Source organism: Pseudomonas putida (assembly GCF_050990305.1).
Lineage (GTDB): Bacteria > Pseudomonadota > Gammaproteobacteria > Pseudomonadales > Pseudomonadaceae > Aquipseudomonas > Aquipseudomonas putida_AH.
Genome location: NZ_CP158817.1, coordinates 4,122,952 through 4,180,622, shown reverse-complemented (window position 1 = coordinate 4,180,622; position 57,671 = coordinate 4,122,952). Strand labels below are relative to the sequence as shown.

The 57,671-nt window shown below is 60.1% G+C and carries 46 protein-coding genes and 1 pseudogene (2 of these 47 only partly in view); 14 read left to right on the top strand and 33 right to left on the bottom strand.

Translation table 11 applies throughout. The features are described from left to right. The 3 genes from ABTV22_RS18795 to ABTV22_RS18785 form a co-directional block, all read right to left on the bottom strand. Nucleotides 1–11,298: the 5' portion of a VCBS domain-containing protein gene (locus ABTV22_RS18795; RefSeq protein ID WP_433735999.1), read on the bottom strand. 48 nt of this gene lie to the left of the window's left edge; the window shows 11,298 of its 11,346 coding nt (coding positions 1–11,298); its start codon is at nucleotides 11,296–11,298; the stop codon falls past the left edge of the window. A 167-nt stretch (nucleotides 11,299–11,465) separates the two neighbouring features. Beyond that, complete coding sequence (locus ABTV22_RS18790) at nucleotides 11,466–12,965, bottom strand: transglycosylase SLT domain-containing protein (protein WP_433735998.1); 1,500 nt, start codon at nucleotides 12,963–12,965, stop codon at nucleotides 11,466–11,468. A gap of 274 nt (nucleotides 12,966–13,239) precedes the next feature. Beyond that, nucleotides 13,240–13,566 (bottom strand): NIPSNAP family protein, encoded by a 327-nt coding sequence (locus ABTV22_RS18785; protein WP_433735997.1) that lies wholly within the window; start codon nucleotides 13,564–13,566, stop codon nucleotides 13,240–13,242. A 183-nt stretch (nucleotides 13,567–13,749) separates the two neighbouring features. On the opposite strand from ABTV22_RS18785, the gene ABTV22_RS18780 reads away from it, so the two are divergent. Then, nucleotides 13,750–14,418 (top strand): T3SS effector cysteine hydrolase SpvD family protein, encoded by a 669-nt coding sequence (locus ABTV22_RS18780; protein WP_433735996.1) that lies wholly within the window; start codon nucleotides 13,750–13,752, stop codon nucleotides 14,416–14,418. Nucleotides 14,419–14,587: 169 nt separating this feature from the next. Here the strand turns inward: ABTV22_RS18780 and ABTV22_RS18775 are convergent, their stop codons facing one another. Further along, nucleotides 14,588–15,484 (bottom strand): LysR family transcriptional regulator, encoded by an 897-nt coding sequence (locus ABTV22_RS18775; RefSeq protein WP_433735995.1) that lies wholly within the window; start codon nucleotides 15,482–15,484, stop codon nucleotides 14,588–14,590. Between the two features lie 130 nt (nucleotides 15,485–15,614). Here ABTV22_RS18775 and ABTV22_RS18770 point away from each other — a divergent pair, with 130 nt between their 5' ends. Continuing rightward, complete coding sequence (locus ABTV22_RS18770) at nucleotides 15,615–16,445, top strand: oxidoreductase (RefSeq protein WP_433735994.1); 831 nt, start codon at nucleotides 15,615–15,617, stop codon at nucleotides 16,443–16,445. A gap of 232 nt (nucleotides 16,446–16,677) precedes the next feature. On the opposite strand, the gene ABTV22_RS18765 is transcribed toward ABTV22_RS18770, so the two are convergent. Together ABTV22_RS18765 and ABTV22_RS18760 are read right to left on the bottom strand one after the other, a co-directional pair. Beyond that, nucleotides 16,678–17,082 carry a cupin domain-containing protein gene (locus ABTV22_RS18765; protein ID WP_433735993.1) on the bottom strand — a complete coding sequence of 135 codons (405 nt, stop codon included), beginning with the start codon at nucleotides 17,080–17,082 and terminating at the stop codon, nucleotides 16,678–16,680. A gap of 31 nt (nucleotides 17,083–17,113) precedes the next feature. Next, nucleotides 17,114–17,863, bottom strand: a complete 750-nt coding sequence (locus ABTV22_RS18760) for an SDR family oxidoreductase (RefSeq protein WP_433735992.1) — start codon at nucleotides 17,861–17,863, stop codon at nucleotides 17,114–17,116. A gap of 210 nt (nucleotides 17,864–18,073) precedes the next feature. Between ABTV22_RS18760 and ABTV22_RS18755 the strand changes: the two genes are divergently transcribed. Further along, nucleotides 18,074–18,463: a c-type cytochrome gene (locus ABTV22_RS18755; RefSeq protein WP_433735991.1), complete on the top strand. Its 390-nt coding sequence runs from the start codon at nucleotides 18,074–18,076 to the stop codon at nucleotides 18,461–18,463. A 113-nt stretch (nucleotides 18,464–18,576) separates the two neighbouring features. On the opposite strand, the gene ABTV22_RS18750 is transcribed toward ABTV22_RS18755, so the two are convergent. From ABTV22_RS18750 to ABTV22_RS18730, 5 genes and pseudogenes are all read right to left on the bottom strand, one after another. Further along, complete coding sequence (locus ABTV22_RS18750; RefSeq protein ID WP_433735990.1) at nucleotides 18,577–19,461, bottom strand: ChaN family lipoprotein; 885 nt, start codon at nucleotides 19,459–19,461, stop codon at nucleotides 18,577–18,579. 57 nt (nucleotides 19,462–19,518) lie between these two features. After that, nucleotides 19,519–20,286: a heme ABC transporter ATP-binding protein gene (locus tag ABTV22_RS18745; protein ID WP_433735989.1), complete on the bottom strand. Its 768-nt coding sequence runs from the start codon at nucleotides 20,284–20,286 to the stop codon at nucleotides 19,519–19,521. After that, on the bottom strand, nucleotides 20,286–21,269 hold the full coding sequence (locus ABTV22_RS18740; RefSeq protein ID WP_433741446.1) for a FecCD family ABC transporter permease: 984 nt from the start codon (nucleotides 21,267–21,269) through the stop codon (nucleotides 20,286–20,288). Before ABTV22_RS18740 ends, ABTV22_RS18745 begins: the two co-directional genes overlap by 1 nt. A 50-nt stretch (nucleotides 21,270–21,319) precedes the next feature. Further along, complete coding sequence (locus tag ABTV22_RS18735; RefSeq protein WP_433735988.1) at nucleotides 21,320–22,198, bottom strand: heme/hemin ABC transporter substrate-binding protein; 879 nt, start codon at nucleotides 22,196–22,198, stop codon at nucleotides 21,320–21,322. A gap of 12 nt (nucleotides 22,199–22,210) precedes the next feature. Beyond that, nucleotides 22,211–22,390, bottom strand: a pseudogene (locus ABTV22_RS18730) (hemin-degrading factor); the annotation flags it as partial. Here ABTV22_RS18730 and ABTV22_RS18725 point away from each other — a divergent pair. Beyond that, complete coding sequence (locus ABTV22_RS18725; protein WP_433735987.1) at nucleotides 22,362–22,550, top strand: hypothetical protein; 189 nt, start codon at nucleotides 22,362–22,364, stop codon at nucleotides 22,548–22,550. The pseudogene ABTV22_RS18730 and the gene ABTV22_RS18725 overlap by 29 nt on opposite strands. Before the next feature lie 185 nt (nucleotides 22,551–22,735). Here the strand turns inward: ABTV22_RS18725 and ABTV22_RS18720 are convergent, their stop codons facing one another. Together ABTV22_RS18720 and ABTV22_RS18715 are read right to left on the bottom strand one after the other, a co-directional pair. Further along, nucleotides 22,736–23,692 carry an alpha/beta fold hydrolase gene (locus ABTV22_RS18720; protein ID WP_433735986.1) on the bottom strand — a complete coding sequence of 319 codons (957 nt, stop codon included), beginning with the start codon at nucleotides 23,690–23,692 and terminating at the stop codon, nucleotides 22,736–22,738. Nucleotides 23,693–23,714: 22 nt separating this feature from the next. Continuing rightward, entirely contained in the window at nucleotides 23,715–25,166 is a 1,452-nt protein-coding gene (locus ABTV22_RS18715) for a flavin-containing monooxygenase (protein WP_433735985.1), read from the bottom strand. A gap of 335 nt (nucleotides 25,167–25,501) precedes the next feature. Here ABTV22_RS18715 and ABTV22_RS18710 point away from each other — a divergent pair, with 335 nt between their 5' ends. Next, complete coding sequence (locus ABTV22_RS18710) at nucleotides 25,502–26,575, top strand: diguanylate cyclase (protein WP_433735984.1); 1,074 nt, start codon at nucleotides 25,502–25,504, stop codon at nucleotides 26,573–26,575. Nucleotides 26,576–29,081: 2,506 nt separating this feature from the next. Further along, nucleotides 29,082–29,354: a DUF2790 domain-containing protein gene (locus ABTV22_RS18705; RefSeq protein ID WP_433735983.1), complete on the top strand. Its 273-nt coding sequence runs from the start codon at nucleotides 29,082–29,084 to the stop codon at nucleotides 29,352–29,354. Nucleotides 29,355–29,407: 53 nt separating this feature from the next. Here ABTV22_RS18705 and ABTV22_RS18700 read toward each other — a convergent pair whose 3' ends face one another. The 5 genes from ABTV22_RS18700 to ABTV22_RS18680 all read right to left on the bottom strand — a co-directional run bounded on the left by ABTV22_RS18700 (nucleotide 29,408) and on the right by ABTV22_RS18680 (nucleotide 35,634). After that, complete coding sequence (locus ABTV22_RS18700) at nucleotides 29,408–30,346, bottom strand: LysR family transcriptional regulator (protein WP_433735982.1); 939 nt, start codon at nucleotides 30,344–30,346, stop codon at nucleotides 29,408–29,410. 100 nt (nucleotides 30,347–30,446) lie between these two features. After that, nucleotides 30,447–31,397, bottom strand: coding sequence for an aldo/keto reductase (locus tag ABTV22_RS18695; protein WP_433735981.1), 951 nt, complete (start codon nucleotides 31,395–31,397; stop codon nucleotides 30,447–30,449). A gap of 136 nt (nucleotides 31,398–31,533) precedes the next feature. Continuing rightward, complete coding sequence (locus tag ABTV22_RS18690; RefSeq protein ID WP_433735980.1) at nucleotides 31,534–32,997, bottom strand: efflux transporter outer membrane subunit; 1,464 nt, start codon at nucleotides 32,995–32,997, stop codon at nucleotides 31,534–31,536. 16 nt (nucleotides 32,998–33,013) lie between these two features. After that, nucleotides 33,014–34,516, bottom strand: a complete 1,503-nt coding sequence (locus tag ABTV22_RS18685) for an MFS transporter (RefSeq protein ID WP_433735979.1) — start codon at nucleotides 34,514–34,516, stop codon at nucleotides 33,014–33,016. Then, a complete protein-coding gene (locus tag ABTV22_RS18680) occupies nucleotides 34,516–35,634 on the bottom strand; it encodes an HlyD family secretion protein (RefSeq protein ID WP_433735978.1) in 1,119 nt (372 codons plus the stop codon). Before ABTV22_RS18680 ends, ABTV22_RS18685 begins: the two co-directional genes overlap by 1 nt. A 213-nt stretch (nucleotides 35,635–35,847) precedes the next feature. On the opposite strand from ABTV22_RS18680, the gene ABTV22_RS18675 reads away from it, so the two are divergent. Together ABTV22_RS18675 and mug are read left to right on the top strand one after the other, a co-directional pair. Then, complete coding sequence (locus ABTV22_RS18675) at nucleotides 35,848–36,474, top strand: TetR/AcrR family transcriptional regulator (protein ID WP_433735977.1); 627 nt, start codon at nucleotides 35,848–35,850, stop codon at nucleotides 36,472–36,474. 7 nt (nucleotides 36,475–36,481) lie between these two features. Further along, on the top strand, nucleotides 36,482–36,991 hold the full coding sequence (gene mug / locus ABTV22_RS18670; protein WP_433735976.1) for a G/U mismatch-specific DNA glycosylase: 510 nt from the start codon (nucleotides 36,482–36,484) through the stop codon (nucleotides 36,989–36,991). A gap of 1 nt (nucleotide 36,992) precedes the next feature. On the opposite strand, the gene ABTV22_RS18665 is transcribed toward mug, so the two are convergent. The 8 genes from ABTV22_RS18665 to ABTV22_RS18630 all read right to left on the bottom strand — a co-directional run bounded on the left by ABTV22_RS18665 (nucleotide 36,993) and on the right by ABTV22_RS18630 (nucleotide 42,925). After that, nucleotides 36,993–37,514: a cytochrome C gene (locus ABTV22_RS18665; RefSeq protein WP_433735975.1), complete on the bottom strand. Its 522-nt coding sequence runs from the start codon at nucleotides 37,512–37,514 to the stop codon at nucleotides 36,993–36,995. Nucleotides 37,515–37,661: 147 nt separating this feature from the next. Then, nucleotides 37,662–38,183 (bottom strand): methylamine dehydrogenase light chain, encoded by a 522-nt coding sequence (locus ABTV22_RS18660; RefSeq protein ID WP_433735974.1) that lies wholly within the window; start codon nucleotides 38,181–38,183, stop codon nucleotides 37,662–37,664. Nucleotides 38,184–38,201: 18 nt separating this feature from the next. Further along, nucleotides 38,202–38,837 carry a methylamine dehydrogenase accessory protein MauD gene (mauD, locus tag ABTV22_RS18655; protein ID WP_150771420.1) on the bottom strand — a complete coding sequence of 212 codons (636 nt, stop codon included), beginning with the start codon at nucleotides 38,835–38,837 and terminating at the stop codon, nucleotides 38,202–38,204. A 5-nt stretch (nucleotides 38,838–38,842) separates the two neighbouring features. Continuing rightward, a complete protein-coding gene (locus ABTV22_RS18650; RefSeq protein ID WP_433735973.1) occupies nucleotides 38,843–39,382 on the bottom strand; it encodes a MauE/DoxX family redox-associated membrane protein in 540 nt (179 codons plus the stop codon). A 13-nt stretch (nucleotides 39,383–39,395) separates the two neighbouring features. Beyond that, nucleotides 39,396–40,544 carry an amine dehydrogenase large subunit gene (locus ABTV22_RS18645; protein WP_433735972.1) on the bottom strand — a complete coding sequence of 383 codons (1,149 nt, stop codon included), beginning with the start codon at nucleotides 40,542–40,544 and terminating at the stop codon, nucleotides 39,396–39,398. Between the two features lie 363 nt (nucleotides 40,545–40,907). After that, nucleotides 40,908–41,477: a chorismate mutase gene (locus ABTV22_RS18640; protein ID WP_433735971.1), complete on the bottom strand. Its 570-nt coding sequence runs from the start codon at nucleotides 41,475–41,477 to the stop codon at nucleotides 40,908–40,910. A 132-nt stretch (nucleotides 41,478–41,609) separates the two neighbouring features. Further along, nucleotides 41,610–41,900: a DUF7693 family protein gene (locus tag ABTV22_RS18635; protein WP_433735970.1), complete on the bottom strand. Its 291-nt coding sequence runs from the start codon at nucleotides 41,898–41,900 to the stop codon at nucleotides 41,610–41,612. Between the two features lie 107 nt (nucleotides 41,901–42,007). After that, nucleotides 42,008–42,925, bottom strand: coding sequence for a LysR family transcriptional regulator (locus tag ABTV22_RS18630; protein WP_433735969.1), 918 nt, complete (start codon nucleotides 42,923–42,925; stop codon nucleotides 42,008–42,010). Between the two features lie 195 nt (nucleotides 42,926–43,120). On the opposite strand from ABTV22_RS18630, the gene ABTV22_RS18625 reads away from it, so the two are divergent. Further along, a complete protein-coding gene (locus tag ABTV22_RS18625; protein ID WP_433735968.1) occupies nucleotides 43,121–43,561 on the top strand; it encodes a DoxX family protein in 441 nt (146 codons plus the stop codon). 298 nt (nucleotides 43,562–43,859) lie between these two features. Here ABTV22_RS18625 and ABTV22_RS18620 read toward each other — a convergent pair whose 3' ends face one another. Then, on the bottom strand, nucleotides 43,860–45,329 hold the full coding sequence (locus ABTV22_RS18620; RefSeq protein WP_433735967.1) for a sensor histidine kinase: 1,470 nt from the start codon (nucleotides 45,327–45,329) through the stop codon (nucleotides 43,860–43,862). Between the two features lie 324 nt (nucleotides 45,330–45,653). Continuing rightward, nucleotides 45,654–46,019, bottom strand: a complete 366-nt coding sequence (locus ABTV22_RS18615; protein WP_433735966.1) for a hypothetical protein — start codon at nucleotides 46,017–46,019, stop codon at nucleotides 45,654–45,656. A 1,405-nt stretch (nucleotides 46,020–47,424) separates the two neighbouring features. Between ABTV22_RS18615 and ABTV22_RS18610 the strand changes: the two genes are divergently transcribed. Both ABTV22_RS18610 and ABTV22_RS18605 read left to right on the top strand, forming a co-directional pair. After that, the gene (locus ABTV22_RS18610; RefSeq protein WP_433735965.1) at nucleotides 47,425–49,191 is read left to right on the top strand and encodes an S-type pyocin domain-containing protein; all 1,767 of its coding nucleotides are present in this window, start codon (nucleotides 47,425–47,427) and stop codon (nucleotides 49,189–49,191) included. Between the two features lie 4 nt (nucleotides 49,192–49,195). Further along, complete coding sequence (locus ABTV22_RS18605) at nucleotides 49,196–49,468, top strand: hypothetical protein (protein ID WP_433735964.1); 273 nt, start codon at nucleotides 49,196–49,198, stop codon at nucleotides 49,466–49,468. A gap of 72 nt (nucleotides 49,469–49,540) precedes the next feature. On the opposite strand, the gene ABTV22_RS18600 is transcribed toward ABTV22_RS18605, so the two are convergent. Then, nucleotides 49,541–49,813 carry a hypothetical protein gene (locus ABTV22_RS18600; protein ID WP_433735963.1) on the bottom strand — a complete coding sequence of 91 codons (273 nt, stop codon included), beginning with the start codon at nucleotides 49,811–49,813 and terminating at the stop codon, nucleotides 49,541–49,543. A 295-nt stretch (nucleotides 49,814–50,108) separates the two neighbouring features. Here ABTV22_RS18600 and ABTV22_RS18595 point away from each other — a divergent pair, with 295 nt between their 5' ends. Continuing rightward, a complete protein-coding gene (locus ABTV22_RS18595; RefSeq protein ID WP_433735962.1) occupies nucleotides 50,109–51,470 on the top strand; it encodes an MATE family efflux transporter in 1,362 nt (453 codons plus the stop codon). A 156-nt stretch (nucleotides 51,471–51,626) separates the two neighbouring features. Here the strand turns inward: ABTV22_RS18595 and ABTV22_RS18590 are convergent, their stop codons facing one another. The 3 genes from ABTV22_RS18590 to ABTV22_RS18580 all read right to left on the bottom strand — a co-directional run bounded on the left by ABTV22_RS18590 (nucleotide 51,627) and on the right by ABTV22_RS18580 (nucleotide 54,781). Then, complete coding sequence (locus ABTV22_RS18590; protein ID WP_433735961.1) at nucleotides 51,627–52,496, bottom strand: isocitrate lyase/PEP mutase family protein; 870 nt, start codon at nucleotides 52,494–52,496, stop codon at nucleotides 51,627–51,629. A 172-nt stretch (nucleotides 52,497–52,668) separates the two neighbouring features. Next, nucleotides 52,669–53,703 carry an arginine N-succinyltransferase gene (astA, locus tag ABTV22_RS18585; RefSeq protein WP_433735960.1) on the bottom strand — a complete coding sequence of 345 codons (1,035 nt, stop codon included), beginning with the start codon at nucleotides 53,701–53,703 and terminating at the stop codon, nucleotides 52,669–52,671. A gap of 61 nt (nucleotides 53,704–53,764) precedes the next feature. Further along, the gene (locus ABTV22_RS18580) at nucleotides 53,765–54,781 is read right to left on the bottom strand and encodes an arginine N-succinyltransferase (RefSeq protein WP_433735959.1); all 1,017 of its coding nucleotides are present in this window, start codon (nucleotides 54,779–54,781) and stop codon (nucleotides 53,765–53,767) included. Between the two features lie 587 nt (nucleotides 54,782–55,368). Between ABTV22_RS18580 and ABTV22_RS18575 the strand changes: the two genes are divergently transcribed. Next, nucleotides 55,369–55,938 (top strand): histidine phosphatase family protein, encoded by a 570-nt coding sequence (locus tag ABTV22_RS18575; protein ID WP_433735957.1) that lies wholly within the window; start codon nucleotides 55,369–55,371, stop codon nucleotides 55,936–55,938. Then, a complete protein-coding gene (gene cobF, locus ABTV22_RS18570) occupies nucleotides 55,938–56,693 on the top strand; it encodes a precorrin-6A synthase (deacetylating) (protein ID WP_433735956.1) in 756 nt (251 codons plus the stop codon). Before ABTV22_RS18575 ends, cobF begins: the two co-directional genes overlap by 1 nt. Nucleotides 56,694–56,802: 109 nt before the next feature. On the opposite strand, the gene ftrA is transcribed toward cobF, so the two are convergent. Beyond that, on the bottom strand, nucleotides 56,803–57,671 hold the 3' portion of the coding sequence (gene ftrA / locus ABTV22_RS18565; protein ID WP_433735955.1) for a transcriptional regulator FtrA. It continues 106 nt past the right edge of the window; only the last 869 of its 975 coding nucleotides appear in the window; its start codon lies beyond the right edge, outside the window; it ends in the stop codon at nucleotides 56,803–56,805.

Sequence of the window (57,671 nt, the reverse complement as noted above, 5' to 3'; positions counted from 1 at the left end):
CGCAGCCGTTCGCAACTGGGCACTGAAACCCCGGGCCTGACGTGGCTCGGCGGGTTTCTCGGCTTGCGCCGGGCCTTGGGTCATGTGGGCACTGTCAATGGTGAACAGCGACGGATCGGCCAACAGGCCATCGGCGCTCAGGCTGGTACGGCCCTGACGGCCGAGAATCCACAGCAGGTCCAGGTCGCTTTCCACGCGGCTTTCACGCACGGCCTGAGCGACGAATTGCCCCGGCACCAAGCCCAATCCTGCACCCAGCGAATCAACCGCGAATTCGCCAGTGCTGGCAAGGCGCAGGTTCGAACCATCGGCGCCCCAGCTCGACACTTCCAGTACCTGCGCCTCACGCTCCACCACCGGGGTGATAAAGACGGCCGGAATCGGGTCAGGCAGGCGCAAAACGCGGTTGGGGTCGTTCGGGTCGTTGTCGAAGAAATTACCTTGTGGCGCCGGAATGAACGGCGAGGCGATGTTCAGGTTGATCACCAGTTCGGCCTGGTCGCTGGCGCCGTTGATGTCGTTGATGGTGTAGGTGAAGACATCCTGCAGCACTTGCCCCAGTCCGGCGGCGGCCAGAACGGCGGGGTTGGTCTGGTCGATGGTGTAGGTGTAGCTGCCGTCGGCATTCAACACCAGGGTGCCGTAAAGGCCGAGGATCGGCTGGCCGATCACGCCCGTCGTGCCGGTGCCGGTTTCGCTGCCGGTGCGCACGGCGACCACTTGCAGGCCATCGTTGGCGTCCACGTCGCTGTCGTTGGGCAACACGTTGCCGGTGGCCTGGGGAGCGGGGGTCTGGTCGCTGGCAACGGCGCTGTCGTTCTGCGCCACCGGCGCATCGTTGGCGCCCTGGATCACGATGGTCAGACGCGCATCCGAGGTCGCGCCGGCTGTATCCGTCATCCGATAGGTGAAGGTTTCGCTCAGGGTATTGGCGGCGGTGCGCAGGGCCTGCACCTGCGCATTGTTGTTGTCGATCACGTAGGTGTAGGTGCCGTCGGCATTGAGGGTCAACTGACCGTAAAGGCCGATCAACACTTGCCCTGCGCCGGTGCTCTGGCCGTTCTGGGCGCTGACGGTCAGCACGTGTTTGCTCTCGCCATTGGCCACGCTGTCGACGTCGCTGTCGTTGTCCAGCACGTTACCGGTGGCATTGGTGCCCGGTGTGCCGTTGTTGACCCCGCCGGCCTCGAGGGCGGTGTTGCCATCGTCCTGGGCAATGGGGGTGTCGTTGCGGCCGTCGACGGTGACTTGAAGTTCGGCGGAGGACGTGGCGCCGAAGAAGTCTCTCAAGGTGTAGGTGAACACATCGACCAGGGTCTGCCCGCTGACACGCAGGGCCTGCACCGCTTGCAGACTGTTGTCGAGGGTGTAGCGCCAGGTGCCATCGGGCAGCAGGACCAGGTCGCCGTATTGCCCGCGCAGCGCCGTGCCGATGACGCCATTGGTACCGGTTTCGTTCAGGCCTCCGGTGTGCACGGCCGTTACGGTGAGGGCATCGCCCTCAAGGTCGGTATCGTTGCCGATGACGTTGCCGCCAGGGTCGACACCGGGCTGTGCGTTGTTCAGGCCGCCGGCCTCCACGGCGGTGCCGCTATCGGTGTTGGCATGAGGTGCGTCGTTGCGACCACGGATGATGATGTGGATCTCCGCCAGGTCGGTTTGCCCGCCAAGGTCGGTGATCTGGTAGGTGAAGTGTTCATCGAGGAACTGCAGCGGCCCCAGCGCCAGAACGGTCGGGTTGCTGGAATCGATGATGTAGGTGTAATTGCCGTCGGCGCCGATGATCAATTGCCCGAACTGACCGTTGATCAACGTGCCGTTGGTGTTGTCGGTGCCCGGATTGACGGCGTCCAGCGTACCGCCGGCCGCTTCGGTGCCGAAACGAATGCCGGTGACGTGCAGCACATCGCCCTGATCGACGTCGGTGTCGTTGGGCAGCACGTTGCGCGTTGGGTTGACGCTGTTGCCCGCACCGTTGTCGGCCACGGCCACCGCGACATCGTTGGTCGCCACTGGCGCATCCCAGGCGCCGTCGATGCGGATATTCAACTGGGCGATGTCGGTGGCGCCGGCGATATCGCGCATGCGATAGGTGAAGGTTTCCACCAGCGAATCACCGACCTTGAGGGCCTGGACCGCTGCGAGGTTGTTGTTGACCGCGTAGCTGTAAGTGCCGTTGATGGAGATGGTCAGCGTGCCGTACAGACCATTGAGGGTCTGAGGGGCGATGACCCCGGTGAACGTTCCACCGGCCGCTTCGCTACCGGTGCGGATGCCCGTGACGAACTTGCCGTCATTGGCATCGACGTCGGTGTCATTGCTCAGCACATTGCCGCTGGGGTTGATCCCCGGTGTGGCGTTGGCGGTGCCGCCGGCTTCGACGGCGACAGTGCTGTCGTCGACCGCCAGCGGGTTGTCGTTGGTGCCGCGAATGGTGATGGTCAGCGTTGCCGTGCTGGTGGCACCGGCCAGATCGCGGATCGTATAGGTGAAGGTTTCGGTCAGCACATCGCCGTTGGTGCGCAAGGCCTGGACCTGCGGGTTGCTGTTGTCGAGCACGTAGGTGTAATTGCCGTTGGCGCCAAGGGTCAGGGTGCCGAAAGCACCGGCCAGGCCCGATCCGATCACCCCGACGGACGTGCCCTGGCGCACGTCGATCACGCTCAGGGTTTCACCGTTACGATCGACATCACTGTCGTTGGTCAATACGTTGCCGCTGGGGTTGATGCCCGGCGTGGCGTTATTCAGGCCACCGGCCTCGATAGCGGTGTTGACATCGTTCTGCGCCACGGGCGCGTCGTTGGCGCCCTGGATGGTGATGGTCAGGGTCGCGGTGTCCTGCGCACCGGCAGCGTCGATCACGTTGTAGTTGAAGTTGTCGACCAGGGTGTTGCCGGCACGCAGGGCCTGCACCTCAGCCATGTTGTTGTCCAGGCGATAGCTGTAGCTGCCGTCGGCGTTCAGTGTGAGCCAGCCATAGGTGCCGCGCAGTTCGGTGCCCAGGGTCCCTGCAGTGCCCGCCGAGCCCTCGACACCGGTACGCACCGACGCCACGGCGCGAGTCTCGCCGTAGTTGTGATCAGGCAGGTCGGCGGGAATTTCACCACCGTCGACATCGGTGTCAATGCCCGGAAGATCGCTCAGCACATTGCCGGTGGGGTCCACGCCCGGCAGGTTGTTGTTCACGCCACCGGCTTCGGTGGCCATGGTGCTGTCATCGTTGGCCACCGGGTTGTCGTTCTGGCCGCGAATCAACACGATGATCTCGGCGGTGTCGGTTTCCGGGTTGGGGTTGACGCCATCGCTGATGGTGTAGGTGAAACGTTCGAGCAACAGGTCGGAGCCGCGGCGCAGCGCCTGGACGTCCGCGTTGTTGTTATCGACGACATAGCTGTAGCTGCCATCGGGATTGATGGTCAGGGTGCCGTATAGACCGACGACCACCGTACCGCCCGCCACCACCGGCACCGAGGTGCCCCCGGCGCTTTCCGCGCCGGCGCGAATGAACGTGACGGTCAATGGATCGCCGTCCGGATCGAAGGCATTGACGGTCGCATCACCCACCGGATTGACGCCGGGCGTGGTGTTGTTCACGCCGCCACTTTCGGTGGCGATCGAAATGACGTTCTGCGCCACGGGTGGATCGTTCACGCCGTGCACGGTGATCACCAGTTGCGCGGTATCGGTCAGCCCCTTGGTATCGACCACGCGATAGGTGAAAAACTCGGTGAGTGTTTGCCCGGCTTGCAGGCCCTGGACCGTAGCGTTGGTGCTGTCGACATCGTAGAAGAACGAGCCGTCGGCGCCGATGCGCAGAGTTCCGAACTGCCCGACCACCACCGTACCGTTGGCCTGGGTGCTGCCGGCGGTGACAGCGGTCAGTACGTCATTGAGCGGATCAAAGGTGGCCTCGCTTTTGTTGATCACGCCGTCGACATGCAACTGCTCGCTGGGCTGGTCGGCCGCATCGACGTCCGTATCGATGCCGTTGTCGACGGTACCGGGACGGCTGGGGAACAGAATGACGTTGCCGGTCGGGTTGCTCTCGGTGGCGTTGCCGTTGGTGGAAGCCGCCTGCGCGTCGGCGGCATCGTCGCTGGCCACCGGGTTGTCGTTGGCACCCTGGATCACGATGTTCAATTGCGCCACGTCGTTCAGGCCACCGGCGTCGGTGACCCGGTAGCTGAAGATTTCGATCAACTGCTCACCGGCGCTCAGGCGCTGCACGGTGATGTTGTCGTTGTTGACGACGTAGGTGTAGGTGCCGTTGGCATTGATGGTCAAGGTGCCATAGAGCCCGGCAATCGGGGTGCCCACGGGGCTGAAGCTGCCGGGGTTGCCTTCGGCGACCGCGCGAATACCGGTGACGGTTTTGGTTTCGCCATTGGCCGCTGTGTCGACGTCGGTGTCATTGGTCAACACATTGCCACGGGCATCATCGCCCGCAGTGCCATTGAACACACCACCTGCCTCGATCGCGATGCCCGTATCGTTAACGCCAACGGGGGTGTCGTTTGCACCCTGGATGGTCACGGTCAGCCTGGCAACGTCGGTTTCGCCGGCCAGGTCGGCCAGCACGTAGTCGAAACGGTCGGTCAGGGTCTGGCCGGACAGGCGCAGCGCCTGCACCAGCGGATTGTTGTTATCGACGATGTATTGATAGGCACCGTTGCTACCGACCAACAGTTGACCGTATTGACCGATGATTACCGTCACGCCTTGCACCGGCGTTTGCGCACCGGAATTGTTGACCGAAGCCACGGACACCACATGCAACTTGTCGGCATTGGTGGCGATGTCGACGTCGGTGTCGTTGGTCAGCAACTGGCCGGTGGGGTCGACGCCAATCACATTGTTGTTGGTGCCGCCGGCTTCCACGGCGGTGGCGCTGTCATCGACACCAATCGGTGGGTCATTGACCGGCGCCAGGACGATTTGCAGTGTATCGGTGTCGGTCAATGCGTCGGCGGCGGTGCCCGGCGTGCCATCGCCATTGGCGTCACCGAAGTTGCCCTGGTCATTGCTGACCACGGTCAGGGTGTCGGTGCCGTTGAAGTCCTGGTTGCCCAGATAGCGCAGGCTGGCCAGTACGGTATTGACGTCGGCCAGGGTGCCATTGAGGGTGAGGTTGGCGGTATTGGCGCCGCTGACGGTCACGCCCGGCAAAGTAGTGCCCAGGGACAAGGTGCCGTGCAGCACGCTCAAGGTCACGCTGATGTTGCGATCGGCGACGTTCGGATCGCGATTGACATCGACGTCCGCGACGCTGATGCCGGTGATATTCAGGGGAACGTCTTCCAGACCTTGTTGGGTGCCGGGCAGGGTATTGACCGGCGCGTCGTTCTGCTCGACATAACCGGCGTTCGCCGCCTGGGTATCGGCGTCGCCCAGGGTGATGGTGATCTGCCCGAGGGTGCCGCCGTCGCTGTCGATGCGTACGCGCAAATCGCCGACCGGCTGCGGGAAGGTCACCAGTCCCGGTGGGGCGTCGATGCGGAATACGCCCAGTGGCAGCACACCGAAATGGTACTGGCCGTTGGCGTCGGTCACGGTCGTGAACACCAGGTTGTCGGCGGTGGTCCCAAGCTGCCCGTCGGCGCCAGCCCAGGTCAGGGTGACGGTTTGTCCGGCAAGGCCGGGGCCATCCGGAACGGTGCTGCCGGTGGCCGACGCGGTGTCATTCCACAGCGTGCCGGTGATCACGCCCAGCCCGGCGTTGTCGCGCAAGATGTACTGGTTAGGGCCGACCGTGCTGCCGGTGCGCTCGCCATTGATGGTGCCGTCGATGCCGACGCTGTTGCCGCCCCAACTGGTGAAGTCTTCAGGCAGGCTGCTCCAGGTCAGGGTGGCGTTGCTGCTGGCAACCACCGCGTTGTTGGGCAGGGTGACTTGATAGCGCACCTGGACTTGGGCGCCGACATCCAGTTGATCGAAGTTGACGCTCAGGCCACCGGTGGTGCTGAAGGTCACGCCGGCGGGCAGGTTGCCCGGCCCGAAGGTGGTGCCGTTGATGGTGACGCTGATCAGGGTGTAATTGCTGCCGCCGGCAAAGTTGTCGACCACTTGGGCGTCGAACGCCGGCAGGCCGCCGTTCTGGGTAAAACTCAGTTGCACCGTGGCGGTGCCGGTGGTGCCCGAAGGGTTCGGGTCGAACGCCACCACTTGCTTGTCCAGGCCGTTGAAGCTCGGCTCGACGATGCGTTCCAGGATGGTGTTGCTGGCCGCCCGGCCCGCGCCGTTGACGATCTCAAGGGCACTGGCGCCCAACTGGGCACCAGCGATGTTGCTCGCCTGGTTGGCGACCCGCACGTTGAATTCCAGCACCACACCTTCCAGGTCGTCATCGGTGCCATTGCCGTTGACCACGTTGCCGAGATTGAAGGTGATGGTCTGGCTGCCGTCGGGGTTGGTGACGACGGTCAGGCGGCTGGGATCGAACACGCCGGTCGGGCCCAGGCCCAACAGGTCCGGGGTGATGGGTAAGGCTTGAGGGCTGTTTTCGTTGCCATCGATGTTCAGGGTGCCGCCGACGATCAGGTTGGCATCGCTGGTCAGCCCGCCATTGGAAATAAAGCCGATGCGCAAGGCATTGACCAGCGCATCGGGGGAGATGAATTGCAGGCCGTTGGCCAGGGTGATCTGAATCCGGTAGTTGGGGTTGTCGCCTTCCGGCACCAGTACCACCACGCGATAGCGGATCACTTCGCCAATGGTCACCGCTTCCACGGGCGCCGTGGTCGGCGCCGGTGCCGCCGTATCCGGCAAGCCGCCGACCCGGGAAATCTGGATCGCCTGGGCCACCGGCACCACCAGCACCGAACTGTTGCGATAGTCGTTGAGTGTGCCGCCATTGAGCGTGCCGTCGACACCTGTGCGTTCGCCACTTTGGGTGCCATCGAGGCTGGTCCACTGCACGGTCGCCAGGTTAGTGAAGTTGGACTGCGACGCCGCCGTGGCATTGACCACGCCGGACAGGCTCAACACGATGCTGCCGCCCTTGGCGATGTCGATGTTGGCGCCGTTGACGGTGCGCAACTGGCCGTTGACGATTTCGAAATCCACGCCGCCGTTGTTGGTCGCGCCGCCCTGATACAACTTGCCCGTCAGGATGATGTTGTCCAGTTGGGTGGGCAGGTTGTCGAGGAAGCTGATGTCGAAGGCGCTGAAATCGCTGCCGCCGTTGCCGTTACTCAAGGTGATGGTGAAGGTCACCGTGTCGCCCTGGTCGTAACCGCCCAGACCCGAGGTCGAAGTCAGTACCTGGGTGACCGTCAGGGTCGGCTCGCGCAGGGTCACGGTGGGTTGGCCACCGGTAAGGGCGACGGTACGGTCCACCGCCACGTTGCCGTTGGGCGTGTCACTGTCCGGATCGCTGAAGATCAATTGCGCGCTGTTTTGCAGGGACTTGTTGGCCTGGTTGGCAATCACGTTGTTGGCCACCAGTTGCAGGCGAATCACGAACGTGTTGTTGCCGGTCACGTTGTCGGCGGTGGCGCCAGATACGCTGAAGGTCCAGCGTGCGTCGACACCGTCACCGCCCAGAGCGCCGCCCTGACCGGTAAAACCGCTGACCACGATACTGCCGACAAAGTCGGCGCCCAGCGCGCCACTGCCGGCCCGGGTGGTGATGATCTGATAGCCCAGGCCGCCGTTGAACGTGGTGTCCAGGCGCATGCCCGGCGGGATCAGGTCTTCGATGCGCAGGGTTTGCGTGGTGCCTTCAGGCAGGGTGACGACGATGTCGTAGCGCATGCTTTCGCCGATCACCAGATCGCTGCCGGTGGTGTGGGTGGCACTGGAATCGCCGTTGTCCAAGGTGCCATCGGCAAACACTTTGGTAATGACCGGTGCCGCCACTTGCTGGCTGGACAGGTCAGTCAGGTCGGTGGGGGTGAAGTCAGTGCCGCCGTCGACGCTGGCGTAGTTGCTCAGGGTCGCGGTGCTTTGCAGGCTGCGACTGGCTTCGATGGTCGAGCTGACGACCACGTCATAACTGATCACCACCAGGTTGGCGCCGCTGGTGTCGGCGGCAGTGCCGCTGCGACCGGCGAGCAGGGTGGCTTGGCCACCGGCGTCGAGGAAGGTGATCTGGTTGCCGCTGACGCTGTAGTCGACACCCAGCACCAGTGCGGTGCCGTTGCCACGAAAAATTTGCAGATTGGCGGCAGCCAGGCTGCCGCCGACGAAGCTCACGCCCGTGGGCAGGGTGATGCTGGTGCGGACGTCGAAGGCGCCGCCACCGCCGGTGTTTTCGATGGCGGTCACCATGCGCAGGGTATCGCCGCCGTCGATGCCGGTGATGTTGCCGTCCACCGCCGCCAGGTCGGTCACGCTGCCATTGAACGGTACCCCGGTGCTACCCGGAGGGTTCCAGCTGCCGGTGGTGTTGCTGACCGTGCCGTTGGTGCCGGACACCACGCCGTGCTTGATCGCCAGCACCGGTTCGGCCACCGAGACGATGGCCACCACGTCCGAGGAAATCAGGGTTTGGTCGGTGAGGGTGGTTTGCTGGCTCGATTGCGCCAACACATCCAACGAGCGCTGGTCGGCAAACGGCTGGTCGCCGACACGCAGGGTAAAGCGCACGACGATGCGGCTGCCGGTGGTGTCGGCGGTGACGAAGCTGCCGAAATCGAACACCACCGAGTTGCCGGCGGCGCTGGTCACGGTGAGCACGCCTCCGGCATTGGTGTTGCCGGGCCCGATTTGCCATTGGCCGGGATTGGCGCCCGTTGCCCAGGTCACGCCTGTTACGTCGAACAAGGGCAGCGGCAGGTACGCGGTGAGCTTGAACTGCTCGTAGTCGCCGGTGACCAGGTCGTAGCTCAGCTCGAAGGTCACCTCATCGCCCGGCCGCAGTTCGCCGCTGGCCGGTGGCGTGCCGTTATTGACCTCGACGATGTTGATATCGACGGTGTTGGTCGGGATCACGCTGGTGGTCGCCGAACCGTCGGTTTCGCTTTGCCCGGTCAGGTTGAAAATGTCTTGCAGCAGCGTGCCATCGACCACAGCGGTGTTGCCTATCGCGTCGCCCTCGTTGATTTCGCTGTGGGGCGCGCCCGATGGCGGCTTGTAGGTTTGGCCGACGATGGCCGAATAGCTGAGCACCGCCAGCACCGCACCTTCCAGGCGATCATCGAAGGCCAGGTCGCCATTGAGCCAGCCACGAATATTGGAAAAGGCATTACGCAACGATTGGGCAATGTCGAAGACAATCGACGTGGTGCCATCGCCATTGACCACCGTGGTGGTCACCAGAGTGATGGTTTGTGGCACGCCGGCGAGGGTGACGGTCAAGGTCGGTGTGCCGGTCAGGGTTTGCCCGTCGCTGAGCTGGTCGCGAATGACCAGTTGGCCTTGATTGAAGAAGTCCTTGCCGAAGGCGAAGTAGTCGGAAATCGCCAGGTTCAGCGTGTACTGCAATGTGTCGCCGGGGGTGATACCGGTCTGGCCGATGTCGGTCTGCAAGGTCACTTGTTTGAGCAGGGTGATGGACTTGGCGACGAAGTCGACGGGCCGCCCGGTGCCCGAAAAATCGATGGTGGTGTTGGGCGCCACGACATCGCGTGGGTCCAGCGGTGCCCATTGACCGCTGGCCGTCGGCGCGCCGAGGGTGATGGTGACAGCGTCGCCGGTGACCGGGTTGATGATCGCCTGGCCGTTGGCGTCCACTTCCGGCACGTAGAACGCCACCTGGGTGTTGGTGGCGGCGGTCAGGGTGTCGTACTCGACGGTAAAAGAGTTGATGTACACGGTATCGGACGCGATCAGCTGTGCAATCGCCGTCGGGTTGGTGACCACCGTGCCGTCGTGCAGCGTGATGGACGTCAGGCGGCCTCCGGGACCGGGCGTGATGGCCGTGACCTGGATATTGTCCGGCAGTGGTTGCGTGACGATGACGTGGGACAGTGTCTGGCCCGGTGCGGGCGTTACGGTCACCGTCAGGGTGCGGCCGTAGTTCGGCCCTGTGGCGGTTTCGCCTTCGGGCGTGGTGATGGTTTCGTCAAAGGTGATGACGGTCGGGTGCACCACAAACGCTGCGCTGCCGGCCTGGATCAGGCTCGGGTCGTTGGTTGGGTTGTCCAGTGCATCATTGCCGAACTGGAAGCCGCCGCTGGCGCGAATGGTCAGGTCCGGGCTGCCGTTGGAGAAATCGGTGTCGGCCAGGTTGCTCAGGCTGGCGGTGATCTGCACCGGGATCACTGGCTGCTGGTTGGTGACGCTGGCAAAGGGCAGTTCGATGACCACCAGCTTGTCGCCGGCGCGCATGCCAAAGGTTGCCGCATTGATGATCAGGAAATTGCCGTTGGCGTCCTTGGCCAGCGGATGGGTCGCGTTGCCGGCTGCGTCGAATGTCACCGTATGGGTAATCAGGTTTTGTCCCAGGTAGGTGGCGGAGATGAAGTTGACCCCGTCATCGCCATCCTTGCCGGTGGCCGGCAGCGCCAGGTTGATGAACGGGGCGAAACCGGCCTGGGTGGAGGTGTTGTTGAAGTTGACGGTAAAGGTAAAACGGTCACCCAGCAGCACATCGCTGCCGGTAGCCGGCAAGGTCACGGTGGGGGCGGCATCGGCCAGCAAACCATCGAAATTGGCCATGGCGGTGCTGCTGAGGGCGATGGCCTTGTCGATATCGCCGACTCGGGTTTCCAGGGTCCAGTCGCCGCCTGCGGCCTTGCTGCCCGTGTCGTTGCTGGAGGCGGCCACATCGGCGCCGGTCCAGCGCGCCAGTTCGGTGACCAGGGTTTTACCGGCCGCGCCCGCCCCGATATCGCACCCGTAGAGCTGGATGTCGGCGCCCTGGGTCAGGTTGTTGCGCCACTGTTCGAGGGTCTTGCCGAGTTGGTCGACGTTGTCTGCGGTGATTGTGCGGTTGCCCAGGGTGAATTGTCCGGAGGCGCCGTGGGAAAGCACCTGAATCGAATCGACCTTGCCCAGTTGCGCCAATGCCGCGGAGATCGCTGCCAGGCCATCTTCACCGGTGTTCACCACAATTGCCGTGACGTTCCCCGGAAGTTGCGCCATCAGTTGCTCGCGGTTTTCGATGCGGCTGTCGATCACCAGCAGGCTGCGCGCGGCCGAGGGGGCCTGCTCGGTGGCGGGCCGGCCTTCGGTCGGGCTGGCGGGCGTGGCAGCCGGGTCGGCTGCGGGGTGAGCCGCTTCAGCTGGGTCGCTGTGATGCTGATCGGCGGCGGCCGAAGCGGCGGCACCGTCGAACAGGATCCTTGGCTCCAGGGCCAATGCCTGACGCTGCGGGCGCAAATGAAGGCCGGAAAAAAGACGCGGTGTTTCTTGCATAGTGGAAGCCCCTCAACCTGCCTTCGCGTTGAACCAATCCTTTGTACAAAACGCCCACTATTGGACAGGTTTAGCGTAGAACGAATTTTTTACATTTCCATGGTGAAAGCCCCAATTCAGAGCGGGTAGGGACATGTGGTGTAGAAGCTAATGGCTATCATTGGCTGTCAAGGGCTCGTTTTAGCCGCCGCCGCTGCGGTTTTTTCCTCAACTAACTTATACGCCACGTAGTACTTGCAGATGTTGCCGACGTAATCCACGGTCTCCCGCCCCACGACCTGCGCGGCCGCTTGTTCTACATTAGCGAACCAGACGTTTTTGTCCGGGCTGGACTTTTCTGCCAGTGCGCGGAACTTGCGCAGGTTGCCAGGCCCGGCGTTGTAGGCGGCGAACGTCATCAGGGTCTTGTTCATCTCATTCAATTGCGGATCGTTCAGGTACTTGTCGGCGAGCAGTCGCATGTATTTGCTGCCGGCCTCGATGTTCTTGTCGGCACTCTTGTCGATACCGGTGATGGCCACGGTTGGATCCTTGGCGGTTTTTGGCAGCAATTGCATGACGCCTACTGCCCCTCGGGGGCTGTGGGCCTTCTGGTCGAGTTGCGATTCCTGAAAGCCTTGGGCCATCAGCATCAGGTGATCGAAACCGTAGGTGGCGGCGTGGCGGTTGAAGATTTCCACCATCTCCTGGAATTTCTTCATTTCCTCTTCGGAGGTGGCGTTCAGTACTCGCTTGCTGCTGTTGGTGACGTATTTGTTACGCAGGCTGTTGCCAAATGCCGTGCCGACCTTGTGGGTGTTGACGAAGTCAGCCAATTGGCTTTTCAGCTGCGGGCTGTCCTTGCGAATCGCCCAGGCAAACTCAGAGTTGTCATGCACGACAATCTCTTCGTGAATCTTCATGTCGGTGTACAGCGGCGCCCAGATTTTTGCGATGTATCGGTCTACCACCGTGGCCTTGAGCAATCCGGCATTGACCATTTGCAGCAGGTCTTCGGACTCCAGGTTTTCGTCGGCGGCTTTCAGGTCAATGGGCGCCAGGCCCTGTTCCTTGAACGAGGCGTTCAATGCCTGCAGGTGCTCGTAGTAACTGCTGGACGCGCGCACGGTAATTTCCAGGCCGGACAGATCTTCGAGTTTTTCCACGGATTTGCCGCCCGGTGCGGTGACCAGGATTTCCGGGATGTTCACTGCGAACGGGTCTGAAAAATCCACATCCTTGAGACGGGCTTCGGTCACGGTGAGGCCGCCGGCGGCAATATCGCCAACGCCTTTGATCAGCTTTGGCATCAACTCGTTGCGGGCGGTGGGGATGAACATGACCCGCCATTGCATGGACTTTTTCGAGTACGGCTGGGTCTTGTTCAGCCAGGCTTCCAGGCCCTTGCCCAGTTCATACGTCAGCCCTCGCTCGCGCCCGCGATCCAGTTCGAAAAAGGTCTTGCTGTAAGGCACCAGCACCCGGATCAGCCGGCGCTCACGCATGCCTTCGAAGTCTCCGGTCCAGTCGGGCAGGACCGGCAACACCAGCTTTTGCACTTCGGCTTCTTCGGCCGGGGTCAGTTCGACGGCGGGTAATTGCGGTTGCTTCTGTGCCAGCGCCGTATTGATCCAGAACAGCATCAGCAGCAGGGTAAATGTGCGACAGCTACTCCACAGGTTGTTCATGTTCACTCACCGACAGGGCAGGGAGATCGAGGGCACCTTGAAGTATGGCTAATGGCGGGTCATTCACGCCGTATAAAGGTTCTGAAGCGAAAATTTTCCTGCCGGTCGTGTGCCGACCTGATCTGAAATGCACGGGTAGCCCTGTAGGAGCGAGCACGCTCGCGAAAAACGCCGAGACACCGCTGGCATTCAGGCAGCAGGCGTTATCGTTGTCCTCCATCGCGAGCAAGCTTGCTCCTACAGGGTGTACGCCCCTCGAGGGGGCGAGTGGAGCTCACGCCTGTTGTGTTTTTGATTCCCCGAAGACCGGCCGGAAGAAACTGCGTTCATAACTGAGGATGCAGCGGGTTTCTTCTGCGTATTTGAACGCGGCGATGCACGCCGGGTCGTTCATCGACTGTTGCCGGTAAGTTTCGTACGCCGCGAGGCTGGGGAAGGTGAACATCGCCAGGGCGATGTTGTTGGCGCCTTCGGATGGCAAAAAGTAACCGTGATGCTGACCGCCGAATTTTTCCACGAGGGGAATCCACAGCTTGCCATAGTGCTCGAACGCTTCGAGCTTGTAGGGGTCGAGTACGTATTTGAGGTAGCAGGTGACCATCTGGTTTCTCTCTGACAGGGTGAGTGCTGACTGCGAAAAGTTTCGATACTACAACGTTCTTGCGTGCAGAAGAGCATTTGGATAGTTGAGTGACCGACCCGTTAAATGCTGTATTCATCAGCAACGAGACGGTTAATCGAGAAAGCGCGCAGTCGTGCGCAACAGCACTGAGGAGTCAATGAGGTGAAAGTATTTGGCAATGCAGGGATGAATAATGTTACAGCCTCGACCTCCAGCTTTGACGAGAATAAATTGAATGCGGATGACCGTTTTGATCTAAACCGAATTCAACAGTCCCTCCATTTTGATCCTTATCCAGAGCCGTTGCCTGAGCGTCTAAGTGTTGACGATCTTCAACGGGTTGCCAGCTATGTTAATTACACTTATCTGCATTACTCGGCGAATTGTGTTCTGCTATCGGCGTGTGCTCATTACAACCTGGAATATAAAGCCAACATCCTTCGGTCCGAGAACCTTTCATCACCCTACACAGGGCTGAATCCTGAAGTGGTTGATGAGGTGGTCTTTGGTGTTTCGTTAAGAAGTTCATTTCGTTACCTGTCGCTTGAGGACGTCGAGAGGGAGGTCCTCAGACGATATGAAATCAACGGGGATCAGTCTTGTATCGTCAGTGCAGAGGGATACGTCGTGCCCTTAGTAGGAGAGATTTCACATGACTTTAATGCTGTTGTTCTATTGAACAGTGAAAATAGGCCGATAGTTCACTATGTAGACGCATGGAAAACTTCAAATACGACGCCCAGTCGGGAAGAGTTGAAGTCTCATTATTCTCCATCAACGTTCTTTACCGTGCGTTCTCTCGGAGAGTCAGGCCGCCCAACCGGAAGGTGACAGTGACCTGGCGGCGCTGAGCAACTACCGCTAATCACCTAAGACCCTGTCCCTTCCTCGTCGGCCCTGCCGGATCTGTGTAGGAGCTGCCGAAGGCTGCGATCTTTTGATCTCGTTTTTGAAAGGCAAAAGCAAAAGATCGCAGCCTTCGGCAGCTCCTACAGAGGGGTTATCGTGGCCTTTCGGCGCGGGCGAATTCGATAAAGGCCTTGAGTGTCGCCGGCACATGGCGACGGCTCGGGTAGTAGAGGTGCAGTCCGGGGTAATAGGGGCACCATTCACCGAGCACTTGTATCAGGCTGCCGTCGGCCAGCTGGGCCTTGACCATGTCTTCGAAGACGTAGGCGAGGCCCACCCCCTGCAGCGCCGGGCCGACCATCAGGCTCACGTCGCCCAGGGTCAACGGGCCGTCGACCTCGATTTCCTCGGCGATGCCGCCACGTTCGAATTCCCAGCGATACAGCGTGCCGCTGGGGAAGCGATGGCGGATGCAGGGCAAGCCATGCAGATCTTCGGGCTTTTGTGGAATCGGGTGCTGCTTGAAGAAGTCTGGCGAGCCGACCACCACCGAGCGCAAATACGAACCGATTGGCAGCGACACCATGTCCGCCTCCAACCGCGCCCCGAAACGCACGCCGGCATCGAACCCGGCCGCGACCACATCCACCAGACCATCGTCGGCCACGATCTCCAGTTTCACGTCCGGGTAAGCCTCCAGAAAACGTCCGGCCAGCGGCAGCAGCACCAGCTCCGCGGCCTGGCGACCGGCCGTGATGCGCAGGTTGCCCGAAGGTTTGTCGCGAAAGCTGTTGAGGTCTTCCAGGGCGTCGTCGATGTCGCGAAAGGCCGGTTTCAAACGCCCATACAGGCGCTCACCCGCGGCGGTCAGCCCCACGCTGCGAGTGGTGCGGTTGAACAGCCGCACGCCGAGCCGGTTTTCCAGGGTACATACCGCATGGCTCAGCGCCGAAGGTGTCACGCCAAGCTCGACCGCCGCCCGACTGAAATTCAGGTGGCTGGCCACGCACAGGAAGATCGACAGATCAGCCGCCGAAGGTGATTTCATCTGTGAATGCCTTTCACAAAGCCATGCAAAATTGTTGGGATTATCACATCAGTAGTGGAGTTCTAAAGTGGCGTCAACTCATCAAGAAGGCCCGGCAATTACGCTCGGGTCGCTGACAGGAGGAGTTGATATGCGTACTTGGCTCATTACTGGCGCTTCCCGTGGTTTTGGCACGCTGATCGCAGAGCACGCACTGCGTGCCGGCGACGCGGTGATTGCCACGGCTCGTAAACCTGAAGATGTCATCGCCAAGCTGGGCGATCATCCCAAACTCCTGGCGGTGCGCCTGGACGTCACCCGCGAAGACGAAGCCCATCAGGCGGTCGCAGAAGGTATCAAGCGTTTCGGTCGCATCGATGTGCTGATCAACAATGCCGGCTTCGGGGTGTTGGGGGCGGTGGAAGAAACCAGTGCCAGCGAGACCGAGCGACTGTTCGCCACCAACGTCTTCGGCGTGCTCAACGTGACCCGCGCGGTGCTGCCACACATGCGTCGCCAGCACAGTGGGCATGTGATCAACATTTCGTCCATTGGCGGCTACCAGGCTTACATGGGCTGGGGTGTCTACGGTTCCACCAAATTTGCAGTGGAAGGCATCACCGAGGCGCTGCATCAGGAACTGGCGCCACTGGGTATTCACGCCACGGTGGTGGAGCCGGGCTTCTTCCGCACCGACTTCCTTGACGAGCAATCGCTGGTGAAGACCGCGCTGCAATTGCCCGATTACGACGAGACGGTGGGGGCGATGCGTAAATTCGCCGAGTCCGCCAACCATGCCCAACCCGGTGATCCTGTGAAATTCGCCGAAGCCATGCTGGCCCTGGTCAACGCGCCGAAACCGCCACAACGCCTGGCATTGGGTAGCGACACTGTCGCGCGTATCGAAGCGAAAAACCGCTTTGTCGCCGAGGAACTGGTCCAGTGGAACGAGTTGGCGTTGTCCACCGACTTCAAGGACTGAAACGGTGCCCGACACATAAACCCGTAGGGGCGAAACTTGCTCGCGAAGGCGGCGGATCAATCGACATTGATGTTGGCTGATACTGCGCCTTCGCGAGCAAGCTTCGCTCCTACAGCAATCGTGGACTCGTACAATAACCACAGCCGCGAAAAAAATCCGGGGTCCTGTATCAGGCTCCGGATTTTTTGTTTTCTGCGCCAGCTCAATTGCCATTCAGCACTTAAGGGAACGCTCATTTTTCCAGAATGAGTGCGGGTTTGTTCTGATCCTTCAACAGGAAAACGACGAACTTGGCCGGTTGGGTCTGGCTCGCATTGCGGCCCACGGTGTGGATGTCATTGGGGTCTTCGTGGAAGGTTTGCCCGGGCATCAATGTGACTTCCTTGCCACCCTTGACCCCCATGACGATAGAGCCTTCGAGCACATAGACCATGGCATGGGCTTCGTGCCGATGCACCGGATCGGCACCTCCTGGTGGGTATTCGACGGTCAGCACCAGCATTTCCTTGCCGGGGTAATCGGGCAGTGCCGTTTTCGACACTTCCTTGACGACTGGGTGAGGCGCGTCGGCAGCCAGGGTCGGCGCGGTGGTGGTGAACGACAGGGCAAACAAGGCGAGCAGAATGGGAATTCGCATGGGACGCTCCTGATGAGGTTGGGGATGGGTGTCAGGCGCTGACACTCTTGAGCCATTGATCGAAGTGGATCTTGCCGATGATGGGATTGGCGCCCGGGGTCAGTGACTGGTCGTTGATCATCGCACCGTAGTAGCCGGCGCTATCGTCGGTGATCACTTTGCGCGGATCGCCGGTGTGTTGCAGGTAGGTTTTGGCGAATGACACCAAGGGTTGCTTGTCGGGACCGGCCACTTCCACGGTCTGGCCGGTGGGTGGCGCCACGGCAATTTTCGCCAGTGCAGCAGCCACATCCGCCGAGGCTACTGGCTGCAGGGCCGCGGAGGTCAGGCGAGCGGTGTCGCCCTGCATGCTGAATTGGACAATGGCGCCGATGAACTCGAAAAACTGCGTGGCACGCAGGATCGTGTAGGGCACCCCGGAATTCTTGATCAGTTCCTCCTGGGCCATTTTGGCGCGGAAGTAGCCGCTTTCGAGCATCCGTTCGGTGCCTACCACCGACAGCGCGACATGGTGTTTGACTCCGGCAGCCTTCTGGGCGGCGGCAAGGTTGCGCCCGGATTGTTCGAAGAATTCGAGCACGGCGGCGTCTTCGAACGAAGGTGAGTTTGAGAGGTCGACCACCACCTCGGCGCCTTGAAGGGCAATCTGCAATCCTTCCCCGGTGACGGCGTTGACCCCCAATTTCGGCGAAGCCGGAAGGACGTCATGTCCGCTGTCACGCAGTAGTTTGCAGAGTTGGGTTCCGATCAGGCCTGTACCGCCGATAACGACGATTTTCATGATTGTCCTTCCTTCTGTGGGTGTGCCGTGTGCCCGGTCGATCAGGCGCATTGAAAGGCTAGTCTAGGCGGTCATTGGCCAGACGCCGCCGTGGTGGATGGACGGCAGGCCTGCATATCGCACATCCGAAAAGCTTCGGAAAAGAGGTGAAGTCATGCTCAAATGGCCGCCATTTTTTGCTGTGGGCAATGCCTGATCCGGAGCTGTCAAATGAACAAAGCGGCCGTCATGTCTCTGGTCCTGAGCCTGTGTGCAGGGCTTTTCACCGCGCAGGCAAGCGCCCAGGGCGATGCCGAGGCGGGCGGGAAACTGTTCAAGCGGGTCTGCGGCGGCTGTCATCAGATCGGGGAGGGGGCGCGGGCATTCTTCGGTCCGCAACTCAACGCAATCGTCGGGCGTACTGCCGGCAGCACCACGGACTATCAATACTCCGATGCCATGAAAAACTCGGGCATCGTTTGGACGCGGGAAAAACTGGCGGCGTACATCGAGGAGCCGAAGTCAGTGGTGTCGGGGACGCGGATGATTTTCTGGGGGATCAGCGATCAGGAAAAGATCGATGATTTGCTGGCGTATCTGCAGTCTTTTCAGGCGCCATAAACAAGACGCAAGATCAAAAGATCGCAGCCTGCGGCAGCTCCTACAGGTCGTCGCAATATGCGAGTGAACACCCTTCCCTGTAGGAGCTGCCGAAGGCTGCGATCTTTTGCTGTCTAGGGACGCAATGTCGCGCAGTGATCCTGCGCCGGCTGAGCCGCCGTGTACCACACGTAATCGGCGTTTTCGGCGGTTACCGTCCTGTCTGCTTCGGCCAGGATAAGCACCGCATTACCTTCACCAGCACCCAAGTCCTTCAGGTGCAGCGGTACACCCAGGTCCTTGCGCACATGGAACGCCCCGGCCAGCAATACGGCGGGTGTGGGTGCCGCCAGCAGACGCTCGGCCATGCGCCGGTCTCGCTGCTGCTGCACGGCGAGCATCGCCGGCATCTGGGCTTCTGGCAGCAAACCGCAATGGGATTCGCGGATGTCGTCCAACAGTGTCGCTTGGACCTGTTGGGTGGTGGATGCTTGGCCCTTGAGCACCGGGCGCTGTTTGTAGATCTGCATGATCTGCGCCCGATCCAGGTTGGCCGAGAGCAGCGGGTAAGGCTGGCGCAGGGCGTAGGTGACCAGTGCGCCATACACACCCCAATCCCAGTTGGCTTGCCAGGACAGCGCCTGGTACGGATCGGCCGGCGGTTGACCTGCACGGGTGGCGGCCTGCGCCGCATCGACTTTGGCCTGTTGATCGGGGTTGAGCATTTCCATCAGCAGGCTGCCTTGCGGACGTTGTTTGGCCAGCTCGCGCAGCAGCCACAGTTGCAGGGCATGGTGATCGGGGTTGTCGTGTTGTTCGCCCACCAATACCCGAGGCGCCACGGCCAGGCGCTCGACCAGTTCTTGTGGTGTCAGGGTGCGTCCGGTGGCGAGTTCGCGGATCACGCCCAGATCGGCATGATCCAAACCTTCTGGAGCAATCGCTGCCGGAGGTGGCGAAACGTAGTGGGATTGGCAGGCAGCCAACAGGCTGAACAGGCACAGCAGCAGAATGCGCATCGGTTTTCCTTATTAGAAGATGGCCCCCTCGCGGGTAAAGATAGAAGGGGGCAAGTATCAGCGCGCAATAATCAACGGGTGACCACGTTCCGGGTGTTGGTGAATCAGCACTTGCAACCCATACACCGCTTCCAGCGCTTCGGCGGTCAGGACTTCTTCAGGCGTGCCATAGGCGTGGGGGCGACCGTCCTGCAACAGCAGCAAGTGATCGCAATAACGCGCCGCCAGGTTGAGGTCGTGCAGGATCACCAGCACCGCCGCGCCGCGCCCGGCGAAATCGCGCACTGCTTGCAAAATGGTGTGCTGGTGCAGCGGGTCGAGCATCGAGGTCGGCTCGTCGAGCAGCAGGGTCTGCCCCTCGGCACCCGGCCACAATTGAGCGAGTACCCGCGCCAGGTGCACACGCTGGCGCTCGCCGCCGGACAGCGCCAGGTAGCTGCGCCCCGCCAAGTGCAGGGCATCGGCGGCACGCAAGGCATCGGCGACGATTTGAGCGTCGCGGGCGCGACCCGTGGCGTAGGGCAGGCGCCCCATGCCTACCACCTCATTGACCGAAAAAGCGAAGTTCAAACTCGAACTCTGGGGCAGTACCGCCAGGCGTTTGGCCCGTTCCTGACCGGGCCAGTCGGCGAGTGCGCGGTCGTCGAGACTGACCGTGCCTTGGCTGGCTGGCAGCTCATCGCACAAGGCTGCCAGCAGGGTACTTTTGCCGGCGCCGTTAGGCCCCAACACCCCGAGGACTTGTCCCGCCTGTAACTGGATATCGATGTCCGCCAGCACCGTGCGCGTACCGCGCCGAACCAGCAAGTTATTGGCTCGCAGCATCAGGTGCGCCCCCGTACCAGCAGATAAAGGAAGAAGGGTGCACCGATGAGCGCGGTGACGATACCGATCGGCAACTCGGCGGGTGCCAACAGCAGGCGGGCGACCAGATCGGCCAGCAACAACAGGCTGGCGCCGGCCAGCAGGGACGCCGGCAGCAACACCCGGTGATCCGGCCCCACCAGCAGCCGCATCAGGTGCGGCACCACCAGACCGATAAAGCCGATCAGACCTGCGGCCGCCACGGCGGCACCGACACCCAGCGCCGTGCACAACACCAGCTCAAGCTTGATCCGCTCGACATTGAAACCCAGGTGCCGCGCTTCGGACTCACCCAGCAGCATGGCATTGAGCGCCGCCGCACGACGGGGCAACCACAACGCCACGCCCACCGCGACGATCAACAGCGGCCACAGACGCGGGTAACTGGCGCCGTTGAGGCTGCCCAGGTTCCAGAACGTCAAGGTCCGCAGCGTGGCGTCATCGGCCAGGTAGGTGAACAGCCCGACGCCGGCACCGGCCATGGCCGTCATCGCCACGCCCGCCAGCAGCATGGTGGCGACGTTGGTCTGGCCATTGCTGCGACCGAAGCGATACACCACCGCCGTGACGATCAGGCCGCCGGCAAAGGCGCACACCGACAGTAGATAAGGCTCAATGGCCGGCGGCAATCCCCCGAATAGGCTGCCGCCGACGATGGCGATGGCGGCCCCCAATGCTGCGCCCCCGGACACGCCGACCAGCCCCGGATCGGCCAGCGGGTTGCGAAACAACCCCTGCATGGCCACGCCGGACAGCGCCAGCACCGAGCCGACCGCGATGCCCAGCAGGCTGCGCGGCAGACGGATCTGACCGAGGATCAGCTCGGCCTGTTGCGTGTCGCTGCCATCAACCGGCAGCCCGAACAGGCGCAGCCCCGCCAGCAAGGTATCGCCCAGTGGCAAGCTGACCGGCCCGAGGGCCAGGGACAACCAGAACACCAGCACCAGCAACAGGCCCAGGGTAATCAGCATCGGCCGTGGCCGGACGATGGCCGTCATTGATCGATCCCGGCAATCTGCGCCGACGGATAGAACGCCTTCGACAGGGTGGCCAGCGCATCGGGAATACGCGGACCCAGGCCACCGACCAGCAGCGTGGGGTCGATCACCAGCACCCGACCTTCGCGACCGGCCCGGGTCTGCGCCAGGATCGGATTTTGCTCCAGCAACGCAGCGCGTGCGGCGTCCCCTTCAAGACGGCTGCCGGCGAAGATGATCACCTGTGGGTCCAGGGCCAGCATCGCCTCGTTGGATACCGGCTTGTAGCCGTTGTGGTCGGTGAGGTTCAGCCCACCGGCCTGAGTGATCATCCAGGCTGCGAGGGTGTCCTTGCCAGCGGCTTGCAGATTGCCGCCGGCATGGCTGAGCAGCATCAACACCCGAGGCGCGCTGCTTTGCTGCTGCGCCTGCTTGACCCACGCGGCCTGAGTTTCCAGGCGCTGCTGATAACCGGCCATCAACGCCTGTGCCTCAGTCGGCTTGCCGAGCAGTTGCCCGAGTTCGGTCAGGTTGTGTTGCAGCGACGGCACATCTGGCTTGGCCGACAGCAACTCGATGCGCACGCCGGCCGCCTTGAGTTGGGCCAGCACCGGTGGCGGGCCCATTTCGGCGCTGCCGACCAGGATGTCCGGCTTCAACGCCAGAATGCCTTCGGCCGCCAGCGCGCGCTGGTAGCCAATGCCCGGCAGGCTGTGCAGCGAACGGGGGTACTGGCTGGTGCTGTCGACCCCCACCAGTTTGCTTTCGCCACCCAGGGCAACTACCCATTCGCTGAACGCGCCACCGGCACTGACCCAGCGCTGGGGCAGGTCATCGGCCACGGCCATCTGGCTCAGGAGCACGCAGGCCGAGGCCAGCAGTGATTTGATTCGCATCGCAAGACTTCCTTAGTCGATCAGAACGGTGGCGGTTTCGGCCAGGGCACACCAGTCGTCACGCTCCGGGATGCCCGGCTTGCGCACGCCGAACAGCTGGATGACCCATTTACCGTCGGCATCGAAACCTTCGTAGCGGGTGATGATGCCATCGACGCTCGGCTTGCGCACACGCCATACACGGCCACGCCCTGGCGATGCTGCCCATCACGGTCACCTGCTGATCAACCGGCAGCTCGAAACCCAGGGCTACGGCGTGCTCGACCTCAATGCCAGCCTGTTCAACGTGACGGATCAAAAGATCGCAGCCTGCGGCAACTCCTACAAAAATTCGTACACCCTCACCCTGTAGGAGCTGTCGAGTGAAACGAGGCTGCGATCGGCGGCGAAGCCGTCGTGAAATCAGTCAGCGTGGTGTGTCAGGAAAAAAGTGCATGCCGGGTTTACGACGGCTTCGCCGCCGATCGCAGCCTCGTTTCACTCGACAGCTCCTACAGGTCCAGTAGGTTCGGCAGGTCGTACAGGTCTTGCGGTTTCTTAATGCAGCCGTTGATCCTGTGGGCTCTCTGAGCGCAGCGATGCCAGGAACTCCCGATACAGCCGGGCCGAGCCGGCGGGTGCTTCGACCATGGGCATGTGGCCGATGCCTTCCCAGATTTCCACCCGCAGATCGGCCATGCCCTTGCTCCAGATGGCAACGCTGCTGACGTCGATCAAGCGATCCTTGCGCCCCCACAGCAACAGCGCCGGGGCCTTGATGGATGGAAGTTTCGGCTCCATCGGCGGGCTGGCGCGAAAATCGCGGAAGATTTCTTCCAGTTCGTCTCGTGACTGTATATAGCGATGGGCAATGGCATCGAGCACCACTTTGGGTACCCACGGTGGGTCGGCCATGGTCATGGCGTAGAAGTGCTTGAATTCTTCCCGCGAGTCGATCAGGAACGGGTTGTGGCCGTGGGACAGATGACGCTCCAGGTCGCTGGGCTCGGGGGAAGCCACGCCCGCCGGGTCAATCAGGGCGACCGAGACAATGCGTTCGGGGTAGTGGGCCGCCAGCCAGGCGGCGATATAGCCGCCCATCGAGTTGCCGATCACATGGACCTTCTCGACCCCGCAGACATCCAGCATCTGGATCATGCGCTTGGCTTGCAGCGCGATGTCATAACCGCCACCGGCCTTGAAGCCGGTTTCGCCGTGGCCTGCAATGTCGGGGATGATCACCCGGTAATTGCCGACAAAGTACCGGGCAAAGCGCAGCCAGATATTTTTGTCGGCACTGAAGCCGTGCAGCATCAACACATTGCTCGATGCCTCGTACGGCCCGCCCTGCCAGGTCGAGACGGTCATTTCGCTGATGGGCACCACAAGCTTGTGCAGCTTGTATAACCTGGCCTCGGCGGCCACGCTCAAGTCATACAGCCAGTACCCGATGGCTGGGTAGCTCAACCAGCTCCAGGCCGCGAAAACCGCGATAGCGACAACCAGTAAAAGCATCAGGCGTCTTCCTTCTAACGATTCAGGACAATATGTGATCGGCCGGTTTCAGGGCTCGGGTCAAGCGGTGAAAGCTGAAACTGAACCCGGGAAACATGGCAATCACATGACCGCTCTTGCTTTGATACCAACTGTGGCAGCCTCCGGACTTCCACACCGTGCGTTCCATTTCTCTATGGATCATTTCAGTGTAGGTACGTTCTGCCTCGTGGCGAACTTCAATACTGCGCAAACCCTGTGCTTTTAGCGTGCGAATGCAGTCGAGGATGTAGTTCATCTGCGATTCGATGATGAACAGGGCCGATGTGTGGCCAATGCCGGTGTTGGGGCCGGTGACGATGAACAGGTTGGGAAAGTCCGGCAGGCTGGTGCCGAGGTAGGCGCGGGGGTACTCGGCCCAGACGTTTCGCAGTTGCGTGCCGTTCCTGCCCGTGACCGGGTAGGAAATCACCCCGTCGGTGGCGTCATAGCCGGTGGACCAGACGATCAGGTCCAGGTCGATGTGCTGGCCGTCTTGCATCAGGATGCCGGTTTCGTCGATCTCGGCAACGCCCTGTTCGCGGCTGTGCAGCGTCACGTTGCTGCGGGCCAGCGTCGGATAGAGCGTGCTGGACAGAATCACCCGTTTGCAGCCGATGGTGTAGTCCGGCGTCAGTTTTCGTCGCAGTTCCGCGTCCGGTACCTGGCGCTTGAGGAAGCGCAGGGCCTGATGCTGGACCATACGCACCGCCGGCTTCGAGTATTTGAAGGCAATCACCCGGGTTTCAAATTGCCAGTAGATCATCCAGCGCAACAGCTTGTAGGCCGGTTTGAGACCCAGCAGCCAACGCTGGAAGCGGCCAAAGGTGCGGTCGGCCCGGGGTAGGACCCAATGTGGGGTGCGTTGGAACACATGCAGATGGCTGACATCCGGGGCAATCGCCGGAATCACCTGGGCCGCGCTGGCGCCGCTGCCGACGATGGCCACGCGTTTTTTTCGGTAGTCGTAGGAATGATCCCAGTTGTTGGTGTGAAAGGTCTTGCCCCGGAAGCGCTCCTGGCCGTTGAAGTGCGGCACCACCGGCTGACTCAAGGGGCCGGTGGCATTGATCAGGAACTGCGCATGGAATATGCCCTTGGTGGTATGTACGGCCCAGCGTTTACTGGCATCGTCCCACGCCACGCGTTCGACATTGGCCTGCAGTTCGACCCGGTCGCGCAGGCCGAAGTGCTCCACTACATGGCGGGTGTAGCGATGCAGTTCGGCTTGTTCGGCGAACATCTGTGTCCAGCGATAAGGGGCAAAGGACAGTGAATAGAGCGGCGAGGGCACGTCGACGGCCGCGCCGGGATAGGTGTTCTGGCACCAGGTGCCTCCGAAGAAGTCCCGCCGTTCCAGCAGACGAAAATCGGTAATGCCGGCCTTGAGTAAGTTGACCGCTGCGCACTGGCCACCAAAACCGCTGCCGATGATCAACACTTGAAAGGTCTGCATGGGGTTCCTGTTTATCGTTGTTTATCGATCCCTTCTTTCATGTATAGCCGTTCCTGTGCGGATTTTGCTTCTGCTTCGGGTAGGAGCGAGGCTTGCCCGCGAAGAACGATCACGCGTTTTATCTGATGTACCGCGTTATCGTTCTTCGCGGGCAAGCCTCGCTCCTACGAATAGCCCATTAGCCCATTAGCCCATTAGCCCATTTGCCCGATGGCGCAATAGCCAGGTATTCAGGCCGCTGACCGGTGATGGCTATTTGGCGGCACCCTGATAGACTCCGAGCACACCTGCAATCCCGGTGTCATCAGGTTCCGTTCAGCGGTACAGAGGTCCCCATGGGAAACACGGGAGGAAAAGGACTTTCACTGGCCAGGAGGCTCTACACGTCGCGCGCCGTCGGACTGGTCTTGGGTTTGCTGTGCGTGAGTGTGGCGATGTACCCGCTGAACCCGGCGCCCTGGGTCTGGGGGTTGATGCTGTTCAACGGCTTGCTCTGGCCGCATCTGGCCTATCAATGGGCACGACGATCGAATACGCCTTATCACGCTGAACACCGGAATTTGCTGGTCGATGCTTTCATGGGCGGCTTCTGGGTCGTCGCCATGCACTTCAATCCACTGCCCAGCGCGACCACGATTGCCATGATGGCGATGAACAACGTGGCCATCGGCGGTTTGCGTTTTCTGCTGGTGGGTACTGTCGCGCAGATGCTCGGCATTGGTGTCGGATGGCTGGTATTCACCCCGGTTTTCGTGCCTGAAACCAGTCAGCTTCAGCTGTATGCCTGCTTGCCGCTGATGTGTTTTTATCCGCTGGTGCTGGGGCTGATCTGCTTTCGGCAAGCCCATACCCTGGGGCGGCAAAAGCGTGAGTTGCTGGCCTTGAGCCGGACCGACAGTCTGACGGGTCTACTTAATCACGGCGCCTGGAAGGATCAGCTGGAAGTCGAATTCCAACGCTGCCAGCGCCAGCAGCAGGGTGGGGCGATTGCTCTGATTGATATCGATCATTTCAAGAGCATCAATGACACCTATGGTCATGTCGCCGGTGACATCGTGTTGCGGCAATTGAGCAAGACGCTCAGGCAGAATCTGCGGGCGGCCGATATCGCCGGGCGTTATGGCGGTGATGAGTTTTGTGTGATTCTTCCGGACTTGCCCCTCGACAGTGCTGCTTCTGTCATGGAGGCCTTGCGTGATCGTTTTGCCACTTTGGGGTATGAGCAGAGCCCGGCATTGAAGGTTAGCTTGAGCATTGGTTTGGCGGCGTTCAATTGGACTCATGCCGATGCGACGCTGTGGCTCAATGATGCGGATCAGGCGTTGTATGAGGCCAAGACTGGCGGGCGCAATCGGGTTATTTGTTGTGGTAATGAGTGGCCGCATCAAGAATTGCTCGATCCGGTCTGACGTCCACCGCCTCTCGCTGTAGGAGCAAGGCTTGCCCGCGATGGCGGCCTGACCGCCGACCTGTTTTTTGCGGATGTACTCCGATCAAACTGTAGGAGCTGGCTTGCCAGCGATGGCGGCCTGACAACCAACCTGTTTTTTGCGGGTGTACTCCGATCATCTGTAGGAGCTGGCTTGCCAGCGATGGCGGCCTGACAGCCGATCTGTTTTTTGCGGGTGTACTCCGATCAAACTGTAGGAGCAAGGCTTGCCCGCGATGGCGGCCTGACAACCGACCTGTTTTTTGCGGGTGTACTCCGATCAACTGTGGGAGCTGGCTTGCTAGCGAAGGCGGCCTGATAGCCGACCTGTTTTTTGCGGGTGTACTCCGATCATCTGTGGGAGCTGGCTTGCTAGCGAAGGCGGCCTGACAACCGACCTGTTTTTTGCGGGTGTACTCCGATCATCTGTGGGAGCTGGCTTGCTAGCGAAGGCGGCCTGATAGCCGACCTGTTTTTTGTTGGATGAGTACATATCCGTTGCCGCGGTAACGGCGGCTGGCGGTTTCGCCCTTACGGCGAGTCCCTTTTTCAAACGCCAAAAAGGAACCAAAAGGCTTCGCCCCGGCGTACGGCCCCTCGCTAAAGCTCGGGGTGCCTTCGCTCCGGCATTCATCCGGGGGCATCGCCCTCCGGTTGGCTTCGCTGGCACCTACATGCGATGGGTTCGACTGCGTCGAACGGCGCTGCGCGCCAGTCCCCGGATGAACGCCTCCACTCAGCCTGCCGAAGGGGCGGGTGGATCAAGATCAAGAGCCAGAGCCAGAGCCAGAGCCAGAGCCAAAACGAAAGCCAAAGCCAAAGCGAAAGCCTTGGCCTCGATAGCGCCAGTCGCGGTTACCGAAAAATGGGTGTACGCCCCTCCCTGCAGGAGCAAGGCTTGCCCGCGATGGCGGCCTGATAGCCGACCTGTTTTTTGCGGGTGTACTCCGATCATCTGTAGGAGCTGGCTTGCTAGCGAAGGCGGCCTGGCAGCCGACCTGTTTTTTGCGGGTGTACTCCGATCATCTGTGGGAGCTGGCTTGCTAGCGAAGGCGGCCTGATAGCCGACCTGTTTTTTGTTGGATGAGTACATATCCGTTGCTGCGGTAACGGCTGCTTATGGTTTCGCCCTTACGGCGAGTCCCTTTTTCAAACGCCAAAAAGGAACCAAAAGGCTTCGCCCCGGCGTACGGCCCCTCGCTAAAGCTCGGGGTGCCTTCGCTCCGGCATTCATCCGGGGGCATCGCCCTCCGGTTGGCTTCGCTGGCACCTACATGCGATGTGTTCGACTGCGTCGAACGGCGCTGCGCGCCAGTCCCCGGATGAACGCCTCCACTCAGCCTGCCGAAGGGGCGGGTGGATCAAGATCAAGATCAAGAGCCAGAGCCAAAACGAAAGCCAAAGCGAAAGCCTTGGCCTCGATAGCGCCAGTCGCGGTTACCGAAAAATGGGTGTACGCCCCTCCCTGTAGGAGCAAGGCTTGCCCGCGATGGCGGCCTGATAGCCGGCCTGTTTTTTTGCGGGTGTACTCCGATCAAACTGTAGGAGCAAGGCTTGCCCGCGATGGCGGCCTGGCAGCCGACCTGTTTTTTGCGGGTGTACTCCGATCAAACTGTAGGAGCAAGGCTTGCCCGCGATGGCGGCCTGGCAACCGACCTGTTTTTTGCGGGTGTACTCCGATCATCTGTAGGAGCTGGCTTGCCAGCGATGGCGGCCTGACAGCCGATCTGTTTTTTGCGGGTGTACTCCGATCAAACTGTAGGAGCAAGGCTTGCCCGCGATGGCGGCCTGGCAGCCGACCTGTTTTTTGCGGGTGTACTCCGATCAACTGTGGGAGCTGGCTTGCTAGCGAAGGCGGCCTGATAGCCGACCTGTTTTTTGTTGGATGAGTACATATCCGTTGTTGCGGTAACGGCTGCTTATGGTTTCGCCCTTACGGCGAGTCCCTTTTTCAAACGCCAAAAAGGAACCAAAAGGCTTCGCCCCGGCGTACGGCCCCTCGCTAAAGCTCGGGGTGCCTTCGCTCCGGCATTCATCCGGGGGCATCGCCCTCCGGTTGGCTTCGCTGGCACCTACATGCGATGGGTTCGACTGCGTCGAACGGCGCTGCGCGCCAGTCCCCGGATGAACGCCTCCACTCAGCCTGCCGAAGGGGCGGGTGGATCAAGATCAAGATCAAGATCAAGAGCCAGAGCCAGAGCCAGAGCCAGAGCCAAAACGAAAGCCAAAGCGAAAGCCAAAGCCAAAGCCAAAGCCAAAGCCAAAGCCAAAGCCAAAGCGAAAGCCTTGGCCTCGATAGCGCCAGTCGTGGTTACCGAAAAATGGGTGTACGCCCCTCCCATTCATACCGAATCTGTTAACAGTGTTTGTCCGTAAGGTGTCTATTTCAACGAGCGCCGAACCCCTAGCATCGTCTCTGCCGAGTCAACCAACCCCTTTGGTTCACAAGGTTCAAGCTAATAAACCTGAACGAGACGGTGACCCTTATGAATATCTCAAAAATCGCGCTTGTCCTCGCACTCAGTGCTCTGGGCACACAAGCTTTTGCCGAAGAAAGCCAGGCCAAGCCCCAGGCCAGGCAGGCGCAGGTTGAGACGTACAGCTACGGATCGACGCTGGACATCAAGAAAGTCATTACCGTGAGCGATGTCCCGAATGAATGCGGTCCGGTCCCGGCGCAAATGACTTATGAAGATTCTCAGGGGCAGCGCCATGTCCTGCAGTATCAAGTCATGGGCAGTGGATGTTCGAACGGTTGAGTCAGGCGCAGGCGATGGAGGGTCGACACTCCATCCGGGCGGTGCGGGCGAACTCAGGCCTTGATTGATGACTGAGCAATTTTTTCATCGGCAGCCAGCAACCCGGGTATGCAGTTCTTGAGGAACTCCACCCAGGTTTTTATTTTTGCATCGACGAATTTTCGTGAAGGGTAGATGGCGTACAGGTTCAACTCTTCAAAGTGATACGCCGGCAGTACCCGCACCAAGGCTCCCGTTTTGAGGCCGGCCGCCGCAGAGGCAACCGGCTGAATGCCGATTCCCATGCCTCGGGTGATGGCGACGGTCATGGCATCGGCGGTGTTGACGTGAAACGGCGACTCGGGGGTGTCGACGGTTTCTACACCTTCGGGGCCTTCAAAGACCCAATGCTGGACCGGCATCACCGTGTTCACGATTCTCAGGCAGTCATGTGTAGCTAACGATCCTGGCGTGTCGGGCATTCCGCGATTGTGCAGGTATGCCGGCGAGGCGCAGAGGATGCTGTAGGTGATGCCCAGGCGCTGGGCGACAAAGCCTGAGTCGGGCAGGTCCCGCGCCAGTACGATGGACAAGTCATAGCCTTCTTCCAGCAGATCGGGCAGCCGATTGGTCAGGGTCAGGTCGAACAGGACCGAGGGGTGTCTTTCCCGGTATTGGGCGATGGCATCGATCACGTAGTGATTGCCGATGGCCGACATCGCGTGAATCTTCAAGCGGCCAGCGGGGTTGGTCTGTGCCGTGCCGGCTTCCTGTTCTGCTTCCCGCACCTCATCCAGGATTTTCTCGCAGCGCTGCAAATAGCGGGTGCCGGCCTCGGTCAACGCCAGGCGCCGGGTCGTGCGGTTGATCAGGCGCGTCTGCAGCCGGGTCTCCAGGCTGGACACGGCTTTGGAGACGTTGGTTGTGGTGGTATCGAGCAACTGGGCCGCTGCGGTGAAGCTGCCGCTCTGGGCGACCGCCATGAAAAAACGCATGGTCTGGAAAACATCCATCGGTGTCACCTCGAGTCGCAAATGATAGGGGCTGGCCTGGTCAGTGATTTGCCAGGCCAAAAAAGAGCGGCCGAGTGAATAGCCGCTCCGGTCTCAGGTATCACTGTTTGCGGGGAATGAATCCGGGAACACCGGTTTCGACCACTGAGTTGAAGCGAATCCGGGTGGTGATGTCGTGGCGGATTTCATGCATGGCCCGGTGCGGCAGGGTCGAGATGTCGCGGTTCTCCTGAATGTGGCTCAAGGTTGCCGAGGTGGTCAGGAACGCCGCGCCACGTTGCACCGCCCAGGCCAGGGCGACTTGCGCCGGGGTTTTGCGCACGCGTTGGGCGATGCCGGTGATCACCGGTTCTTCCAGCACATTTGGCTCCATGCCATGGCCGAGCGGGGCAAAGGCCAAGACGACGATGCCGTGCTGTTGGCAAAACTCCAGCAGCTCCCATTCCGGCAAGTAAGGATGGGATTCGACTTGCACCACGGCGGGTTTGATTCGCGCCTCGGCGACGATCTCTTTCAGCGCCTCCAGGGTGATGTCGGACAAGCCGATGGACTTGCAGCGACCTTCATCCACCAGCGCTTCCAGTGCCCGCCAGGTCTCGATCAAGGTGACGCCGGCGTCGTACAGGACGTGGCCGAAAACGTCCCTGGGGTCCTGGTCGTCACCGGCCTGAAAGGCGAAGGGCGTGTGGATCAGATAGCAGTCGATGTAGTCCACCTGGAGCCGGCGGCAGCTGGCTTCGAAGGCGGGTAATACGCGTTCGGGGCGGTGGTTGGTGTTCCACAGTTTGGTGGTGATGAACAGCTCTTCGCGGTTTGCTTTGCCTGCGTCCATGAAGGCTCGCAGGGCAACACCCACGTCTTCTTCATTGCGATAGCGTTCGGCGCAATCGAAATGACGAAACCCGGCTTCCAGCGCATGGGTGATCGCCTGGGTGGTGACGCTAAGGTCTTTGAACAGCGTGCCGAAACCGGCGGCGGGCATCCGCCCCGCGCCGTTGTTCAGCGTGAAGGCGGTATCGCGAAGTTCATCGTGAAAGGCTTCATAGGACATGTCTGACTCCACTCTTAACCTGATTTTGAAAAAACGCTGTCTGTAGGAGCGAGCCTGCTCGCGATGGTCGTTAACGATTACGCGTGTTAGCTGGCTAAACGTGGTGCTCTCAAGTTCATCGCGAGCAGGCTCGCTCCTACAACGGGCTGTGCATTTCGCGACTGGCCACCCGCTGCTCGAACATCCCGGCCGAGTTGCCGCCCAGCGCCACGAACAACTGCACCGTGTCGAGGTGCTGCGCGGTCTTCAGCTGGATGTGACCGAGCAAGGCCTGTTCAAAGGCGCGTTCGGCCTCCAGCACTTGAAGGATGCTGTTCTCGCCTTGGGCGTAGGCTTGCTGGTTCAGGCGCAAGCTGGTTTCGGCGGCGTGTAATGCTTGTTCCTGGGCACGGAATGCCTCGGCGTCATGATTGATGGCCTGCAAGGTGTCGGCGACCTGTCCGAAGGAGCTGATGACGGTCTGTTGGTAGTCGGCGAGTGTCGCGTTGTAACCCTCGATGGCGGCCTGGCGTTCGGCCTTGAGCGTGCCGCCATTGAAGATCGGCCCGGCGATACCCGCCGCGAAACCCCAGAGTGCCGCGCCGCCATTGCCCGAAGCAGCCTGGGCCAGGGAAGCGGACAGCGTCACCTTCGGATAGAGATTGGCGGTCGCCACGCCCACGGCGGCACTGGCGATGTGCAGCTCGGCTTCGGCTTGTTGCACGTCCGGCCGGATGTGGGCCAACTCTGAGGGCACGCTCACCGGCACATTGGCCAGGGTGAAGTCAGCCAGATCGAAGGCGGGCGGTGTCCAGTCGGCCGGGCCTTTGCCGGTCAGGATCGACAGCGCATGGCGTGCTGCATCCCGCTGCTGGGCCAGGGGCGGCAACAGCGTGCGGTCCTGGGCGAGCCGTGTTTCGGCCAGCGATACATCGATCTGCGTGGTGGTGCCGTTGATATGCGCCGCGCGTACCAGTTCGAGGTTTCTGCTGTCGTTGGCCAACAGCTTTTCCACGGCCTGGATTTGCGCGTTGGCCGATGCCACCAGCAAGGCCTGGCTGGCCACGTCGCTGGTCAACTTCAGGTAAGCGGCGTCGTAGCGACGTTTTTGCAGATCGGTGAACGCCTGCTGTGCTTCGACCTGTCGTTTGTTGCCACCGAACACGTCCAGGTCAAAACCGACCCGTGGCCCGATCGCATAGAAGTTGGAAACCGAAGGCTCCTTGGCGGTGTGCACCCGCTGGCGACCGGCCGTGGCGCCGAAGTCGATCTGCGGATACAGCGCACCTTCTGCCGCGGCGACGAAGGAGGACGCCTGGCGGATGGTAGCGTCGGCAGAGACCAGCTCCAGGTTGCCGTCGATGGCCCGGCGCATCAGTTGATCGAGCTTGGGCGAGCGCATGGCCGACCACCATTGGCCGCTGATGTGCTTGCCGAATTCGATGCGCTGCTCGCCGCTTTGGCCAAGGCGTTGCTCGGCCTGCGGGTCGTAGTGCTGCGAGGTGCTGTCGGCGGGGGCCTTGAAGTCCGGGCCGACGGTGCAAGCGGCCAGAAAAACAAAGACCGACAGGGCACTGAATTTGGCTGGGAATGGCGTTTGGAGCCGTTGACTGGATTTCATTGGGCACACTCCACAATCACAGGTTGCTTGCAGCGGGTTTGCGAAGAAAAACCACCAGTGGGCTTACGATGAGCATCGCCACCAGCAAAATCTTGAATTGGCCCACCACCGCGATGAAGGCGGCCTGGTGGGTGATCAGGTGGTTCAACCCTTCCAGTGCCGGCAAGGGCAGCGACGCTGTCCCGAAATGGCCAGCGGCGCGAAAGGGGGTCACATGACTGGCCATTGCCAGGTGCATCGCCTGGGTATTGCTGAAGAAATAAATCTGCACAATCGCCACGCCCAGGGTGCTGCCATACGCTCGCAACAGGTTGTAGAGACCGGTGGCTTGCGGACGCAGCGCGGGGTCGAGGGTGCTGAAGGCCACCTTGGCCAGCGACGCCATCGACAGGCCGATACCGATCCCTTGCAGGGCGCCGGCAATCGCCACCGGTGGCCAGTCCATCAACGGCGAGTAACCGAGCATCAGCCAGTTGGCGTAGATCACCAGCGATACCCCGATGGCCACGAAAAACCGGCGGTCGAAGCGCTCCGGCAGCCGCACCGTCAGCAGGAACGCGCCGACCATGCCCGCGCCACGGGGCAAGGTCAGGGCGCCTGTGGTATCAGGCGGGTAGCCGAGGATTTCATCGAGCATGGGCGAGGTCAGGGCCATGGTCGACAGCAGCACGAAACCGATGGCGAAGAAGATCAGCGTCGACAGCACGAAGTTGCGGTCGCGCAGCAGACGCTTGTTGAAGAAGTGCACCTTCCGGGTCAGCACGTGCACGAAGAACCAGTACGACCCCAGCCCGCAGGCAATGGCCTCGATCCAGATCTCCGGCGAGGCGAACCAGTCCATGCGTTCGCCACGGTCGAGCAGCATTTGCAGGCTGATCATCGCCAGCGTGAAGCTGCTGTAGCCGAAGAAGTCGTAAGCCGGCGCCTTGTCAGCTTTCTTCTCGGCGAGTAACAGCGTCATCACAAGAAAGATATACGCGCACAACGGCAGGCTGAGGTAGAACACCGGACGCCAGTCGAAATGCTCGGCAATCCAGCCGCCAATAGCCGGACCTGTGGCGATGCCCAAGAGCACGACCGCCGTCAGGGTCGCGCCATACTTCATGCGTTTTTCCGCAGCCAGGGTCTCCAGGGCAATGCCCATCGAAAGCGGCCCCAACACGCCAGCCGCCAAGCCCTGAACGATACGGGCGCCGATGAATTCCAGCGGTGTCGTGGACGCCGTACCGAGCAGCAGACCCAGCATGAAGAAGAGCAGGGCGGCTTGGTACACCCGCTTCAGGCCAAAGCGCGCGGCCAGCCATTGGGCAATCGGCAGGGTGATGGCGCTGGCGGCCAGGTATGCGGTAAAGATCCAGCCAGCCTGGTCGTCGGTCATTGACAGGCTGCCCTGGATCAATCGGAGCACCGCATTGGGCAGCGGCAGGTTCGCCGACTGCATGTAGGTCGCCAGCAGCGCGGCGAACCGGAGCGAATTCGCCGCGCCGACGCTCGGGGTTCCAGTTGAGGCGGCGTTCATCACCAGGTACCTGCGGTCAACAGCGACTTGAGCGGGTGCCACCAGGGCGTGCGATAGCCGGTGTCGACTTTGACCGTAGCGCTGGTGCCGGAAAACAGCGGCAGGGCAGGGTCCGAGTCATCCAGTTCGAGGCGTACCGGAACCCGCTGGACCACTTTGACCCAGTTGCCGGTGGCGTTTTCCGGCGGCAGCAGGGCGAAGTCCGAGCCGGCACCGGGGCTCATGCTGGTGACGTGGGCCTTGAACACGCGATCCGGGTAGGTGTCGATGCTGATGGTCGCTTCCTGGCCGGGTCGCATGTGCGTGACCTGGGTTTCGCGGAAGTTGGCCTCGACCCAGATCTCATGATCGGACATCAGCGCAAAGGCTGGCGCGCCGTTGTTGAGGTAGTTGCCGACCTGCAGATCGTCGACCTTGGCCACGATGCCGTCGGCCGGTGCATAGACCGTGGCGTAGGCGAGGTTCAATTGCGCTGAATCGAGCTGTGCCCTGGCCTCGCGCACCGTCGGGTGCGTATCGGCATCAATGTTTGGATTGCCATTTAAGGCGACGACGGTGCTGGCGATCTGTTGTTCTATAGACGCGATGCGCTGCCGCGAGATCTTAAGGTCGGTTTCGGCACGCTCGTAAATGGCCCTGGACACGAACTCGGTCGCCACCAGCGCTTTCTTGCGGGCAAATTCCTTTTGGTCGAAGTCCGCCGACTCCCTGGCCGATTGCAACTCCGCCTGCTGCTGGCGATAGCTGGCCTTGAGTCCATCGATGCGCAGCCGCGCAACGCTTAACTGTGCTTCGGCGTGGTCGATGGCGATCTGCAAGGGTTTGGGGTCGATGCGAAAGAGCACATCGCCCTTGTGCACCGGCTGATTGTCTTCCACCGCGATCTCTACCACCTGCCCGGAAATTCGCGCATTGATCGAGGCCTTGGCCACCCGGGCGTAAGCGTTGTCGGTGCTCACGAAGGGTTCGCCCGCCACATAATGGGCGTAGCCGACGACGGCAAGCAGGGCCGGCACGCCGACCATCAGCCAGGGACGCAGTGTTTCCTTGAAGGGTTTCTTGATTCGCTCGGGGTGTTCGAAAGTCTGCGAAGCCTTGATGTCGAATTGTTGGGTCATGATCCAATACACCTCAAACCGAATAATTGCCGTGAGAAAGCAAACCCGTGCGCGGTAGGGAGGGTGGCTCCACCGCACCTGTTTCGTCGCCGCAATACCCGGTTCGAGCTTCGCTTCAACAAACGTGAAAGACAGGAACTTCTGGTTCCTTAATTTTGTGCGATGATGTAAGAATATCCCTGCACCCACCTTCCTTCAAGGATTTTGTACGACATGGCACAAAATAAGGCGACAGAAGGCAAAGGCCGTGGCCGGCCCCGCGCTTACGATCCGCAGACCGCATTGCGCCAGGCGCTGGACGTGTTCTGGAGCACCGGTTATTCCGGCGCGTCCCTGGACAGCATCGCCACGGCGGCGGGCATGAATCGCCCCAGCCTCTATGCGGCGTTTGGCGATAAACATGCGCTGTACATCAAGGCGCTCGAGCAGTACTGGGACATCGCCGCCGCCGACATGCAGGCCGCGCTGACGGACACCGAAGTGCCCTTGCGCGAGGCGTTGATGCGTTTCTACGAGGGACAGTTGTCGATCTACTTCTCGGGCGAAGGCCAGCCGCGCGGTTGCTTTGCCATTGGCACGGCGACCACCGAGGCGGTCGAAGACCCTGAAATACGCGACGTATTGTCAGACCGGCTCAGCCGTCTCGATGCCGATCTGGAAGTGCGTCTGCGAACGGCCATCGAATCCGGTGAATTGAAAGGTGATGTCGACGCCGGGTCATTGGCCGTACTCGCCGCATCGCTGCTGCACAGCATTTCGATCCGTGCGCGGGCGGGCAAATCCCGGGATGAACTGACTGGGCTGGCGCGTAACGCGGTCAACGTGATTTGCGGCGGGTGAGGTCGATGTGAATGACGGACTTGAGGACATTCTGGCCGAACGCCTGGCGGTGATTTTCTGCGGGATCAATCCGGGACTGACGGCCGCCGCCCAAGGGCATCATTTTGCGGGGCGTGGCAACCGATTCTGGCGCACCTTGCACCTGGCCGGATTCACCCCGCATGAAGTCAGCCCGGAAAACGACCGGACGATCCTGCACTACCACTGTGGCTTGACCGCCGTGGTCGAACGCCCGACGGCGCGGGCCGAGCAGTTGTCGCGGCAGGAATTCATCGCGGCTGCGGCGGACTTCGAAGGCAAGATCACCCGTTATGCGCCGCGCTGCGTGGCGTTTCTGGGCAAGGCGGCGTATGCGGCGCTGGCGGGGCAGCGAGAGGTGGCGTGGGGGCTTCAGGCCAGGACCTTCGGCCATGCCGCTGTGTGGGTCCTACCCAACCCGAGCGGACGCAATCGCGCCTTCAGCCTGGAGCAACTGGTGGACGCCTATCGCTCACTCAGGCTGGCGGCGATCGGATAACTCAGTAGTTCATGCCATCTTCGATGGCGATGCCTTGCGCACGCATGGCCTTGATCAACTCGCCACGGGTGCCGGGCAGGTTGAGCATGGTTTTGGCGCGCAGTGCCGCGACTTCATCGGCGGTGTACGGCTGATAGTCGGCCGGCCGGCTCTTGCCTGCCATGCCGTCTTCGCGCATCAACCAATTGAGCAGGTCCGCCAATTGCGCATTGTTGAGTGCCGACTGCGACATGCCCGGCACGCGTACCAGGAACTCGCGACCGCCCGGGACTTTCAGGAAGTTGCCGACAAAGCCTTTCATTCGTGGCGTGTCGTTGGCCGCCGAACCCGTGCCGTCACCCAAATGGCAGCCGGCGCATTGCAATTGGTAGTTCACACCGACGCTGTAATTGGCCTGGGCGATGGGCGTTTGCGGCGATTCGTTGCCGGGGGCGTGGTGCTGGTTGGGGTTGGGGATGGCTCGGGCATGGACGAGCGGGGTGGTCATGAGGCAGACAAGACCTAGAACGAACAACCTACGCATGACAAGAACCTTCCCTACAGGAGAAAACGGGACCCCGTAGGAGCCAGGCTTGCCGGCGAAAGCGTCCTCACGAACGCCTTCGCCGGCAAGCCTGGCTCCTACGAAAAAAACGCCGCCGGTCGCGTGGGCAACCGGCGGAACAACGCTTTAAACCGCCACGCCGCGAATGATCGACACGGTGCAGTGGTAGATGTGCGATTTGGCGGCCAGGCACCAGTTCACATCGTTGTTGTTGAACGGGCGGTAGGCCGGTTCTTCACTGTCGTTACGGGTGCAGGCGCACTGGGCGCAGCTTTGCTTACCGCAGCAGTCGTTGTACGAAATGATGTAGTCCTTGCCGTCGGCCGGGTTGCGGCAGGTGCCGATCCAGGTGACTTGCGAGGCCTCGGTGCCTGGTGGGCAGGAGGTCACCGAACCACCGCAGCAGCTGCACAGAAAGCCGTCGATGGAGCAGTAGCGCCAGTAGTCGCAGCTGTTCGGATCGCCAGGATCGCCGGCTTTCGGGTCAGAGGCGGCCAGCGCCTTGCTGGTACGGTCCAGCGGCAGCAGCACGGGCAGGGCGGCACCGGCAACGACCAGCGAGCCCATGCGTGCCAGCAGTTTGCGGCGCGAAGTGGTGTCGGCAACACGGCGCGAAGAGCGCTCGAACAACAGATCCAGCAGTTTCATGAAGGTCTCCCTGCCTTATCAGTGGCTATGGCCGTGGCTGTGGTCGTGGTTGTGAGGGTTATGCTCTTGAGGCTGAGCATTGAGGTACTGCTGCAACGTGGCGTGCTTGAGGTGTTCGACTTCAAACAGGCTGTCCAGGTGCTCGCGGGAGTTCACCAGGCCTTTGGCGCGCAGGGTGCCGGACTTGTCGATCAGCGCGGCGTACGGCAGCTTGCCGATCTGGTAGGTCATGCCCACTTCCGGACCGACCACGTAGGTGGCGTCCTCCAGTTTGTGTTCGCGGATCAGCGCTTGCTGGGCGTCCATGTCGCCATCGCTGACGAACACCACGTCCAGGGTGCTGGCTTGTTCCTTGGCGATGGATTTGATCGCCGGCAGCAACGACTTGCAGATCGGGCAGGTCGGCGAGAGGAAGAACAGCAGTTGCGATTTTTCACCGGCATAGCCGAAGTTCACCGGGCGACCATGACGGTCGGCAGCGGTTACTTGCGGTGCGGCTTCGTTGACCGCCACGCCTTTGTCCATCATCAGTGCGCCGGCTGGAGCCAGACGACCGTGCAGCACGCCAATCTGGCGCACCAGGCCCATGACGACGAACGCCACGGCCACCAGCAATACCCAGAGCAGAACATTGGAAACTATCAAGCCTTCCATTTTGATTACCTACCAATCAATTTGAGCAGAAGAGGGGAGTTCGCCGCCAGGCCATCGGCCGCGGCGTAGATGAGCAGCGCGACGGCGGCGGAAGCCAGGGTCACGAAGGCATCGAACGCATTCATGTCGCGGGCAACCGGTGCCAGGCTGGCCACCAGCGCCAGCGCCACCAGCACGCTGTTGCGCAGCAGCAAGACCGGGCGCAGCGGTTGCGCCTGGTCGGGACCGGCACAACCGCAATCGATGTCGCGACGACCGCGCCACAGGTTGATGCCGATAGCCGAGGCGTACAGCGCCAACAGGCCGGCCGCGCTCAACGCTGCCCAGTGCCGGCTGACCGGCACCAGCAAGGCGAAGGCGATGGCCAGTTCCAGCAGCGGAATCAGTCGGGCAACCGGACGCACCAACGCTTCGGGCAGCAACTGATAGTCGCCAAGCTGTTTGCGAAAGCGCGCCGGCGCCCGGACCTTGTGGGTCGCGGCGCTGGCCAGCAGCACCGCGATGGCGATGGCGCTGGCAATGATGAAGATCGGATCTGAGTGCATGGCCGAATCTCGTTTAGTAGCTCATGACTTGAGTCGCGGTTTTTGCGACTTTGGCCATGGCGCCAGTGTGCTGGTTGGTCTTGAGATCGAAGATCTGCAAGCCGCCTTCGACGTCAGCACCCAGCAGCAACGGTTTGTCGTCACCGGTGGCCTGCATGCTCCAGATTGGAGCCGGGGCTTCCAGGGTGGCGATTTTCTTGCCGGTCTTCAGGTCGTAGGCCCAGATGAAGGTGCTCGGGTCTTCCCACTTCATGGCTTCGTGAGCGTCATGCATCAGCACGTACAAGCGGTTCAGCTTCGGCGAAACCGCCATCAGCTGCCAGCCGCCTGGTGCCCAACCAGCCTTCTTCTCTTCGTCGTTGACCAGCGACCAGGTCGGCAGGATCTTCGGCGCGTCGCCACTGAAATCCACGGCGCGTACGGTGCCGGTGGTGGTGGTGAAGTAGTAGGTGTCGCCGACGTTGACCGCGCGCTCCACCAGTTTCTCGGCGTTCGGGTCGAAGAACGGCGTGCGGTTGCGCGCGGTTTCCTTGCCTTCGTCGCTGATCGTCACGACCTGCAGGCTGCCGTCGCCGCACAGCGAGGCGAACTTGCGCTTGCCGATCGGGTAGTTGAGCACGCAACCAGGAATCGCGATTTCCGAGGTAACGGCTTTGCTCTGGGTATCGACCACGGTCACCGAAGTGGACGGGGTGAAGTTGTAGACGTAGACGAAACGGTCATCGCCGCTGGTATTGAGGCCGTAGCGCTGGGTCAGCGACTCGGCGCGCTTGGTTGGGATCAGCACTTCCCAGGCCGGCGACAGGGTCGAGCTGTCCCAGGCGGTCAACACATCGGTGCGGGTGCCACGGGTACCACGGGAGTACCAGATGTCGGCAGCATAGATGGTCTTTTTGTCACGGCTTAAGGTCGAAGGCGCGGCGAAACCGGTCGGCACCATGCCCAGCACGCGTTTCTGGTCGGGATCGACCACGGTGATACGGCCGGCGACGAAGCTGTCGAACTCGACATCGACGACGAACGCACGGTGTGGTTCAGCCGGGAAGGCCAAGGTGGTCTGACCGATGGTGTCGGCGGGCAGATCCGCATGGGCGCTGTTCAAGCCGAGTACAAGCAGGCTCAGGCCTAGCGCTGACTGTACGGAGATCCTGTTTGTTCGCATAAGGGGAACTTCCTGAATTGTTGGTAACGCGGATCGCGGGTGGTTGGGCAGATTCTGACCAGTAGATAGTGCCTCGCCCGGCCAGCGGGAGAATTGCTGTGCCTGCCAAGTGTTTGTGTGTCTGTGCCAGTGTCATCAAATGCATGCCAAAGCCTGATATCGCGGCTTGGCGCGGCATTTTTGCGGGGGGAGGGGGAATGGCGTGGAGCGGCGTAGGGGGGAGCCTGTAGGAGCAAAGCTTGCTCGCGATAGCGTTCGTCCAATCAACAACGATGGCGCCTGATGCAACGCCATCGCGAGCAAGCTCTGCTCCTACAGGGGAACGCATTCACTGGAGATCGGGCTGCCTCTGTGCCCAGGGCATTACTGATCCGTGACGCACAATTCCCCGGTAGCGCGGATCAAGGCCTGGCCATGCAGGGCATCCTTGATCAGTGCGGAGCGCTGTTCGGCCAGCCAGCTCGGGCATTGCGGGTCGATACGATAGGGCATGAAGTCGGCATATTGCTGCAACAGGCGAGCTTGCAGCTCATCCAGTTTGGGTCGCAGTTTATTGAGGTCCGGTCGGGACACATCAGGTGCTTTGTGCGCCGCTTGCCATACTGCAATCAGCCCGTACTGCACCAGTTTGTTGGCTTCGATCTGCGCGGCGATCAATTCGGCGGCGTCATCGGGGTCCAGTTTATGCTGGGCGGCCTGCTTTCTGGCGTTGGCGATGATCAGCGCTTCGCGGGTGGTATCTTGAATCGGCCTGCCACTGTCCCACTTGGTCAGCGCCACTTCATCGGCAATGTCCAGGCGCTCATTGATGGTCGCCAGCAAGGGTTGCAAGGACTCGGGTGCCGGGGAGGACGCGGCGGCGTGGGCGGTGCTGGCGAGCAAGAGTGACAGGGCGCAAGTCAGCAACGGCGGCGAGTGTGGACGGTGGAACATAGGCAAACCTCTTGGGCACGGGATGCACGTCAAACTCTGTGTAACACAGCTGAGTCAAATGAACGATAGTTCAACGGGCTCTTTCGCACAGGATTGACGTGGGTCAAGGTTGCAACATCGAACATTCTCGACTCATTCGGCGCCGAGCAATCGCTCGATCTGCGCCAGCTCCCAGGTACTGAGCAAACTCACCGGGTCGGTGCCGTAGCGTTGCCCGCCGTCGAATGCTCGGCCGTCCGGGCTCAGGCCATGCAGGCAGTGGCGAAGGTGGGAGCCCTCAACATCAAGGGTTAAACGCCAGCCTTCGATGTCGACCATTGCAGGGGCGGACTCGGTGTGCACTGTGAGGCGCTTGAGCGGGCGAAGGCCCAGGGCGGCGTCGCGTATGGTCTGGTAAACCTCGCGTGCGGTCAGGGTTGGCAAAGGTGTCTCCGGTCAATGAGCAGGGCGCACAGGATAGTCGATGGGCCGATAGATTTTGAGCACGAAAAAGCCCAATGATCCAGGCACGACCAAGCTTCGCGTCACCTTCAAGCGAAGGCATCCACCACCGAACCCTGTTGCACGAACCGGTCGATCAACCACCTCGCCGCAGGCCCCGGTGGCAGATCTGTACGGTAGATCACGTCGAAGGAATATTGGCCGCTTTGGTATTCCGGAATGTTCAACCGCACGAGCCGGCCGCTGTCCAGATCTTCCTGAATCATCGGCGTGGGCATGTTTCCCCAACCGATGCCTTCACGCAGCAGCATGTGCTTGGCGCCCAGGTCCGCCAGGCGCCAGGTGCGGTTACTGAGCACGGCGAAGTCCTTATCCTTGGTTAGAAGCGAGCGATCGGACAACACCAATTGCGTGAACTCTCGCCCGGCGCCTGGCACATTCGAAGCGTTTGAAGCCAGTGGGTGATTCGGGGCAGCCACCGGAATCAACTCGACGCTGCCGATGCCAATTCTTTCGATGCCATCAATACCTTCATTCATCGGTCCACTGACGCCGACGATTGCCTCGCGGTTGATCACCAGTTCCGTGACCGCGCCAAGGGCTTCCATATGCAGGTGCAGGGCAACCGTTGGAAATGCTTCGCGAAAGGATTTGAGTGCGTCCACCACACGCTCCGGGGGAAGCATCACATCGAGCACCACGTGAACTTCGGCTTCGAGCCCTTGAAGCAGCCCCTTCACTTTGGCGCGCAGGCCATGAATGCCGTTGGCGATGGTCCTGGCTTCGGCCAACACCGTGCGGCCGGCATCGGTGAGCTGAGGTTTACGTGTCGTCTGACGGTCAAACAGTGACACGCCCAGCTGCATTTCCAGGTTGGCAATCGAGTAGCTGATGACCGAAGTGGCCCGGTGCAGCTTTCTGGCGGCCGCCGCAAAACTGCCGACTTCTACGACCGTCAGGAATACCCGCAGTTGATCGAGTGTGGGTGTTCCGGGATCCGAGATCATGCTTGTTTCCTTGAGCGTAGTGGAGATGGCCGGCCGCTTCGATTGCGCCCCGCCTGTTGTGTCGAATGCAGCTTGCCGATTTATTCGAACCTAATGATCTAAATTAGTCGTCTATTAAGATTAGCTGATGGGGTGCAAGATTTCTTCACCGCAGCGATTCATGGCGAGTCGCGCACATTTTGAAGGAATTACCTCATGACGACTTCTGCAAACATCGCTCATTCCACGACTTCCGAACAGAGCCGTGCCGACGTGACCCAGGCCACGGCGTCATTGGTCGGTCGTGTACTGCTCAGCGCAATCTTCATTCTCTCCGGTTTCTCGAAACTGGCAGCTCCCGCGATGATGGTCGGCTACATCGGTTCCGTAGGTCTGCCGTTTCCGCAACTGGCGCTGGCGCTGGCGATCATTGTCGAGATCGGCGGTGGCCTGGCACTGATCGCCGGTTATCGAACCCGCAGCGTGGCCGCTGTACTGGCCGTGTTCAGTGTGTTCACCGCACTGGCGTTCCATAACGCACTGGGCGATCAAAACCAGTTCATCCACTTCTTCAAGAACATCGCCATGGCCGGTGGCCTGCTGCAAGTCGTGGCTTTCGGTGCCGGTCGTTTCAGCCTCGACGCGCGCCGTCGCTGATCCCCCCGCGCTGCGAGGACCCATCCCTCGCAGCGCAATGTTTCTCCTTACTTCCCAAATAGCCGAGATCTCCACGAAAGCCATACGTGTATACGAATACGGCAGCCCTGAAGTTTTACGCCTGGAAGACATTGCCGACCCGCTCGACGTTGCGACGTATCCGTAGAGCGAGGCGAGAGTAGTGATCGAGAAAAGCATGGGTCGTCATTTACGGGGCAGGCTTGTCCTTGATGCATCCCGGTAAGGCGCAGTCAGTCTTCGTCCGGCAGGTGAAAGCACAGGCTGCGCGAAGACGAGATCAACGCAACACGCTGGCCTTTCTTTCCACGACCTTGAATCTCAAAATCACGGAGGTTCCGTGTTGTTCGTGGTAGGTCAGGCCGGCTTCACCGCCAAAGCTTTCCATGATCTGCTTGACCATGATCAAACCGATGCCGAGCCGGCCTTGCCGGGTGGTGTAGAAGGATTTGAAGGCCATCATTTCCTGCTGCCGTGCGCTACCTTCCCCGGTGTCGGCAATGGTCAGGTGCAACCATTGCTGGGCCTCGTCCACATCGGCCTGGATGGTCAGCTTCCCCCCTTCGGGCATCGCTTCGATGGCATTGGCAACCACGCTATTGAGAATCTGAGTAAGCAACAGCAGGTTGCTGATGATCCTGGGGACAGGCTCATTCTTGAACTCGACCTGGATGCTGGATTGACCCAATTGTGTGCTGAAGCCGACCAGCGTGGCCTGCACCACCACCATGGGTTCCACCAACTCTGCCTCACCCCGGATCGGCCGCAGGCACAGCAGCAGTTCGTGCACCCACTGCGCCATCCGGTCCACCTGACCGACAATATCGTCGATGTTCTTTCTCGCCGGTTGACCCTCCATGGCATTGGCCAATTCCGCGCTCGAACGGATGCAGGCAAGGGGGTTTCGCAGGCTATGGGCGACCGCCGTGGACATTTCGACCAGGCCCACATAGGTCTTGTTGGCGACCAATTGCGCTTCCTGCGACGCCAGTTGATTCGATGCCCGGCGCACAATCCAATACAGCCCCAGATAGAGCAACAGGCCGCCCACCGCCGTGGACAGCCAGATAATCCAGTGGCCGCGATCGAGGCGTTCGATCAAGTCTGCCGGCTCCTTGTAGATTTCCACTACGGCCAGGGTATTGCCCAGGTCATCGATCAGGGGAATGTAGCTCTCGATGAAGAACATTTTGGGCGGGTGCAAGAATTGCTGCTCTGGACGCATTTGATCGGCATTGCTGTACCGGGTGGATACCCGATCCCTGGAGCTGAAGGCCGCTTCAAGCGCCTCATCGTTGAGGACTTTTTTGCCGATCAGCTGTGCGTTGGTCGACCACATCACGGTCCGAAGCGGAGAATAGATACTGATCAGTAGTGAGTCCGGCAGGTGGGCAAGGTGGTCGAGAAACTCGGCGCGCGCCCGCTGCCTGCTCTGCGCCATTTCTGGCGAGAGCATTCCATAGGGGGTGGCTGCCAGCACATCGCCCATTCGCATCCCGGTCAGCTCGTGATGACGTATCTCGCCTTTGGCGATGGTCTGGATAAATTGCGCGGACAGCAGCGCATCGCGCTCCAGGCTTTCGGTGACCAGGTAACGGGTCGACACCGAACCCAGACCAATGGCGATCGCACCAATCAGCATGAAACTGATGATTGAAAAGCCGCGTAGCAGGTTGGACTGCCGGGTCGGCGCAATCGACTCGGGTGCTCCCGGTCGCAGGCGTTTGAGCAGTGTTGAAATGGCTGGCATGGGGAGCGTCCTGTGCGTGCTGAATCATCCGGTTTTAGCCGCTTGAACTACTCAATCGATCCTCGGGACGTACCCAGCATTCTCTATGCCAAACCCTGAACGGCTCCTGCGCTTTGGTAGGAGGGAACTGTCGTGCTGCGGTGTTGCGGTCGATACCTCGTCATTTGCTCTTTGTGGTCCCAACTTGCCCACGTGCAAAGACTGGGGAAACTCAGCCTGTTTTGGGGGGATTTCCCCAAATAGGGCGTGCATGCTTTTTCCATTGAAACGAGAAAGCCCGGCTGATCAGGCCGGGCTTTTTGTTGATGCGGTGAAACGATGTCGTCAGGCAAGGGTGTTGTGTTGCAGGTGATCCGAGCCATCGGCAGCGACGGTGTTGCCTTTCAGGTGATCCGAGCCATCGGCAGCGACGGTGTTGCCTTTCAGGTGATCCGAGCCATCGGCAGCGACGGTGTTGCCTTTCAAATGATCTGAGCCATCGGCAGCGACAGCGCGTCTTTCCAGCAGGCGATCAGCGCCCCCTTCAGCGACACGATTCTCGATCAAGCGATCCGAACCGCCCTCAGCGACACGACTTTCGATCAGGCGATCCGAGCCGCCTTCGGCGACTACAGGTTGAGCAGAGGTAGCGGCAAAAGCGTTCACTGCGAAAACCGAGAAAGCGATGCTGAGAAGGGTTTGGCGTTTCATGATCGTGTGCTCCAGGGTGTTGTCGGTGGGTATGGAGCAGATGTTACGCCGCAGGAATTTTAAGAGAACTTCATTGAATTAATGGTGACTATTGATGCAGTCAATGGTTACGCGCAATTGCTCATTGCTCATTGCTCATTGCTCATTGCTCATTGCTCTTCGTAGGAGCCGAGCTTGCTCGCGATAGCGTCGGTTCAGCCGAAATCAATCTTGAATGTAATGACGCCATCGCGAGCAAGCTCTGCTCCTACAGGTAAACCTTTTTCTCAGCACGTTGCGCTTTGCTCTTCGTAGGAGCCGAGCTTGCTCGCGATAGCGTCGCATCAGCCGATATCAATCTTGAATGTAACTACGCCATCGCGGGCAAGCCCTGCTCCTACAGGCCAACCTTTTTCTCGGTATTTTGCGCTTTGCTCTTCGTAGGAGCCGAGCTTGCTCGCGATAGCGTCGTATCAGCCGATATCAATCTTGAATGTAACGCCGCCATCGCGAGCAAGCTCTGCTCTTACAGGTAAACCTTTTTCTCAGCACTTTGCGCTTTGCTCTTCGTAGGAGCCGAGCTTGCTCGCGATGGCGTCGGATCAGCCGACATCAATTTTGAATGTAACGCCGCCATCGCGAGCAAGCTCTGCTCCTACAGGCCAACCTTTTTCTCAGCACTTTGCGCTTTGCTCTTCGTAGGAGCCGAGCTTGCTCGCGATGGCGTCGGATCAGCCGACATCAATCTTGAATGTAATGACGCCATCGCGAGCAAGCTCGGCTCTTACAGGTATCGCGGTGATCACTGATGAAGCGTACACACTGACCCAACCGGCCACGTTGCAATCTTGGGGCAGGGGGATGGTACTTGGGCAAGGATGGCGATGACCCTGTGGCGAGAGAGCTTGCTCCTGTTAGCCCGAGTACGGAACGGTCCAACGGGAGCAAGCTCCCTCGCCACAACGTCATAGGTTGGTTTTGGGGGATGAAGATGTGTCGGAGAGGACGGGGGGAGCGTAGCTGTTTGCCATCATTGTTGGCAGGTGTGGCGGTGTAAGCGGGAGAAATGGCAGAAATAGAGGCAAGACATGCTGAATTGCGGGGAAGTGTTGGCGGCTGGGGAATGAGCCGTAAACCGAATAGGCTTTTAACCCGATGCGAAAAAACGGAGGCCTGTCTAGCGTTTCAGTCCAACCGCCAAACCATCGATTCAAATCTGGAAAATACACTGCAAGTAATAAGGGACGTAAATATTTACGAAATAAACCCGTCCCGGTTTTTTTTTTGATCCGTTTTTTACTGGTTTTAACTAATTTCTGAGTGCGGAAAATTCAGTAAATATTTTACTGTTGATAGGGTTTTGTTATTGCGGCATAAGTTGGGTGCTTCTATCACATGGGATTCAATTTATTGCAAGGAATGCTGCATGCAAGAATCTATCGTTTTTTCTCCGCCTTTGAAATCATCGAGTGCTTCGTTAAGTCCACGCAAGGGGTGTTCGGGGTTTATTTCAAGTTTTGATAGTGCTCTAAAGTGGGATGGAGCCCTCCCGGCGGTTACTGTTGCATATCGTATTGAAACTATCGATAAAGAGCGCGACCCGTATTCAAAATTAGTAGCTATAGCGCGATCGGTGCAAAATCAAATAGGAAGCTTGTTTTCGAGTGGCACAGCGAATGTGCGAGATGAAATAGAGGGGCGCATAAATTCAGTTGCTGATCCCCATCAACTCAATAAGTTGGAAGGAAGCTTAAAAAAGAAAGCGGTTATCGTCGAGCTTCTGCAGCAAGTTAGAATGAACAGGAGTTGGGATGAGGCGAATAGATTTTTTGGCATAGATTCATTGTCGTTAGACAGTATGGAGAGTGCCGAGCTATTCGCAGCTTATTTGGATGCAGTTGATCACGAAGAGGAGCGCCTAGGCCTTTATGAACAATTCCTGAGATCTCTGGCAGCCGCCTACTTTAAACGAATCCTCGTCGAGGCTGTTTCCATTTTAGAGAATGCCTCTCCAGTTTTAGATGCCGAAATCCATTCTGCCCTGGCTAGAGGTGAGACTGCCTACAACTTCAAGTTGACCATTAGTCAAGCCGCACAGGTTGTGACGGTGGCGGGTGCCGCTACTCTCCAAAGCGCGGAAGGTTGGACCTTCGAGGCAGTGATCCGTAAAGGCACTCTGTTGTTGGCGGGATTGGGAGAAGCACTTCTTAGTCGAGCGACGGCTATTGGAATTGGTACTTTGCTCTACTCACCCGAACTGGGTAACGGCGAGCTTTATCCTCAAACGGTTCTCAAACTTTCTGGTCGTGCAGTTTTGCCAGATACACCGGCTGACCTGAATGAAATAGCCGCTGTCGAAGGAACCATCGATCTTCCTTATCGTATTTATGGTGACCGTGGCCAATACTCAATCGTTGCAACTCCGGCAGGAGGGAGCAATTCTTCAGCGGTGCCAGTTCGGGCACTGGAGTTCGACAAGAAGACCAACAGCTACAGTTTTACCTCCGCCGACATATTACCCATCACCCTCAGTTTCCCTATTATTCACTGGGATAGCAGTTCGACAACATCACCTGTCAGGCCTGTGGAAGTACCGCATTACACGGGTGTTGAGTTGTTGCCAATACTCGTGCAGCCCGAAATTTTACCTGCTTTCGAATCGCCGGACTTCAGAGATTGTATTTACTGCTTTCCGATCAGTAGTGGCTTGCCGCCAATCTATGTTGTTTTCAATAGTCCTTATGAAGGGGCTACCACAAGAGGAAAGTACAGTGGTCGGCCTTACAATCCCGCCAAGGCCGGAGGCCCAATTTTGGATCTAGATTGGACTAAAGCCATCGTGACGCAAGCTGGCATTGATCTGGTGAAATTGCATACGGGCCGATTTGAGCCTTCGGATGCCAATGTCATCATGATTGAACGCTTGGAAAAAATTCTTCAGGGTAAATTAGTAGTCACGGATATCGACAAACGTTTCTATACTCATGAACTTAGAGAGCTTGAACGTTTCAGGGTGTTAGGTGTGGCAGATGGCGTAAATCCGAAAGATGAAGGTGCTACTTGGAATAATACCCACGCGGCGACGCTGGAAGATTACAAACTCAAGGGTGCTTCTGAATTGCTCTACACACCTGATGCTTTAGAAGCGGATGATAAACAACAGAAAAAATGTACGAACAACTCGGGGGGATAAAATAATGAGCGTCATAATTGAAATTGTGCTCAATGAAAAACCTGAAGAGGTGATTCTATTCTTCACGAAAAATGAGTTAGGTATCTCCCTCCCTCAACTGGACAGATTTTACAACAGGGCTGGTTGGGCGCATGTGGGCGACATCATGGGGCTATTGAATGTCCTGAGAAAGATGCGTGAAGCCGGCTTTGTTGAGCTTACTGGAACCGGAGTTAGGAGAGGGCCTAACTGGAGAGAGCCGACATTCATGGTAGAGGGGAAATATACTTTTGATTGACATTGCTAATGTATCTGCCTCTTTAAGGGGAAATGGTTAACAAGAAACGGGCGCCTTGGCGCCCGTTTTCATTTACTCCGCCGCCTGCGTCCGCAAACGCTTTCCAATCACATCCATCAAGTCACAACCATCGCGCAACGGGATGGCCAGCAGTTTGCAAAAGTCCGACAAGACCACCGTGTCGCAACCAATCTCGGCACGGAAGGCAATGTTCTCCAGCACTTGCGTAACCGCACGAATACGGTAATCCGCCGTGGCTTGCAAAACGTCGAGCGGGGCTTCGGTATCAATGAGTAAAGAAGCTGGAACTAGGTCGATCCCGGTGAGGGGCATGTATCGATTCATATTGAATGATCTCTGATTAATTGGCCCTAGGCCGGCAGTTGGTCATTCTCTGTATTCAGGTCGCCAAACCCGAATCGCCATTACAGCGACGGGGCTGACTATAAGCCGTATTAAATCAACGAAAACAGTTGATGCATTCCGAGCTTCATGTAGGACCCGGCTGATGAAATCCCGGACTGTTCACATCACTTCAATAGAATTTTAAACACGCCTGCAAATGTTCATTGCCCCTAGACCACAACTGACCGAAGCTATCCTCAATCACACGCCAGCAGTCGAGATGGACCTCCACCCCATGCAAACCCCAACCAAACCCCAACGCCCCCTCTGGCAAACCTACCTCCTGTTCCTCGCCCCGATGGTCCTGTCGAACTTCCTCCAATCCATGTCCGGCACCGTCAACAGCATCTACATCGGCCAGATGCTCGGCACCCAGGCTTTGGCGGCGGTGTCCGGGATGTTCCCCATCGTGTTTTTCTTCATCGCCCTGGTCATCGGCCTAGGCGCTGGCGCGGGTGTTTTGATCGGCCAGGCCTGGGGCGCTCGCGAGCCGCATTTGGTGAAGGCAATTGCCGGGTCGACCTTGTTGCTGGGGCTGTTGATCGGCTTGGTGGCGGCGGTGTTGGGGAGTGCGTTCGCGCGGCCTTCGTTGATGGGGTTGGGCACGCCCGGGGATGTGCTGGACGATGCGGTGTCGTATGCCCATGTGATGCTGTGGTTCATGCCGTCGCTGTTGGTGTTTGTGTTGTTCACGCAGTTGCTGCGCGGGGTGAGTGACACGCTGTCGCCGTTGTTGGCGTTGCTGGTCTCGACCATGATCGGGCTGGCGCTGACGCCGGCGTTGATTCGCGGCTGGTTCGGTTTGCCGATGATGGGGATTCAGAGTGCGGCGTTTGCCGGGTTGGCGGGGAACCTCGCGGCGATGGGGTGGCTGGCGTGGCGCTTGATTCGCAAGGGGCACCCGCTGGCGCCGGACCGCGAGTTTTTTGCGGCGATGAAGCTCGATTGGGCGATCCTCGGCAAAGTGCTGCGTATCGGCTTGCCCACTGGGTTGCAGATGGTGGTGTTGTCGCTGTCGGAGCTGGTGATTCTGGCGCTGGTGAACCAACACGGCTCCCAGGCGACGGCGGCGTACGGGGCCGTGACACAGATCGTCAATTACGTGCAGTTCCCGGCGCTGTCGATTGCGATCACGGCGTCGATCCTCGGGGCGCAGGCGATTGGGGCTGGGCGCATCGAACGCATCGGACCGATTCTGCGCACCGGGTTGATGATCAACGTGTGCCTGACCGGTGGGTTGGTGGTGTTGGGGTATCTGCTGTCGCACCGGTTGCTGGGCTCGTTCCTCACCGAAGCGGCGACGCTGAGCATGGCCGACCACCTGTTGCACATCATGCTCTGGAGCCTGCTGGTGTTCGGCTTCCAGGCGATCATCGGCGGCATCATGCGCGCCAGCGGTACGGTGATGGTGCCGGTGGCGATTTCCATTGTGTGCGTGGTGGGCATACAGCTGCCGGTGGCTTATCTATTGGATGCGCGGTTCGGTCTGCAAGGGGTGTGGATGGCGTTTCCGGTGGCGTATCTGGGGATGCTGACGTTGCAGACGCTTTACTACAAACTGGTCTGGCAGCATCAGAAGATTGAGCGGTTGGTGTAGGCGGGTCAGGAAATTGTTCGCGGATGATCTTTGTAGGAGCAAAGCTTGCTCGCGATGGCGGTGATCTGGTTTGCATCAATGTTGACTGGGTTACCGTCTTCGCGAGCAAGCTTCGCTCCTACAGCGGATGCGGGACAGAGAAATGGCGGTTGCCGATCACTCCTTCACGCTCATGAACTCTTCCGCCCAACGGATGTAGGCTTCCGGCTGAGTGTAGGTATGCGTCAATTCGGTTGCGCTCAGGTCTGCGGCCTGGGTGAAGATCTGCCGCTGTTCGCGCAGGCTGTCGTAGGTGGCCTTGATTGCAGCAAAGTAGGCGCCGTGGCCGTCGATCACGATGCGCACACCCAGTTCCGCCAAGCGCTTGTCATCACGCAACAACGGGTTGCCGTAGGTCACCAGCATCAGTGGCACGCTCAGGTGCTCGGCGATTTGTTCCAGATGATCGAAATCCTTGACCCCCACCATGCAGATGCCGTCCGCGCCAGCGGCCTGGTATTGCCGGGTGCGGCTAATGATTTCCTGGACTGGCAGAATGCCTGCGTGGGTGCGGGCGATGATGGCCATTTCCGAATCGCACCGGGCTTCCAGCGCCGCGCGGATTTTGCCGACGCCTTCGGCGACTGTGATCAGGTCGGTGGATTTGCGGCCGAATTGCGCCGGCAGCAAGGTGTCTTCGATGGTCAGGGCTGCCACGCCGGCACGCTCGAGCTCAACGATGGTGCGCATGACATTGAGCGCGTTGCCGTAGCCATGGTCGGCGTCGGCGATCACCGGCAATTGGGCGACACGACCGATGCGGGTGGCCTGTTCGGCGAACTCACTGAGGGTGATCAAGGCAAAGTCAGGGGCGGCCAATACCTGCAACGAGGCCACCGAGCCACCGAGAATCCCCACTTCGAACCCCAGGTCGGCGGCGATACGAGCCGACATCGGGTCGAAGACCGATGCCGTGTGGTAGCAAGTGTTGGAGGCGAGCAGTTGACGGAAATTACGGCGTAAATCTTGATGAGACAGCCTGGACATATGAGTTCCACCAATGGAATGGAAGGGCTTGAGCAAAAGTGTCAACGCCGAAAGTGTTAAAGGCTATCACGGGTGCAGGGGGGAAATGATGACGAATTCAGGGCGATTGCTGCCAAAGTGTTCGAGTGCTCGCTCGTCGTAGCTGTGCCTGGCGGCGCAACGGTCCCGGTGATCAAGCCGCGACAGCCTGCTGCAGTTGATGGCGCAACGGCACGCAACGCACCGAGTCTCCCGTTTGCAGTTGCAGGCGTTTGGCGGTGGGCCGGTCGATCATCAAACAATGGCCGACCTGTCGGGCCGGTGCGGTGGTGATGCGGCAGTTTTCCAGGCGACGGTTGTGGATCAGCCACATCGGTGCCTGATCGTCCGGGGTGCCGATTGCCAGCTCCAGCAGTTGGCTGTCGCGCACGGTACGGATGTTCGGCACCGGCGCCTCGATGACCGGGCCGGCGTCGAAGATGTCGATGTAACCCTGGTGGGCAAAGCCCTCTGCGGCCAGGATTTTCAGTGCCGGCTCGCTGTTGGCGTGGGGCTTGCCGATCACGGCTTGGGCTTGTTCGGTGAGCAGGCAGGTGTAGAGCGGCTGGCGTGGCATCAGTTCGGCGATGAACGACTTGTTGCCCAACCACGACAAGTGATCGGCATGGCTGAAGTCCATTTTGAAAAAGTGTCGACCCACACTGTCCCAGAACGGTGAGCAGCCATGCTCGTCGGCGCTGCCGCGTAGTTCGGCGATGAGTTTGTCGCCGAACAGGTGCGGGAACTCCGCGACAAACAACAGACGAGACAGGGACAGTAAACGACCGCGCTCCCCCAGGCGTTGGTCTGGGCGCAGAAACAAAGAGCAAAGTTCCGATTGACCGGTCATTTCATTGTTCAGGAACAAGGTCGGGATGTGCCGCCGGATGCCCAGATCCTTTGATGCGCTGACGGTCAGCCCGAGCCGGTAGTTGTACCAGGGTTCGCGCAGGCCGACGGCCCCGGTCAGGCCACTGACGCCAATCACTTGCTGATCATCGTCTTCGAGCACGAACAGGTAGTCGGCATCGGCGCGCTCGACCTGTTCGGCAAACGTCCTCTGCGCCCAGCGCAGACGATGGGTCAGGCGTTCCTCATTGGCTGGCAGGTTGGTCAATCCGCGGCCGGCCTGTCGGGCCAGGGCGAGTAATACGGGCAGGTCGGTGACCTGTACCGGACGGACAATCATGCGACAGCTCCTATTACACGCCAGTTCGGGCGTTGTCGTTGGGCACCGGGCCGGTGGATGCTCACAAGGCGATCAGCCGGATCGGGCTGCCCTCGCTCACCTTCAACGCTGCACACAGGCTGGCGTCGAGGGTCACCGGTTGACCGGCGACGTAGTCGAGGTCGGCGACGATGGCGCGATAATTTTCCAGCGAATCATTGCTCACCAGATAACGGCCGCGGGCGTCGATGACTGATCCCGGATTGGCCAGGGCACTGTGGCTGTGGGCAATTGAATGGATGGCGGCCGTACGCGCAAACAGCGTCGGGCCGCCATCGAACAGGTCGACATAGCTGTTGGTTTCGAATCCCTCGCGCTCAAGGATATCGAAGGCTTCCTGGCCATCGGGGTGAATACGACCGATGCAGTCTTGTGCGGCCTGGGGCAGCATCGGCACGTAAATCGGGTATTGCGGCATCAATTCGGCGAGAAAGGTCCGGCTTTCCAGTCCGCACAGCCGTTCAGCCTCTACATAGGGCAGATCGAAGAAGTGTTTACCCACTGCATCCCAGAACGGCGAGTGGCCCTCATCGCTGCTGTAGCCGACGATCTCGGTGATCACCGCATCGGAAAAACGTCGGGCGTGGGCCGCGATGAACAGCAGTCGTGCCCGTGACAACAGTTGCGAGAAAGCCGTGCGTTCCAGTGCGGCGTCGATATGGAAACCCCGCAGCAAGGTGTGGCCGCTGAGGTCTTGGCACACCGACAACGCCGGCACCTCGTGTTCGATGTTCAGTTCCCGCGAGGCACTGTTGAAGTGACGGTTGCGCAGACTGTAGAACGGTTCACTGAAGCCAGCTGTGGCGAGGATTTCCGAGCATCCCCTCAGGCTTTGGGTCGCCAGGTCCTCCAGCACGAAACAGTAGTTCTCGGGGCCTGGGCTTTGCACGTTTTGCTCGAACGAGGTGCAAGAATCGAGAATTTTGTCTCGCAGGCGTTCGCTGTCGTCTGGCAAGGACGTGACGCCCACCATGCTTTCGCGGGCGAGTCGCTGCAATTGGGGCAGGTCGTTTAACTGCACTGGACGCAAGACCAGCATGGGATGCACTCCTGTATCAACGGTTCCGGTGACAGGCACCGGACCTGACTATCACTGTCGGTTTCCACGCGTTGAAGCGGCGGAGGCCTGCTCAGGCTCCGCTCTTTTTTTCAGTCATTAACGTTACATGGCCACACGTGATATCCGGTCTGGGCCGTGCAAGCGGCGCAGGGTCCTGGAGGTGCGTATGGCTTGGCATCTGGACGGTGTAAGGTCCGGATCAGGATCGGCGATCGGGTCTTTGAACGAGGGCATCCGGGCTCCTGCTGGATGGGGGGTGTTGGTAATCCGTTGAAACCAGTATTTAGTTAACGCGTATGACATGTCTAGTTAATTTTCGCGCCGTTTCGGGCGTCAAGTCAGCGGGTGAAAGCCTTGGCGTCAAAGGCTACGCCGAAGTCGATCGACCTTGTAGGGCATGGCCTATAGAGCTGTCGGAAATGGCTTCTATAGCACGGTGAAATGCCTGAGCAGGCCCGCATCATTGGCTCGCATGAAACACCCCCGATCAGTTGACTTACGGCACAATTGCGCAATGTTCGACGGCCAGACGCCGTTTTTCACGTCTATCAACAGAGAGATTTTTCGTGCAGGCAACCCGTTTGACCCTGATCTGCCACGCGAGAACCGTCGCACAAAAATTGGCGCGTTTTCCTACAAATGAGCCATTGGAGATGGATTGGCAATCGGCCAAGGGTTCGCGCAGCGTTCAGTTCAAGGGTTCCCGACTGATGAGCGCTCCGGAACTGCGAGCCCGGCAAAGCGCTGAGCTGTTCGGCAGCCGCGTGGAGATTGTCGAGGCACTCAGAGATTGCGATTTCGGCGCCTGGAGCGGGGTACGCATCAACGACCTGCAAAAAACCGAACCCGAACAGCTCGATACCTGGCTCGCCGACCCCGCTTCGGCACCTCATGGCGGCGAATCAGTGACGCAAGTCGTCGATCGAGTGGCCGCCTGGCTGGCGACATTGCAGGCCACACCCGGTCATGTCGTGGCCGTGACCCATCCGTTTATCATTCGCGCCGCACTGACAATCGTGTTGAAAAGTCCGGCGTTCAATGTGATTGATGTCGAGCCGTTGTCGGCCATCGAACTGAGGTTCAATGGTTGCTGGCGGCTGCGCCTGCCGGGCATCGAGCCCGAAGGAACGTTTTGATGAAGACACTGCTGGTCATTGGCATCGGCGCCGGCAATCCCGACTACATCACGATACAAGCGGTAAAGGCGCTGAATCGGGTCGACGTGTTCTTCCTCATGGACAAGGGCCAGAGCAAGAACAAACTGATCGACCTGCGCCGCGACATCTGCGAGTGCTACATCACCGATCGTGACTACCGCTTTGTCGAAGCGCAAAGTCCGGAACGCGAGCGTGGTGATGTGGAATACGCCACCCGTGTCGATGATTTGAACCTGGCCAAGCAGCGCACCTTCGAGCGGCTGATCAACGAGCAACTGTGCGACGGCCAGTGTGGCGGTTTCCTGGTGTGGGGCGACCCGGCGTTGTACGACAGCACTATTCGTATCCTGCAGGCGATTCTCGACTCAGGCGCCTGTGCGTTCGAGTTCGAGGTGATCCCCGGCATTACCAGCGTCCAAGCCTTGGCGGCACAGCACAAAGTGCCGCTCAACCAGATCGGTCGTTCGGTGGAAATCACCACCGGCCGCCGCCTGACGGCGGGGCAGGTGAGTGATGCCGACAGTCTGGTAGTGATGCTCGATGCGCAGGATGCCTACCAGCAGGTGGCGGACAGGGACGCCGCGATTTATTGGGGGGCTTACCTGGGGACGCCGGATGAAATCCTGATCAGCGGCAGGCTCGGGGACGTGGCGGACGAGATCGAGCGAGTGCGCAAGGCGGCTCGGCTGGCCAATGGGTGGATCATGGATACCTATTTGCTGTGCAAGCCTTGAGTGATGGGTTATCCGGACTGACGCCATCGCGAGCAAGCTCAGCTCATACAGGTGCGGTGGTGATCCTGTAGGAGCTGAGCTTGCTCGCGATAAGGCCCTAATGGTCTCCTCAAAAAGCAGCTTTTACCCCACGCCCAAACCGCTCCCGATACACCGACGGCGGTACCCCAACCACTGTTCGAAACGCCACCCGAAAACTTTCCACCGACCGATAACCACACTGCCCGGCAATCTGCTCGGTGTTTTGATCAGTGCTTTCCAGCAGCTCGCGGGCGCGGCCCAGGCGTTCGTGTTGCAGCCAAGTCTTGGGCGACTGGCCGCTGGCCTCGCTGAAGCGCCGCAGAAACGTGCGTTCGCTCATGGCTGCTTCGCTGGCCAGGTCGCGCACCTCCAGCGGTTCGTGCAGTCGCTCGCGTGCCCACTGCATGACGCGGGAAAGATCGCTGCGAGGCGTCGGACTGACCGGGGTTGGAATGAATTGCGCCTGGCCACCGGTGCGTTGCGGTGACATCACCAGGCGCCGCGCCACCGAATTGGCCACTTGCGTGCCAAAATCCCGTGCCACCAGGTGCAGGCAGGCATCGATACCGGCGGCACTGCCAGCGGAAGTGATCAACTGGCCCGAGTCGACATACAACACATCCGGGTCTACCAGAATGTCGGGAAAGCGTTCGGCCAGCTCCGTGGTGTAGCGCCAATGTGTCGTGGCGCCGTGGCCATTGAGCAACCCGGTGGCGGCCAGCACGAATACCCCCGAGCAGATCGACAACAACCGCGCGCCCCGGGCATGGGCCTGGCGCAGGGCGGCGAGCAGTGCCTCGGGTACGGCGGCATTGCGGTCGCGCCAGCCGGGGATCACGATGGTCCGCGCTTGTCCGAGCAGCTCCAGGCCGCCATCGGCCAAGACCTGTATGCCCCCCATGGCGCGCATCGGCCCCGGGTCGACAGCGACGATCTGGTGTTCGTACCACGGAAAAT

Bases quoted from the DNA above. Each gene is read 5' to 3' on its own strand.
- ABTV22_RS18660 (WP_433735974.1), bottom strand. From the start codon at position 38,183: ATGAAACTGCTGGATCTGTTGTTCGAGCGCTCTTCGCGCCGTGTTGCC.
- ABTV22_RS18785 (WP_433735997.1), bottom strand. From the start codon at position 13,566: ATGGTCACCTGCTACCTCAAATACGTACTCGACCCCTACAAGCTCGAA.
- ABTV22_RS18715 (WP_433735985.1), bottom strand. From the start codon at position 25,166: ATGCAGACCTTTCAAGTGTTGATCATCGGCAGCGGTTTTGGTGGCCAG.
- ABTV22_RS18770 (WP_433735994.1), top strand. From the start codon at position 15,615: ATGCGTACTTGGCTCATTACTGGCGCTTCCCGTGGTTTTGGCACGCTG.
- ABTV22_RS18630 (WP_433735969.1), bottom strand. From the start codon at position 42,925: ATGATCTCGGATCCCGGAACACCCACACTCGATCAACTGCGGGTATTC.
- ABTV22_RS18765 (WP_433735993.1), bottom strand. From the start codon at position 17,082: ATGCGAATTCCCATTCTGCTCGCCTTGTTTGCCCTGTCGTTCACCACC.
- astA (WP_433735960.1), bottom strand. From the start codon at position 53,703: ATGATTGTCCGTCCGGTACAGGTCACCGACCTGCCCGTATTACTCGCC.
- ABTV22_RS18710 (WP_433735984.1), top strand. From the start codon at position 25,502: ATGGGAAACACGGGAGGAAAAGGACTTTCACTGGCCAGGAGGCTCTAC.
- ABTV22_RS18595 (WP_433735962.1), top strand. From the start codon at position 50,109: ATGCAAACCCCAACCAAACCCCAACGCCCCCTCTGGCAAACCTACCTC.
- ABTV22_RS18685 (WP_433735979.1), bottom strand. From the start codon at position 34,516: ATGAACGCCGCCTCAACTGGAACCCCGAGCGTCGGCGCGGCGAATTCG.
- ABTV22_RS18580 (WP_433735959.1), bottom strand. From the start codon at position 54,781: ATGCTGGTCTTGCGTCCAGTGCAGTTAAACGACCTGCCCCAATTGCAG.
- ABTV22_RS18695 (WP_433735981.1), bottom strand. From the start codon at position 31,397: ATGTCCTATGAAGCCTTTCACGATGAACTTCGCGATACCGCCTTCACG.
- ABTV22_RS18675 (WP_433735977.1), top strand. From the start codon at position 35,848: ATGGCACAAAATAAGGCGACAGAAGGCAAAGGCCGTGGCCGGCCCCGC.
- ABTV22_RS18745 (WP_433735989.1), bottom strand. From the start codon at position 20,286: ATGCTGCGAGCCAATAACTTGCTGGTTCGGCGCGGTACGCGCACGGTG.
- ABTV22_RS18690 (WP_433735980.1), bottom strand. From the start codon at position 32,997: ATGAAATCCAGTCAACGGCTCCAAACGCCATTCCCAGCCAAATTCAGT.
- ABTV22_RS18760 (WP_433735992.1), bottom strand. From the start codon at position 17,863: ATGAAAATCGTCGTTATCGGCGGTACAGGCCTGATCGGAACCCAACTC.
- ABTV22_RS18610 (WP_433735965.1), top strand. From the start codon at position 47,425: ATGCAAGAATCTATCGTTTTTTCTCCGCCTTTGAAATCATCGAGTGCT.
- ABTV22_RS18750 (WP_433735990.1), bottom strand. From the start codon at position 19,461: ATGCGCATTCTGCTGCTGTGCCTGTTCAGCCTGTTGGCTGCCTGCCAA.
- ABTV22_RS18620 (WP_433735967.1), bottom strand. From the start codon at position 45,329: ATGCCAGCCATTTCAACACTGCTCAAACGCCTGCGACCGGGAGCACCC.
- ABTV22_RS18650 (WP_433735973.1), bottom strand. From the start codon at position 39,382: ATGCACTCAGATCCGATCTTCATCATTGCCAGCGCCATCGCCATCGCG.
- ABTV22_RS18590 (WP_433735961.1), bottom strand. From the start codon at position 52,496: ATGTCCAGGCTGTCTCATCAAGATTTACGCCGTAATTTCCGTCAACTG.
- ABTV22_RS18735 (WP_433735988.1), bottom strand. From the start codon at position 22,198: ATGCGAATCAAATCACTGCTGGCCTCGGCCTGCGTGCTCCTGAGCCAG.
- cobF (WP_433735956.1), top strand. From the start codon at position 55,938: ATGAAGACACTGCTGGTCATTGGCATCGGCGCCGGCAATCCCGACTAC.
- ABTV22_RS18615 (WP_433735966.1), bottom strand. From the start codon at position 46,019: ATGAAACGCCAAACCCTTCTCAGCATCGCTTTCTCGGTTTTCGCAGTG.
- ABTV22_RS18665 (WP_433735975.1), bottom strand. From the start codon at position 37,514: ATGCGTAGGTTGTTCGTTCTAGGTCTTGTCTGCCTCATGACCACCCCG.
- ABTV22_RS18600 (WP_433735963.1), bottom strand. From the start codon at position 49,813: ATGAATCGATACATGCCCCTCACCGGGATCGACCTAGTTCCAGCTTCT.
- ABTV22_RS18775 (WP_433735995.1), bottom strand. From the start codon at position 15,484: ATGAAATCACCTTCGGCGGCTGATCTGTCGATCTTCCTGTGCGTGGCC.
- ABTV22_RS18645 (WP_433735972.1), bottom strand. From the start codon at position 40,544: ATGCGAACAAACAGGATCTCCGTACAGTCAGCGCTAGGCCTGAGCCTG.
- ABTV22_RS18625 (WP_433735968.1), top strand. From the start codon at position 43,121: ATGACGACTTCTGCAAACATCGCTCATTCCACGACTTCCGAACAGAGC.
- mauD (WP_150771420.1), bottom strand. From the start codon at position 38,837: ATGGAAGGCTTGATAGTTTCCAATGTTCTGCTCTGGGTATTGCTGGTG.
- ABTV22_RS18720 (WP_433735986.1), bottom strand. From the start codon at position 23,692: ATGCTTTTACTGGTTGTCGCTATCGCGGTTTTCGCGGCCTGGAGCTGG.
- ABTV22_RS18755 (WP_433735991.1), top strand. From the start codon at position 18,074: ATGAACAAAGCGGCCGTCATGTCTCTGGTCCTGAGCCTGTGTGCAGGG.
- ABTV22_RS18605 (WP_433735964.1), top strand. From the start codon at position 49,196: ATGAGCGTCATAATTGAAATTGTGCTCAATGAAAAACCTGAAGAGGTG.
- ABTV22_RS18640 (WP_433735971.1), bottom strand. From the start codon at position 41,477: ATGTTCCACCGTCCACACTCGCCGCCGTTGCTGACTTGCGCCCTGTCA.
- ABTV22_RS18680 (WP_433735978.1), bottom strand. From the start codon at position 35,634: ATGACCCAACAATTCGACATCAAGGCTTCGCAGACTTTCGAACACCCC.
- ABTV22_RS18700 (WP_433735982.1), bottom strand. From the start codon at position 30,346: ATGGATGTTTTCCAGACCATGCGTTTTTTCATGGCGGTCGCCCAGAGC.
- ABTV22_RS18705 (WP_433735983.1), top strand. From the start codon at position 29,082: ATGAATATCTCAAAAATCGCGCTTGTCCTCGCACTCAGTGCTCTGGGC.
- ABTV22_RS18790 (WP_433735998.1), bottom strand. From the start codon at position 12,965: ATGAACAACCTGTGGAGTAGCTGTCGCACATTTACCCTGCTGCTGATG.